This window comes from Streptomyces sp. NPDC054047 (assembly GCF_055585065.1).
In genome coordinates, this window is the sequence record NZ_JBVJKV010000003.1 from 1013852 (window position 1) to 1070504 (window position 56653).

A 56653-nucleotide genomic window follows, 5' to 3' on the forward strand; every position below is an offset into this window, starting at 1 on the left:
CCGCGACCTGACGAGCCAGGCGGTCAGGCGCATCACCACCCCCGCGTAGAAATCACCTGGAAGAGCGGCCACCGGCAGAGCGTCCACCCGGCAGAACGGCCACCCAGCAGCCTGTGGGCGCGCGGACCTGACGCCGCGCGCCCACAGGCACCAGGCCTTCGCGAAGTGGCTCGTCGGCGCCGACAAGGTCGTTCTCTCCGCCACCCTCGACGAGGCGCCGTGGGAGCGGACGGCCGTCGTCGACAAGCCGACAGCCGAGGTGGCAACGGACCTCAAGGCGACCGAGGGCGGCGACGTTCTCGTGCTCTCCAGCGCGAGCGTCATCAAGGCACTGCCGGCGGCCGACCGGGTCGACCGCCTCGCGCTCACGATCTTCCCGGTCTTCCTCGGCGGCGGACCGGGCCTCTTCGACGACGGCCTGCCCAAGGGGAAGTGGTCGCTCGCCGGTCAGACTGCGGGTGAGCACGGCACCCCCGGCGGTGTGCGCCGTCAGTCCTGGCGGACGACGTTCGTGCCGGGACCGCCGGAGAGGGTGTCCCGGCCCGCGCCGCCGTACAGCTTGTCGTTGCCGCTGTTTCCGTAGATGGTGTCGGCACCGCTGTTGCCGTACAGGACGTCGTTGCCCTTACCGCCGTACATGAAGTCGTCGCCGGCCCCGCCGCGGATCGTGTCGTTGCCGTCGCCGCCGGTCAGGTGCTGCCGGGCGGCGCCGCCCTGGATCACGTCGTCGCCGGCGCCGCCGTCGACGGCGCTTTCCTGGCCGTCCGAGTAGATCGTGTCGTTGCCGTTGCCGCCCTGCGCGATGCTGCTGTCTGCGGCGTGGATGGTGTCCTTGCCGTCACCACCGCTCGCCGCGCCGGCCTCGCCCACCGTGAGGTTGTCGTCGCCCGCCTGTCCGTGGACGGAGTTGCCGTCGACGCCGCCGATGTGCGTCCAGATGTCCTTGCCGTCGCCCAGGTCCGCCGAGGTGAAGTAGTAGGCCTGGTCGGTGGTGTTGTCGTGGGTCACGCTGTCGTCGCCGTCGCCGAGGTCCAACATCAAGGTGGCGTACGGGTCTTGTGACTCCAGGGTGGCGACCGTGCAGGAGATCTTGGTGCGGTCCGCGCCGTCGGGGTAGGAGCAGCTCTCGCCCACGCTGACCGGGACGGCGTCGTCGATCACGTAGGTGATCTCTTCGGATCCCTCGGATATGGACGCGGTGACGGAGACCTTGTTGGTCTGGCCGGGGGCGGCGGTGTAGACGATCGCGTGATCGCTCGCGCTGAACGCGGCGGTCGCCTCCGGCGCCGCGGCTCCGGCGGTGCCCGCCAGGAGGAGCGGAGCGGCCAGCCCCGTACCGAGCGCCAGCGTCACCGCCGACGTGGTACGGAAAACCCGGCGGCGAATGAGGTGAGAGGGCATTGCATAACCTCCGTGCGACGTATGTGGTCCTTGCAACTACGTGTGACCGCCGGGGTTTGCGGTTGGTTGTGATCCGAATTGCGCGGAGGTGTCGGCAAAATTCCGACGCCGATGACACAACTGGCGTCTGGCCAGGGGTGTTTGACCACTCCTCTGCCGCGTGACGATGTGCCGTAAGGCGTGGTTCGGCTGAAATTCATGAGGGGGGAGGCGGGCGATACCGGTCGGGCAGGAAGAATTCCTCGCCGTCGTATCGCCCGGCCTCTCCCCTCGCCTGCGCCGCCTTCCCTACTGATCGGTGGTCGATGGCCGCCGCTGGCGCAGGCGCAGGACCGTACCGCCGACCAGGACCGCGGCACCGGCACCCGCGAGGGCGCTGATCAGGCCGGGGCCGGGGGAGTCCAGGGGTGAGTCGGAGGCGGCGTTCTCGATGTCCGGAGCGGCGTCGGCCGCGCGGCGGGAAGCAGCCGACGCGTCGCCGCCATGCCCCTCGTGGCCGCCATGGTCCTCGTGCACCGCATCCGCCTTGGTGTTCTTCTCACCCGCGCCGAGCGCGGTCACGGCGGCGCTGGACTGTTTACCACCGGTCAATCCGGTGACCTCGCCATTGCCTCCGTCGAAGACCACGTCCGAGCAGGAGAAGAAGTTCTCCTGGCTGTCGGATCGGATCCACTGGACGAACAGGATGTGCCGGCCGGTGCGTTCCGGCAGTCGCAGGTCCCAGTAATAGTGGCCCGCCTCGCTGCCGGGACCGCCGTTCTGCGGCGGGTTCTGGACGGTCTGCACGCTCTCCAGGTCCGACCAGCCCAGCGGCTGTTGCGGGTCGAAGCCCTCCTTGGTGACGTACACCTTGAACTGACCGGGGTGGTGCGCCCAGTTGCTGTAGTTCACTTCGATGGTGGCGCCCGCGGTGAGATGGGTGACGGGCCAGTCGGTGCGGGCAGCGTTGTACGGGGAGAACGCGTAGGGGCTGCGGTCGCCCGCGCTGCACAGCGTGCCGTCCTCGACATAACCCTCGCCGCGGCCGCCCGCGTTGGAGTCGAGCACCGCGAACCAGTTGTACAGCGGCGTGGTACCCGCCTCCTGCACCGCCGCCTTGCAGGCGGGGTTGGTCGGCATCTGCGTGGAGGAGTTGGCGAGCAGGTCCTTGTAGCACAGGTAGGTGCGCGACCCGGGCACCATGGCCACGCCGTGTGCGGCGGCCGTGCCCGGGACGGCCAGGACGGCCGCGGCGGCGATGCCCGTGGCGCCGGTGAGGCAGGCGAGGCGCCTGGCGTGCAGCGAGTTCCGTACGCGGGATCGGGCTCGGACGAGCACGGGGGAGCGGGGAATGGTCATGGGAACGTCTCCTTCGGGGAGTTTCCGATGAGCGGCTCGCCCCGTAGTCGTCGCCGTGCCCGCGATGGTTGCCGCGGTGGGCCGAGCGGTCCCCGGCCGCTTCCTCAGTCCAGGTCGGACATGTCGAGCACGAAGCGGTAGCGGACGTCATTGCGCCGCAGCCGGTCGAGTGCCTCGTTCACACGGGCCGAGGGGAGCAGTTCGATGTCGGCGGTGATGTCGTGCTCGGCGCAGAAGGCCAGCATGGCGGCGGTCGCGGGCCTGCCGCCGCTGCCCGCCGAGCTCAGACTCTTGCGCCCGATGAGCAGGTCGGTGGTCTCCACGGTGACGGAGCCCAGGTGGCCGAGGTGGCTGAGCGTTCCGTCCATCGCGACCAGGCGCAGGTAGGGGCCGAGGTCGTGCGGGGCGGCGATGGTGTCGATGACGACGTCGAACCGGTCGCGGGCGGCGGCCATCCGGTCCGCGTCGGTGGAGACGATCACATCGTGCGCGCCGAGGCGGTGGGCGTCGTCGGCCTTGTCCGGTGACCGGCTGATGACCGAGGTCTCCGCGCCGAGCGCCACGGCGATCTTGACGGCGAGATGGCCGAGACCGCCCAGTCCCGCCACGGCGACGCGCGAACCCGGTCCCACGCCGAGGGCATGCAGCGGCTCCCAGACGGTGACCCCGGCGCAGAGCAGGGGAGCGGCGGCGGCCGGGTCCAGGCCGGGGGGAAGGGGATGGGCGAAGCGCGATCGGACGACGTACTCACGGGAGTAGCCGCCCTGGGTGGTCGTTCCGTCGTGGCGGTCGACTCCACCGTAGGTCAGGGTCGGGAACGCGTGGCAGAAGTTCTCCTGGCCGGCCCGGCACATGGCGCACGTGCCGCACGAGTCGACGATGTTGCCCACCGCCACGGCGTCGCCGACAACGAAGTCCGTGACTCCGTAACCCTTTTCGGTCACCACGCCCGTGAACTCGTGCCCCGGCACCAGGGGTTGGCCCTCCTCACGGGCGTTGACGGCGTGCAGGTCCGTGTGGCAGACCCCGCAGTAGTCCACGCGGACCGCGAGGTCGTCGGGGCGCAGGTCGCGCCGCTTCAGCGGCGTCCGCCGCAGCGTCGCCGCCGGTCCTTCGGCCTGCCGGCTCATGGTGGTCCTCATGGGGCTCTCCTCAGACAGACTGTTCGGTCTATTTGGAGAGTAGGGGCGATCGCGCCATCAGGCAAACCAACTGTTCTGTTTGGTAGCCTGGCGGACATGGCAGACCAGCCCCTGACCACCCGCGGAGCCGCGACCTACCAGCGCATCCTCGACGTGGCGACCCAGGAATTCGCCGAGCACGGGATCGCCGGTGCGCGCATCGAGCGGATCGTGTCCGCCGCGCGCACGAACAAGGCGCAGCTCTACGCCTATTTCGGGAACAAGGAAGGGCTCTTCGACGCCATCTTCTTCGGTTCGCTGGAGCGGATCGTGAACGTCGTCCCGATCGACGCCACGGACCTCGCGGACTGGGCGGTGCGCCTCTACGACGAGTACCTGCGCCGTCCCGACCTCATCCGCCTCGCCACTTGGGCGCGCCTGGAGCGCCGCCCGACGGGCCACCTGGTCGAGGACCCCGACCGCCTCGACGACCGCAAGCTGCGGGCCATCGCCGAGGCGCAGGCCGCGGGCCTGGTGCGTCAGGGGGACCCCTTCGACCTGATGGCCATGGTCATCGCCATGTCCATGGCCTGGTCCCCGGTCAGCAACGTCTACGCCGCAACCGCCCAAGAGCCCCCGGAACTGCACGAGCAGCGCCGCACCCTGCTCCACGAGAGTGTCCGGCGCGCCATGGCGAGCGACTGACCCGTGGTGGCCCGATGAAGGCCGTCCCACCCGCCGACCACACTTCGTTGGCGCCAAAACCATTCGAGATCTGCCATAGTCCCGCGTAGCGTGACCGTCGGCCCACCTGGGCCGTCGAGCCCCCTCTGGGGGCAGAGCTCTGTCCGGTTGCGGCAGTGTCGCCGCCTGTCCATAGATGCGAGTGCGGTGTGACTGAGCAGTACGGTGTCGAATCAGAGCTGGTTGACCTCGGCGCGGTCAGTCCGGCCGACGCCCGCACCCTGGATGCCGCACTCGTCGAGGCGTCGATGCAGCGGCTGTTGAGCCGTATCGACGATCCGGCGAGCAGCCTGGGTGGCTACAACCCGCAGCGCGACGAGTAGCGCGAGCGCGGCAGGACCCTGGAGCTGTCATGCATGTCGACGCGCAACCGCCACGGCCGCACCGTCTGGGCCTTGAGGCGTACCGCGGTCTGCTGTCCGGAGCCTGCGGTGCGGAGGCGGTGGATGCGCTGCGTGCCGCCGAGCGCAGTTGGCGCCTGCTTCTCCTGCGCGCGCTCGTCGATGCCGCCGACGGCGTGCCCACCGCTCCGCTTCCTCCCCTCGCCGACGGCTGGCGGCTGTTGACCCGTGCTTGGGAGGCCGACGCCGAGCCGGTGGAGCGCCTCCTGCTGTACCCCACCGTCGGCACATGGGCCGCGTACGCCCTGCGCCGCGTGCGCGGCAGCGTGACGGGCGAGTCCCCCCTGTGGGTGGAGCTCGGCCAGTTGCACGCGGTGGCGGCATCCGCCGCCGTGCTCGCGGGGCTGGACTTCCGCACCACGGTGCCGGTGCGCGACGGGTGGGTGGTGCTGCCGATGCTGGGCGGCGCCGAAGTGCCGCCCGCCGAGGGCCGCTGGGGCAGCGCCCAGGTGTCCGCGGAGGCGGGCGCGGTGCTGGTCGACAAGGTGCGGCGGGGCGGGCCCGGCTGGTACCCCCTGCGTGAGTTGAGCGGGGACGGATGCACGGCCGTCCTTGACGACCTCGACCCCTACCGCGGGCTGCGTGCCCCCCAGCCGCCGCAGCCCCTGCGCACGGCCGACCGCTACGCCGCGCTCTTCACCGAGGCCTGGCGCCTGCTCGCCCACGACGACCCGGAGACCGCCCGGGCCGCGGCCAAGGGCCTCAGCTCGGTGGTGCCCCAGCCACGCGCGGAGCCGTACCGCCCGCACAGCGCCTCGTCGGGCGACGCGTTCGGCGCCGTCGTCGCCTCGGAGCCCGACGACGCGGAACAGTTCGCGTCAACCCTGGTGCACGAGTTCCAGCACAACAAACTCGGCGCCTTCATGCATCTGTTCACCCTCTACCGCGACGGCGGCACCGAGCGGTTCTACGCCCCCTGGCGTGACGATCCGCGCCCGCTCGGCGGTCTCCTGCAAGGGGTGTACGCCTTCTTCGGCGTCACTCGCTTCTACCGGCGCAGGCCGACTCCGCTGGGCGCGTTCGAATACGCCCTGTGGCGCGCTCAGACCTTGCGGGCACTGCACGGCATCCGTGACGTGGACCGACTCACCGACCTGGGGCGGGAGTTGATCGACGAGCTGACCGCACGCCTCACCGCCTGGCAGGACGAGCCGGTCGACCCGCAGACACTGGACGCGGCCCGATACGCCGCCGCCGACCACTACGCGTCCTGGCGGGCCCATCACGTCGAGGCGGATGCGGACGCGGTCACGCGCGCCGCGAAGGCGTACGAGGAAGGCCGCGTCCCGCTCGTGCCGCCCCGACACGCCGACGTCATCGTGCCGGGCAAGCCGCGGCGGGGTCTCGACACCCGTGCCGTGCTGTTGCGCCGCCTGCTCGTCGACCCCGAGGCCTTGCGCGCGCTGCGTTCGGCGCCGGGTGCGGTGGTCGAAGGCGCCCGCCCGGAGGACGTCGCTCTCGTCACCGGTGACACGGGCTGGGCCCGGCAGCGGTTCGAGGCCCGCGTCGTCGAGGAGGGGACACCCGAGGCATGGGTCGGCCTCGGCCTCGCGCTGCGGGCCGAGCGCCACCCGGCGGCGGACGTCCTGCTGACCCGCCCGGAGTTCGTGAGGGCGGTGTACGCCGAACGAGGCGGCGGCAGTGTCGATCCGGTGCGGCTGGTGTCTTCCTTCCGCCCTGGCCCTGACAGCTCCGCTCCCGGCCGCTACAGCGGTAGTGGGTCGATGTAGCAGTTGGCCCGCGTCAGGTCGGCCAGGTTCGTGGCCGCCGGATGCGTGGCGCCCAGTTGCGTCCGCAACTCGTCCAGGATCGGCCCGAGCAGCGCGTCGCACTCCTCGTGCCGCTCCAGCGAGCGGAGGTCCAGCGCCCGGTTCGCGGCAGTGCTGAGCGTGGACGGGTGCGTGGCCCCCAGCACCTCGGTGCACCGTGCGAGCGTCGCCGTGCCCAGCGCCAGCGCCTCCTCGTACCGGTGCAGCGCCGCCAGATCACTGGCCAGGTTGGTCGCCACGACCAAGGTCAGCGGGTGCTGCTCGCCCAGCTTCTCGGCCAGATCGGCGTGGGCGCGCAGGTCCATCTCGTAGGCCTCCTGCGGGTGCCCGTCCAGACGCAGGGTGATGGCGAGGTTGGCCTCCGCCGAGACGGTGTGCGGGTGCTGCGGACCGAAGATGCGCCGATAGCGGTGGCAGCAGACGTCGGCCAGTTCCCGGGCCCGTTCCAGCTGCCCGTCGTGCCGCAGGTCCACCGACAGGCTGAGCGACGCGGCGATCGTGTCCGGATGCTCCTGGCCGAACCGGCCGACCATCACCTGAAGTACTTCCTCCGAGATCTCGAGCGCCGCGGGGTGGTCGCCCGCCTTGCGCCGGGTCACCGCCAGGACGCGCTTGGCGTGCAGGGCGGCCGGAGTGTCCGCCTGCACCTGCCGCGCGTACTGGGCGACCACTTCCTCCTGCCGGTCGCGGGCGTAGGCGTAGCGGCCCAGTTCGCGCTCGTCGATGGTCAGGCCGACCCGGGTGTGCAAGGTCAGTTCGTGGTCGGTGCCCAGGAGGTTCTGCTTCAGCTCCCAGGTGGTGCAGTCCAGTTCGTACGCGTCCTGGAAGCGGCCGACGAGCCGCAGACAGACTCCGAGGTTGTGCGCGGCGTTCATGGTCGCCGGGTCGTCCGCGCCGAAGGCCGCCGTCGCCTGGTCGTACACCCGCTGGGTCAGCGCGAGGGCTTCGTCGAAGTCACCCGTGACCCGCAGGTCGGCGGCGACGGCCCCCATGGCGTCGAGATGGCTCTCCCGCGTCTCGGACACCGGAATGCGGGAGGGGAGCTGCGCGGACTCGTACGCCGCGAGCGTCGCCCTGTTGATCTCGGCGGCCTCCTCGTAGCGCCCCATGCTGAAGAGGGTCCAGCCGAGCCAGAAGGCGAGGGTGAGCGTCTTGTCGTCCTCGGGGCCGAAGAGCTCGCGGGCGGCGTCATAGGCCTCCTCGGTGAATCGCCGCGCGCTCTCGTGATCACCCCAACGCTGCAGATACTTGGCGATGTTGACCACCAGGCTGTGCACCCAGGGATCAGTGGAGTGGACGGCGTCGGCGGCCACGGCGTGCGGATAGAGCATGGAGTAGCGGTTCCAGGTCGTGTTGGACTCCGGATTGCGCGGATCGGCCGAGGCGAGGAGCAGCTGGGCGCCGCGCTTCATCTGATCCTGCTGCAGCGGCGTCATGCGGTTGATCAGCACGGCCTGTACGAGCCGGTGTATCTGGAGGGAGTCGGTCCGCAGGTCCACCCGTGCCAGCGAGTACCGCTTGATCTCCCGGACGGCCCGGCTCAGGCGCAGCGGATCCGCGAGGGCCGCGTCCAGCTGCGGGGCGATGGAGCCCCGGTGCACGTGCGAGAACAGGTGCCGGGGAATGGGCTCGGGCGCCAAGTAGGAGCAGACCTGGAGGAGTTGGATGGCATCGGGGTTGGTCTGCTCCACGTGGTCGAGGGAGACGTTCCAGGCGGTGGCGATCGACTGCTGGTAGGCGTAGGGCGCGGATTCGAAGAGCAGCTCGCTGCGCTTCTCCTTGAACAGCCGCAGGTACTCCTGGACCGGCATCCCCGTCTCGGCCCGCCACGCCGCGGCCTGCTCGATGGCCAGCGGCAGGTCGCCCAGCGCGTCCGCGAGCAGATCGGCGTCCTCCTCGGTGAGTTCGGGGCCGCGCTTGTTGAGCAGCTTGATGCTCTCGCCGCGCTCGAAGACGTCCACCTCGAGACAGCGCGCCACGTTGTCCCAGTGCGGGTTGCGCGAGGTGATGAGGACGGCTCCGAGCCGGGAGTTGGGCAGGAAGGGCGCCAGCGTCTCGGTGTTCTCGGCGTTGTCGAAGACGAGCAGCCAGCGGCTGTACGGGTCCCCGCGGCGCAGCGCGTCGAGGACGGCCGGCACCGTGGTGCTCGCGTCGGATCCGTGGCTGATGCCGAGGCGCGGGGCCAGCTGGGCCAAACCGTTGATGATGCCGGAGGTGCGCTCGCTCGGTATCCAGCAGATCAGGTCGTAGGAGCTCTGGTGTACGTAGACGTACTCGACGGCCAGTTGGGACTTGCCGATGCCGCCGAGTCCGTACATCGCCTCCGGCAGCACCGCCGCCGTACCGCCGCAGTCCAGGCGCTCCGCCAGCTCCCCGAGCAGGCGCTCGCGGCCGGTGAAATTGGGGTTCCGCGGGGGGATGTTCTCCCACACGGCGGGTGACGACGGGGCGTGCCGTGGTGGGGCCTGCGGATCGCGTGGTGGGTTTCCGGTCGGGACGGGCGCGCTGGGCATGGATCCTCCCCCTTGGGCTCGGGTGCCGGCGTCGGCGGACGCGATGGTGGCTGCCCGTTCACTGTGCCGGTGCGCCAGCGCCCGTCCCAGGAGCCGGGCGCGCTCCTGGAAGGGGCCCGCGAGGGCGCGCAGGGCGAGTTGTTCGATCCGCAGGAGGCGGGCGTTGGCCGCGCTCACGGCGGGAATCGGTGCGGTCGTCGGTGAGGTGACCACCGCGGTGAAGTAGCCGCGCTTCGGGCCGGGCCGTACCTGGGCGGCCGCCTCCGGGACGAGTTCGTCGAGTGACATCAGGACACGCTGGGTGTCCGTGCGGCGGGCCCCGTCGAGCAGCAGTTCCCGCACCCCGTCGTCCATGTCGAAGCCGCTCCCGTCCGGCACGGGCACCAGCAGGCCGAACGCCCGCAACTCGGCCAGATCGGCGGATCCGGCGCCCGGCGCGAACCGCTCCCGCAGTGCCCGGATCACCGGAAGCGTCAAGGGCGCGGCGGCCAGCAGAGACGCGAGCGCCGGCCCGGTCGCCGAGCAGCCCGCCCGGTAGGCGGCGACCTGGGCCGCGGGGTCGGCGGCGGGCGCGGCCCCCGGGGACACGCATGCCGGTCCTGGCGCGGCCAGCGGCGGAATCGCGTACGCCGGTAGCTCCGTGAAGCCGTCGGCGCCGCCCGTCAGCCATCGGGACCAGCGCGCGAGCCAACGGCCGCGCAAGGGGAGCAGCGGGAGCGGGACGGTCCCGCACGGCAGCGGCGTGTCGTGCGGGGCGAGGGCGTTGTCGCCGACGAGGATGCCGCGCAGTTCACGGCCCGGGGTGGCCGGGCCGGGAGCCGGGAGGCGGATCCGTCGCATGGGCAGACCGGACCGTGACCAGAGTCGCTGCGGCAGCAGATGGACACAGGCCACCGGATGCCGGCTCGCCCAGTGGGCCACGGTGGCGGCAGCGGTGCCGTCCTGCCACGCCGGGCCGAGGGCGTCGGTGACGACCAGGATCAGCCGCCTGCGGCTTGTGGCCGGGAAGCGGTCCGGGCCCCGGCAGCGCGGGGGCCGGCCGTCCCAGGGCAACTCGGTCACGCGCAGGCCCCGTTGGCCCCGCAGCACGGCGTGCAGCCGGGACGTCACCGGCTCCCACAGCGCCATCCCCGCAGCCGTGTCGAGGACCAGGCTGAGCTCCAGGCCGCCGTCCGCGTGGCCCAGCCGGTGCACGCTGCGCGCGACGGCCGCCCAGTCCGGGGCGTCCCCGGAAGCCGCGCCCGCCGGGGGCCGGTCCCAAGCGCTCAGGGGCCGGCCGAGCACAGCGCCGTCAAGCCGGTCCAGGAGACGGCGGTCGCTCATGGTGTTCCCGGGGCCGGGCCCCGCAGCAGGTCGAGCAGGCGGGCAGCGACGGCGCCCGGGGTCTCATCGGGCGGCCAGGGACCGGCGGCGGCGAGCGCCACCGCGTCCAGGGCCTGGGCGGCGGTCAGCCGGCCGAGCGCGCGGGGGTCGGCGGACCAGGCATCGGCCAGCTCCGCCACCAGGGCCAGCAGGCGAGGGTCGGCGTCGTCGGTGAGCCCGGCCCGGCTCCTGACCGTCGCCGTCAGTTCCGCCGTCGTGGGCACCGGATGCTCCCAGTGCAGACAGTCCGCGACGAACTCGGCCGGGAAGACCCTGTCCCGCCCCGCGGTGATCACGGTGACCGGAAGCTCGTGGCAGGCGACGAGACCGCGCGGCACCGGCGCGGGCACGCCCGGGTCGTCCGTGGCGACCACGGCCGAGTCCTCCTCGGCCAGCTCCGGTATGTCGAAGCCGCCTCGCCGCAGCACCGCGCGCAGCTCGACGGGCAGGTCGAAGTCCCCGTGGTCCAGGCCTTCGACGAGCAGTACGCGAGGCCGCCCGTAGGGGAGCAGCGCCGTGCCCAGGGGGCCGAGCCGTACCTTCGTCCCGCCCTCCGCGGCCCGCGCCGTGTACAGCGCGGCCCGGAGTACCGAGGCGCCGGTCACCGTCCAGTGCAGCACGCGACCGAGCCCCAGCTCGCGGGCGATCCGGAAGGCCACCGCCGACCGGCCCACTCCGGGCGGTCCGGTGATCAGCAGCGGCTTGCGCAGCGACAGCGCGGCGTTCACCGCGGCCGTCTCGCCTGACGCGGTCTCCAAGTTCAGCGCCGCCCTCGTCGCCGCTCCGAGCCTGCGCTCGGCCTCCGCCGCATCGTCGGGCGGCGGCTCCAGGTCCGGGCCTCCCGCGTACGTCCGCCACGGCGGGGGAGCGGGAAGGACGGCGCAGGGTTCGTGCGGCAAACCCGTGCCCAGGTAGGGGCCCGGGGCGGCGACGGTGCGGGCCGGGGGCCTGGCACTGGGTGGCGAGTTCACGAAGCCGCTCCGTAAATGAGCTCGGGTAACCCGTCCGGCGTGTCGTAGATGATGACGATCCGCTGATGCCAGCCGGCGGTCCAGGGCGGGGCGGTGCCATCGCCCCCGCCATCATCCCGACCGTACTCCCGTACGTCGAGCCCTCCTTCGGACATGATGCGCGTGAACAGCACGGAGAAGTCGGGCTGCGCCCGCTCGTCGTGACGCCACATCACCAGCGGCACCCCGTGCCGCAGCGCCTTGGTGACGTCCTTGCGCCCTTGGACCGAACTGGGTTTGTGGGCGAGGACCAGACCCGCCACCGGCTCCTCGCCCTCGAACTCCCGTCCGTCCTCGCTCAGCGCCCGCACCAGCTGGAGCAGCCGCCCCGCCTCCGGCTGCCCGCTGAGGGGCCGCCAGCGCTCCCGCCACGTCCGGCACCAGGGCGGGTGCCGCATCCGGTCCCGGCTGTGCACGATCACGGGGAAGGACATCCCGAACTCCGGCAGCGCGCCGCGCCGTATCAAGGTGTCCGGGTGGTCGATGAGATCGAGCGGCAGCACGTACTCGACGTCGATCCGCTCCCTGGGCACGCCGTAGTCCCGCTGCAGCCGCTCCCTGGCCAGCTCGAGACGCGCCGGCAGATCAGCGAGGCGGATGCTCCGTTCGGTGTGCGGCAGCGGCAGGCGCAGCCAGGTGCCGGGCAGCGGCCGGCAGCGGAAGTAGAAGGACACCGCCCAGTCGTCGGGGTCGTTGCCGGGATCAGGCTCCAGTTCGACCAGGAGCTTCGCGGAAGCGGCGGGCTGTACCGGGGCCTTGACGAGGCTGCTGCGCAGGGCGTCGACCTGCTCCTGGTAGCCGGTGCGCTGGGGCGCGGGAGACCTCAGGGCCAGGGAAGGCCACCCCGTGTCCGTGCGAGGGCCACCGCCCTGCCGGGCGGTCTCCAGGCGCAGCGCCCAGGCGCGGCTGTACGCCTGGATCTCCCCGGCGGTCGCACCGCCGACCGCGCTGGCGACGAGTTCGAGGAAGTGCACGGCCGGGGGCAGCCCCTCGGACGGCATGTTGGAGCCCGCCAGATTGACGAACGCCTTCCACAACCCGTCGCAGTGCGCGGGCATCCCCTCGCTCAGCGCCTTGGTGGCGCGTGCGTAGAGCGCGGACACCGGCATCTCGTTCAGGTCCGACTCGTACAACCTTGTCAGGACGGCGCGCAGTTGCACCCAGCCCTCCGGCCCGACCTGACGCAGGGCTTCCAGCTCGTCCACGCGGAAGTGCAGTCCGGCCGCGACCGCCCGGTCCTTCGGATGCGCTTGTTCGTACGCCGCCACCAGATCGCTCATTCCGGTGGGCGTCTGCGCGCACCGGTCGACGAGCAGGGGCAGGAGGCACTCGCCCGGGAGGCAGGCGCTCTCGGCGTCCTCGGCCACGTCCGGGAACAGCCGGCGCAGCAGCGCCAGCCGGGGTGTGTACCCGCGCAGGGGCTCCGCCCGCTCCAGCAGAGCCCGGACTTCGGCAAGGACCTTGCGCCTGTTCCGCGGCTCGCTCAGGCCACCGGTGTGTTCGGACAGGCGCAGGCGGCAGTCGACGTCCTCCAACAGCACCTCGACCGGCAGGACGGTCAGCTTCCTGCGGCTGCCGATGTCGCTCCGCAGGACGACCCCGACCAGGGTGCGCCGCTGGTCGACGAGGACCGCGGCGCCCGAGATGCCGCCCCAGTCGGCACCCGATTCCGGACAGTCCTCCTCCGCCACGTACAGGGCCATCAGCTCCGAGCGCGCGAGGTTGGCGGGCCGGAGCCTGCCCCCGCCCTGAAAGGGATTGTGGGCGTGCCGCTCCTCGTAGTTGAAGCTGGGGAAACCGAAGATCTGGAACTCGGTGATGTCGGCTTCGACGAGGCCGAGGTGGGGATCGCTGCCCGGCTCCGGCGGCACCCAGCCGGAACCCGTCACGACCAGCAGCGCGGCGTCCAGCGAGGGAACCAACGAGGGGAGGGGACCTATGTCGGCGCCCCAACGGGAACCTTGTGCCGGGCCGCTGTCACGGCGCTCGGGCAGGTGCGGCAGGCCGCTCCAGACGATCTCGCAGGGGTGCCAGGGCAGATGGGCCGCGTGCATGCCCTGGCGCACTTCGACGACCAGTCCGCCCGGGGCCGTCGGCCCGTCGGAGGGCTCCTCGGGCACCAGCAGATGAGCGGCGGTCACCACCAGATCCGCGTCGATGACCCAGCCCGAGCCGTACCCGACCTGCCGCCCTGCGTCGTCCCGCACGCTGATCTCCACCAGCCGGTCCGGCACGAGCCGTGCGGAGCCGACCATGCATCACTCTCCCGTGCCGGCCGCCGTAGGCCCCGAGGAGCGAGGCGGTGGAGCGTTCCGCGGCCGGTCGGTCCGATCGCCGACGTGCAGAACTCCGCGTGGCTTCAGCGTCACGACGAGCCGGGTCCCGGTGCGCTTCACGCCGGTGCGCCCGCGCTTCGCCGTCACGTACCAGGAGACCCCGCCCTCGACGGTGTCGCTCCGCTCGGCCTGTACGTCCAGTTCGACACTGATGCCGTCGACGGAGAACCCGACGGTCCTGCCGATGCCCTGCTGCTGTGCGGCAGCCAGATCCTGACGCAGTGACTCGATCGCTTCCGTCAACGTCAGTCGCCGTGGTTCACGTGCCACTCGGTCCCCCCGATGCGTGCGCGCCGACTTCTGCGCACAGTAACGGTGCCACTCGGCGTCACGCCGTGAGTCCTGTTTCGCGTACGCAGCCCCGCCTTCGTCCTACCCGGTTGGCAACTGCCCGACACGGCCCGTCAGTTGAGGCTCCAGGACGCGGGTGTGCTTTCCGGTCACGGGACGCGCACCAGATGCACCGCCGCACTCGCCCAGTCGCCGACCGGCAGCTCGGGCAGCAGGCCGTAGCCGCTCAGCACCGTCGCGGAGTGCACCGCGCCCGTGCGGGTGTCGCGGTAGCGGGCGGTGGGGTCGAGACCGGCGAGGCGCAGCGGTGGGCGCGGGGTGCCGTGGCGTGGGGTCCGGTGCCAGGCCAGGAGCAGGGTCTCGCTGCCGTCCGCCGCCGTGTACTGCACCGCGGCGAGGCCGTCGTCGACCGGGCCGCGCGGCCGGTGCAGCGTTCCGTGCTGCACGAGGTGGCGTACGCGTTTGTACTCGGCCACCAGGGCCGCCCCTTCGGCCAGTTCCTCGGCCGTCCAGCGGGTGAGGTCACCGCCGAGGCCGAGGACCCCGGCCATGGCGACATGGAAGCGCAAGCGCAGCGGCACCGACCGGGCGGTGAGCTGGTTGGGCACGTCGGTCACCCACGCGGCCATCGTCCGGGCCGGGTAGAGCTGGCCGTAGCCGTGCTGGATGGACACGCGGTCCGCCGCGTCGGTGTTGTCCGACGTCCACGCCTGGTCGGTGCGGGAGAGCATGCCCAGGTCGACGCGTCCGCCACCGCCGCTGCACGCCTCGATCCGCAGGCCGGGATGGTCCGCGCGGAGCCGGTCGATGACGTCGTAGAGGTGGTGCACGTACGCCGTCCCCACGCGCTCCGCGCCGTCCGCCTGATCGGGCCAGCCCGCCTCGCTGATCGCGCGGTTCATGTCCCACTTGAGGAAGTCGATGCCGTGGTCGCCCACCAGGCGGGTCAGCCACCCGTACGCCCAGTCCGCGACGTCACGGCGGGCGAAGTTGAGCACCAGCTGGCTGCGCAGCTCGGTACGGGTGCGGTGCGGGAAGTGCAGGACCCAGTCGGGGTGACGTCGGTAGAGATCGCTGTCCGGGTTGACCATTTCGGGTTCCACCCACAGGCCGAAGCGCATCCCGAGCCGGTGCACCTCGCGCACCAGGGGCGTGAGTCCGTCGGGGAAGCGGTCCGTGGCGGGAGTCCAGTCGCCGAGCCCGGCGCGCTCGCTGCGGCGCGCGCCGAACCAGCCGTCGTCCATGACGTAGAGCTCCGCGCCGAGCTCCGCCGCCCGGGCCGCAAGGGCCAGCTGACCGGCCTCGTCGACGTCGAACCCGGTGGCTTCCCACGAGTTGTAGAGCACCGGCCGTGTCTCGTGGGGGTGGGGGAGCACGTGGGCCAGGACGTACGCGTGCCAGGCTCGGCTGGTCGCACCGAAGCCGCCGTCCGTGTAGAGACCGGCGTGGCGCGGAGTGGTGAACTCCGCGCCGGGTGCGAGGGGTTGGGTCATTCCGTCGCGGCCCGCGCCGCCCGTGAAGCCCGCCCGGCCGTCGGGGGCGCGCTGCACGGTGACGCGCCAGTTGCCGCTCCAGGCCAGGGCCGCGCTCCATACCTGGCCGTGGTCCTCGGTCGCGTCACCCGCGTCCAGCATCACCCAGGGGTTCGCGTGATGGCTGGTGACACCTCTGCGGCTGGTGAGTACCGTCTCGCCGAACGGCACGCGATCCCGGTGCAGCTGGGTCTCCGCGGACCACTGGCCCGTGACATGGCTGAGCCGGTAGTCGTCCCTCGCCGGAAGTGTCCACGCGGCGGAGTCGGCGCGCAGCAGCACCACGGTTTCCTCGCCGGTGTTGCGCAGCACGGTCCAGCGCTCGATGACGTCGCTGTCGTCGTGGACGCGGTAGTGGAGGGTGATCCCCAGGGGGTAGTGGCGGTCGCGGAACTCCAGGGCCAGTTCCGTCGATCCCGGCGCCGGCTCAAGGACGCGGTGGCCTGACGCCTCCCATTCGAGGGCGCGGGTGCCGTCGGCGAAGCGCACCTGAAGCGAAGGGGTTCCGTACCGTGCCCCGCCGTCCACCGGGAGCTCCTCGCCGACCGGTGGCCGTCCCTCGAAACTGCTGGGGGTTGGGGCCGGGGGAGCGGCGAGTTCCTGCGCCTCCGCCAGGGTCAGCCGTGGTCCCCACGCGAGATGGCAGGGCGCTCCCGTCGCGTCGACCCGGAGTGCGTACGACGTGCGCGGAGTGCGGAGCAGCCAGACCCCGGTCTCAGGGGCGAAGGAGATCACAGGCATGGATCCTCACGTTGAGATGGCGCCTCGAGAACATGCGGCAGCCAACACGCCCTTCGATCAACTGTCAACACCCTGTTCCTGTAGCTGATTTGAAGCTCAACACCTCCTGGCAGCGCTTCTTGAAAGGTGCTTGCTTCTTTCATTGACAGAGGAAAAGAACACCCCCTACGTTTCGGCCATGCGCTCGACGACCCCCTCGACGACCCCTCGGATCGACGTGGTTCCGGCACCCACACCTGCCGCTTCCCTGGTCTTCACCACCGTTCTGTCCCACGGCCCGCTCACGCGGATCGAGATCTCCCGGCGGACCGCGCTCTCCTCGGCGGCGGTCACCAAGGCGGTACGGCCGTTGATGGCGGCCGGCTACCTCGTCGAAGGAGCGGACGAGGAGGCGCGGCCCTCCCTCGGCCGCCCTGCCACCCTCGTGCGGGTCGACGGCGGGCGGGCCCTGTTCATCGGGGTCAAGGTCACCGGCGACGAGATCATCGCCGTCCTGACCGACCTCTGCTGCCGCATCCGCGTCGCCCGCCACCTCCCGGTCACCGACCGAGACCCCGGAGCGGTGCTCGCCTCGATCTCCGGACTCGTCCAGGAACTCCTCACGGAGGCGGAGGGATTCGGCGTGGAGGTGCGCGGCCTCGGTCTTGCCGTCTCCGGTGACGTGGACCGCACCGCCGGGGTGGTGCGCTACTCGCCCTTCCTGGACTGGCGGGACGTACCGCTCGCCGAACTCGCCTCCACCGTCACCGGACTGCCCGTCACCGTCGACAACGACGTGCGCGCGCTGACCGTCGCCGAGCAGTGGTTCGGCGCCGGGGCGGGAATCTCCGACTTCGCCCTGGTGACCGTCGGCGCGGGCATCGGCTGCGGGCTCGTGGTGCACGGCAAGGTCGTCTCCGGCGCGCACGGTGTGGCCGGTGAGATCGGCCATCTGCCGATCGACCCGCTGGGTCCGCCCTGCCACTGCGGCAACACCGGCTGCGTGGAGGCGATCGCCGGGGACGCCGCCATCCTCCGCCGCGTCCGTGAGGTGACCGGCACCCCGGTCGCCGACTCCGCCGCGGCCCTTGCGCTGGCGCACCAGGGCGATCCCGGCGCACGCGAGGCCTACGCACGGGCCGGGGAAGCGATCGGCCGCGCCATCGGAGCCGTCGTCAACGTCCTCGGACCGCAGCGAGTGATCATCTCCGGCGAAGGGCTCGCGGCGTACGACCTGTTCGCCGAGCAGATCCGCGAGGCGTTCACCGCGGCGGCCTTCGGCACCGCGGCGCAGTGCGACGTGATGACACGTCCGCTGCCCTTCGAGGAGTGGGCGCGCGGGGCCGCGGCCACCGCGATCCAGTCCTTCATCGGCATAGACACGTACTAGGAGTTGCGATGACGCAGCAGAGCCGCAGACCCTTCACCGCCCGTGAGCCGAGCCGCCGCACCGTGGTCCGCGGCTCCCTCGGGGCCGGTGCCGCCGCGCTGGCCGCGCCGCTCCTGACCGCCTGCGGCGGCGGACCGGCCGCCGATCCCAAGACGGTGACCTTCGGGTCGAACGGAGCCGACGCCACACCCGAGAAGGCCTACGCGGCCGTCACCGGCGCCTTCACCGAGGACAGCGGACTGAAGGTCAAGACGAACACCGTCGACCACGACACGTTCCAGAAGAGCATCTCCACTTATCTCCAGGGCACCCCGGACGACGTCTTCACCTGGTTCGCGGGCTACCGCATGCAGTACTTCGCCAAGAAGAAGCTGGCCCACCCCATCGACGACGTATGGGAGAAAATAGGCTCCGGATTCAGCGACGCCGCCAAGCAGCTGTCCAAGGGGCAGGACGGCAAGTACTACTTCGTCCCGCTGTACAACTACCCGTGGGCCGTCTTCTACCGCAAAAGCGTGTTCAAGGAAAAGGGATACGAAGCACCGCGCACCTGGAGCGAGTTCACCGCGCTCGCCAAGCAGATGAAGAAGGACGGCCTCTCGCCGATCGCATCCGGCTACGGAGGCGGCGACAGCTGGTCGATCCTCGGGGCCTTCGACTATCTCAATCTCCGTGCCAACGGCTACGACTTCCACATGGACCTGATGCGGGGCGAGGTCGCCTGGACCGACCGCCGCACCACCAAGACCCTCGATCTGTGGCGCGAGTTGAGCGGCTTCTACCAGCAGGGGGCGGGCGGCCGGTCCTGGCAGGACGCCGCACAGTCGCTGTTCGACAAGAAGTCGGGCATGGCCGTCATCGGGCTCTTCCTCGGCCAGCAGATCACCGACGAGAAGCTGCGCGCGGACATCGACTTCTTCGCCTTCCCGGAGGTCGACCCGGCCCACGGCCAGGAGACCGTCGAGGCCCCCACCGACGGCTTCATGCTCAGCCGCAAGCCGAAGAACCTCAAGGGCGCCACCAAGATGCTCGAATACCTCGGCGGCGCCGAGGCCGAGAACCTCTACATGGGCGTCGACCCGAGCAACGTAGCCGTCAACTCCCGCGCGGACACCGGCAAGTACAACGCCCTGCAGAAGAAGTCCGCCGACCTCATCGCGTCGGCCGAGCACATCACCCAGTTCGGCGACCGCGACAGCGACCCGGGCTTCATCTCCACCGTCGTCCTGCCCGGATTCACCGAATGGCTCGGTCACCCGGACGACGGCGCGGCCCTCCTGAAGAAGATCGAGTCCCAGCGTCCGCGCTTTTTCACGGCCTGAACGGCCCGAACGGCCTGATCCGGACCGGGAAGGTTCACCATGTCCCCCGTGCGCACAGCGCGCCCAGCGCCCCCGTCCAAGCGTGCCCGGCCCCGGCGGCTCGGCCCCGGTGACCGCGTCTTCCTCACCGTCATCGTCGGCATTCCGCTGCTCGCCCTGCTGGTCTTCGTCTGGCTTCCCGCGCTCGCCTCCGTGGGCCTGTCCTTCACCGACTGGGACGGCATCGCGCTCTCCGACATCCGCTGGACCGGGATCGACAACTACCGGGAGATCTTCACCAACTACCCGCCGTTCTGGCCGGCCGTCCAGCACAACGTCGTCTGGCTGCTCTTCACGGCGCTGCTGCCCACCCCGTTCGGCATCTTCCTCGCCTACCAGCTCGACCGGAAGATCCGCTTCACACGGATCTACCAGACCGCGATCTTCCTGCCGATGGTGCTCTCGCTGGCCGTCGTCGGCTTCATCTGGGAGATCATCTACAACCCCGACAACGGACTGCTCAACGGCGTCCTGGGCGGAGTGGCTCCCGGTCAGCACATCGACTGGCTCGGCGACCCGGACCTCAACCTCTGGGCCGTGCTGGTGGCTTCGGCCTGGCGGCACACCGGCTACATCATGATCCTCTACCTGGCGGGCCTGAAGGGCTTCGACCCCGCGCTCAAGGAGGCCGCCGCCCTCGACGGCGCCAACGGACGCCAGACGTTCCTGCGCGTGGTCTTTCCCGCACTCAAGCCGGTCAACATCATCATCCTCGTCGTGACCGTCATGGAGTCCCTGCGGGCCTTCGACATCGTGTACGTCCTGGGCGGTGGCACCGGCAGCAAACCCGGCATGGAGCTCCTCTCGCTCCTGATCACCGACAACATCATCGGCGAGTCCAGCCACATCGGTTACGGCTCCGCGCTCGCGGTCGTCCTGCTCGTCGTCTCCCTGCTCGCCATCTGCGCCTTCCTCGTACAGACCTTCCGCAAGGAGGACCAGTGACCGCGACCGCCACCCCGCCGGCCGCAGGCCCACGCACCCGGAGCGCACTGCCCTCGGGCGACGGCCCGCCCCGCCCGCGGCGGCAGACCGGCCGGCACGTCCTCCTCGGCGGGATCGCCCTCCTGTGGCTCGTCCCGCTGCTCTGGGCGGTGTACACCTCGCTGCGGCCCTACGAGGACACCGCGAAGCACGGCTATCTGTCCTGGCCGCACGGCATCAGCCTGGAGAACTTCTCCGACGCCTGGAGCCAGTCCGGGATGCCGCACTTCTTCTGGAACTCCGTCCTCATCACCATCCCGGCGGTACTCGGCACCCTGCTCTTCTCGGCCGCCGTCGCCTTCTTCGTCTCGCGCTTCGCCTTCCGGTGGAACATCGCCCTGCTGATGTTCTTCACCGCGGGCAACCTGCTGCCCGCACAGGTGCTTATCACCCCGCTGTACCGGCTCTACCTCCAGATCGGCCTCCCCGGCTGGATGAGCGACTCGTTCCTGCTCTACGACTCCGTCTGGGGCATCATCGCGATCCACATCGCCTACCAGTGCGGCTTCTGCACCTTCGTCCTCAGCAACTACATGCGGACGATCCCCAAAGAGATCACCGAGGCGTCCCTCGTGGACGGCGCGCCCGTGTGGCGGCAGTTCTTCCAGATCGTGCTCCCGCTGTGCCGCCCCGCCTTCGCGGCGCTCGCCACCCTCGAATCGATCTGGATCTACAACGACTTCTTCTGGTCGCTCGCCCTGATCGACACCGGCGACAAGAGGCCGATCACCTCCGCCCTCGCCAATCTCCAGGGCCAGTACTTCACCAACCCCAACCTCATCGCGGCCGGTGCGCTGCTGACCGCGATCCCCACGCTGCTGGTGTACTTCGCGCTCCAGCGCCAGTTCATCAGCGGATTGACCATCGGTTCCGGCAAGGGCTGACCTCACAGCCGCGCGTACGTCTCTCCCCCCCGACACGCTGCCCCCGATCTCAGGAGGTCCGGCCCATGCGGTCGTCCCTGTACTCCTCCGTGCTCGTCCTGGCCCTCGCCGCCGGTCCGACGACGGCCGTGCCCGCCGCCGCCACCCCCGTGGCCGAGGCGGCGCCCGCCGCGGACCTGGCCCAGAAGCCCTACATGGGCTGGACCAGCTGGTCCATGCAGTCCTCGAAGTACCCCGGGCTCAACCCCGACGGGGACTACAGCTACCTGACCGAGAAGAACGTCCTCAAGCAGACCGACGCCATGGCGTCCAAGCTCAAGAAGTACGGCTACGAGTACGTCAACATCGACGCCGGCTGGTGGCGCGACATGGCGTGGAAACCGGAGTTCGACGCCCACGCCCGCCAGACACCGGACGCGGGCCGCTTTCCGCGCGGCATGAAGCCGGTCGCCGACGACATCCACGCCAAGGGCCTGAAGGCGGGCATCTACCTGCCGGTGGGCCTGGAGAAGGAGGCGTACGGCGAGGGCAAGGTGCCCATCTGGAACGCGGAGGGCTGCACCACCGCCGACATCGTCCACGACGACCTGCGCACCACCAACGGCTGGGACAGCGCTTACAAGCTCGACTTCTCCCGCCCCTGCGCGCAGAAGTACGTCGACTCGCAGGCCCAGCTCTTCGCCGACTGGGGCTACGACTTCCTCAAGCTCGACGGGGTGGGCCCCGGCTCATCCAAGAGCGGCGACAACTACAACAACGTCGCCGACGTGGCCGCCTGGAAGCAGGCGATAGCCAAGGCCGGGCGCCCGATCCACCTGGAGATCTCCTGGGCGCTCGACATCAACCACGTCGCCGACTGGAAGAAGTACTCCAACGGCTGGCGCATCGACACGGACGTCGAGTGCTACTGCGACACCCTGGTGTCGTGGGAGAACTCCGTCGACGACCGCTGGGACGACGCACCCGGCTGGACCCGGCACGCCGGCCCCGGCGGCTGGAACGACCTCGACTCCCTGAACGTGGGCAATGGCGAGATGGACGGCCTGAGCAAGGCCGAACGGCAGAGCTACGCGACGCTGTGGGCCATCGCCAAGTCACCCCTCTACACCGGCGACGACCTCACCCGCCTCGACGACTACGGCGTATCGCTCCTGACCAACCGCGAGGTCATCGCCCTCAACCAGGGCAGCACACCACCCGCGAGGCCGATCACCGCCTCCGGCAACCGGCAGGTCTGGAGCGCGAAGAACGCCGACGGCAGCCACACCGTCGCCCTGTTCAACCTCGGCGACTCGCCCGCCGCCGTCACCGCCGACTTCTCGTCCCTCGGCTTCTCCGGCCGGGGCAAGGTCCGCGACCTGTGGAACCACGAGGACCTCGGCACGTACAAGGACAAGGTGACGCAGACGCTGCCCGCGCACGGCTCGCGCCTCTTCACCGTCACGCCGCGCGGCCCCGAGCAGCGGATGACGGGGTACGAGGCCGAGTCCGCGGCCAACACCCTCAGCGGCAACGCGGCCGTCGGTGACTGCGCCGCCTGCTCGGGCGGAAGCAAGGTCGGCAACCTCTACCAGGGCGGAAAACTCCGGTTCAACGACATCGTGGTGCCGAAGGCAGGGCGCTACGTGATCGACGTCGCGTACGTCAGCGGTGATCCGCGCACGGTCCAGGTCTCCGCCAACGGCAACGGCTCCACCGCCCTGAAGTTCCCTTCCACCGGGGACTGGGGGACCGCCGAGACGATCGGTGTGCCGGTGACCCTCAAGGCCGGGACCAACACGGTCACCTTCGACAGCGGCGACGGCTACGCCCCCGACCTCGACCGGATCGACGTACCGAAGCGGTCCTGACCCACGTCCGTGCTCGTTTCCTCCCTCCCGCACGCACTTTCCTCCTGAACGGAGTGCCTAGTGGACGACGATCAGCACACCCGCTCACCACGCCCCAGACCGAGCCGCCGCGACATCCTCTCCGTGGCCGCCGCCGCGGGCGCCTTCACCGCACTCGGCGGTCTGCCCGCCTTCGCGGACTCCGCGCCCGTGACCCGGCAGGCGGGATCGCCCCTGCTGGCCGATGCGGAGACGACCCGCTTCTGGTACCGGGCGCCCGCGTCCGACCGGGCGATGATCGAACAGGGCCTGCCCGTGGGCAACGGGCGCCTGGGTGCGCTCACCGGCAACGCCCCGGCCCGTGAACTGCTGCTCATCACCGACGCGACGCTGTGGACCGGCGGCCGCAACGCCACCCTCGACGCGGACGGCCAATTCCCCTACGGGCGAGATGACTTCGGTTCCTTCACCCTCCTGGGGTGCCTGACCGTGGACATCCTCGACCACGACCTGCCCGGGGTCTCCGACTACCGCCGCGAACTCGACATCAGCCAAGGTCTTGTCACCACCTCGTACGTCCGCTCAGGGGTGACGTACCAGCGCCGGATCTTCGCGAGCCATCCCGACGACGCGATCGTCCTGCACTTCTCCCAGACGGGTGGCGGCCGCTACACCGGAACGGTGACCCTCACCGGCACCCACGACGAGACCACCACCGCGCACCCTCCCCGTGCCGCCTCGTTCGGTGCCGCCTTCCCGGACGGCGGGCTGCGCTACGGCGCCGCGGTGACGGCCTACAGCGACACCGGCACGGTGGCCGTCGACGGCTCGCGGATCTCCGTCGCCGGGTGCAAGGAGTTCACGGTCGTGGTCAGCGGCGGCACCAACTACGCACCCGACGCGGCAGCCGGCTACCGCGACCCCACCCTCGACCCGCAACGCCTCGCCAGGACGAAGGTCCTCGCGGCGGCCCGCCACTCGGCGACCACGCTCCTGCACTCCCATGTCGCCGACCACCGGCGCCTGTTCGAGCGGATGGGCGTCTCGCTCGGCACCTCGTCGCGGACCCAGCGCGGCCTCGACACCTGGGAACGCGTACAGGCCCGTGCCCAGGACGGCGAGGCGGACCCCGAACTTGAGGCTGCGTACCTCCAGTTCGGCCGCTACCTCATGATCGCCGGGTCCCGCGACAGCCTGCCGCTCAATCTCCAGGGCCTGTGGCTGGACGGCAACGACCCGGACTGGATGGGGGATTACCACACGGACATCAACATCCAGATGAACTACTGGCTGGCCGACCGGGCGGCCCTGTCCACCTGCTTCGACGCGTACGCCGACTACTGCCTGGCGCAGCTGCCCTCCTGGACCGAGCTCACCCGGACCCTGTTCAACGACCCGCGCAACCGCTACCGCAACTCCAGCGGGAAGATCGCGGGCTGGACCGTGGCCATCTCCACCAACATCCACGGCGGCAACGGCTGGTGGTGGCATCCGGCGGGCAACGCCTGGCTGGCCAACTCCCTCTTCGAGCACTACGAATTCACCCAGGACCGTGCCTACCTCGCGAAGATCCATCCACTGCTCAAGGGTGCCTGCGAGTTCTGGGAGGCGCGCCTGCTCACGGAGACCGTCACCGACGAGGCGACCGGCAAGAGCCGCGAGGTCCTGATCGCCGACAGCGACTGGTCTCCCGAGCACGGCCCCCTGGACGCCAAGGGCATCACGTACGCACAGGAACTGGTCTGGGCGCTCTTCGAGAACTACCGCACCGCCTGCTCCGTCCTCGGCAAGGACATCACACACGCCAAGACCGTCGGCGCGCTCCAGGAACGCCTCTACCTCCCCCAAGTCAGCCCGAAGACGGGCTGGTTGGAGGAGTGGATGTCTCCCGAGAACCTCGGCGAGACCACCCACCGGCACCTCTCCCCGCTGGTCCAGCTCTTCCCCGGCGACCGGATCCGCCCCGACGCGTCGACGCCCAAGGCCCTGCTCGAGGGGGCGACGGCGCTGCTCGCCGCACGCGGCATGGAGAGCTTCGGCTGGGCCAATGCCTGGCGGAGCCTGTGCTGGGCCCGGCTGAAGGACGCGGACAGGGCGTACCAGCTGATCGTGAACAACCTGCGGCCGTCCATTGAGGGCAGCAACGGCACCGCGATGAACCTCTTCGACATCTACGAGGTCGAGAAGGGCCGCGGCATCTTCCAGATCGACTCCAACTTCGGCACGGCGGCGGCGATGCTGGAGATGCTGGTCTACTCGCGCCCGGGACACGTCGAGCTGCTCCCGGCCCTGCCCGAGGCGTGGGCGCGCTCCGGCTCGGTCACCGGCGTCGGCGTGCGCGGCGGCTTCGTCGTCGACCTGCGCTGGCGGTCCGGGAAGGTCACCGAGGCGCGACTGCGCAGCGTCGGCGGGCGCAGCACCACGGTGTCGTACGGGGGAGTGACCCGGAAGGTCGCCCTCAAGCCCGGAGGCTCCGTCACGCTGCGGGGAGCGGGCAGTTGAGGCCCGGAATGTGGTTCGCGCGGCGGAGCCGGGCGGTCGGCGTCGTCTGCGGGCTCGTGCTCGCGCTGTGCTTGCCGATGGCGTCGGCCTCGGCGGCGGGGGAGGCGTCCCGGCATCAGGTCGTCACCTGGGGGGCGAGCGCCGATCGGCTCGGCCAGGCGGTGGCCGACCGCAGCTACCGCCTCGTCGTCCGGACGAGCGTCGGCGGCTCCCGTCCGCGGGTCAGGCTGTCCAACGCGTTCGGCGACCGGCCGGTGACCTTCGGGAAGGTGTACGCCGGGAAGCGCGAGGAGGGTGCCCGGCTCGTCCCCGGCAGCAACCGCAGGATCACTTTCGGGGGCGCGCGTTCCGTCAAGGTGGCGCCGGGCGACAGCGTGACCGGCGATCCGTTGCCCGGACGGCTCGCGGCACAGAGCGACCTGGTCGTCAGCCTGTACGTGGCCGAGGCCGCGGGCCAGGCGACAGGGCACGGCATGGCCATGCAGACGTCGTACGCGACCGGCGGCGACCACGCGGGCGAAGAGGGCGAGGGCAGTTGGAGCGAGCGGATCGGCTCGTGGTTCTACCTCGACGCGGTGAGCGTGGAGAGCGCGGCGGACACGGGCGCCGTGGTCGCGCTCGGCGACTCCATCACCGACGGCTGGCAGTCCACCACCGACACGAACCGCCGCTGGCCCGACTACCTGTCCCGACGACTCCAGAGCGCGTCCATGACCGGCATCAAGGGCGTCGCCAACGAAGGCATCTCCGGCAACAAGGTCCTTGCCGACGGCGCGGGGCAGAGCGCCGTGGCCCGCCTGCAACGGGACGTCCTCTCCCAGCCGGGCGTGCGCACGGTGTTCTTGTTCGAGGGCATCAACGACATCAAGGCACACACCGGGGTCACGTCGGCTCAACTCATCGACGGATACCGGCAGATCATCGACCGGGCGCACGCGGCGGGCAAGTGCGTCGTGGGCGGGACGGTGCTGCCCTTCAAGGGCTGGTCGGAGTTCGACGCCGCCGGTGAGGCGGTGCGCCAGGAGGTCAACGACTTCATCAGGAGCAGCGGCGAGCTGGACGCCGTCGCCGACTTCGACAAGGCGCTCCGCAGCCCGTACGACCGGGAACGGCTGCTCCCCGCCCTCGACGGCGGAGACCACCTCCACCCCAACGACAAGGGCATGCGGGTGATGGCCGACGCGGTCGACCCGGCCGATCTGGAGTGTGATCGGTGAAGGTTCTCATTTGCTGAACCAGCAAGGAAGCTTGCCGATCTGCTGAGGTCGGGCGCACGGTGTCCACATGACTGAGACGAATGAGCGAGACATCAACGCCGACCAGCGCGCGGCTGCCGGAGCGGATGTCGACGCAGAGGTGGATGTACTGGTGGTCGGGGGCGGCGTGGCCGGTCTGTCGGCCGCGCTGACCCTGTCCCGGGCCAGGCGCACGGTGCTGGTGGTCGACTCCGGTGAGCCGCGCAACGCTCCCGCCGACGGGGTGCACGGGTTTCTCTCCAACGAGGGCCTCGCGCCGGGCGACCTGCTGCGGATCGGCCGGGAGGAAGTCGCCGGGTACGGCGGACGGATCGTGTCCGACCTGGTCACGGGCGTCCGTCGGGTCGGCGAGCGCTTCGTCGTGGACACCGCGGGCGGCCGGAGCCACGGCGCGCGACGCCTGCTGGTGACGACAGGGCTCGTCGACGAGCTGCCCGATGTCCCCGGTCTTCGTGAGCGGTGGGGCCGTGACGTCCTGCACTGCCCGTACTGCCATGGCTGGGAGGTGCGCGACGAGCCGATCGGCGTCCTGGCCACCGGCCCGATGGCGGTGCACCAGGCACTCCTGTTCCGTCAGTGGTCGCCGCGGGTGACCCTGTTCCTGCACACCGCCGGCGAGCTGACCGAGGAGCAGTGGGAGCAGCTGGCCGCCCGTGACATCGCCGTGGTCGACGGGGAAGTGGTCGGTCTCGATGTCGAGGAGGACCGGCTCTCCGGCGTACGGCTGGCCTCGGGCAGGCACATCCCGGTGCGGGCGCTCGCCGTGGCGCCGAAGTTCGAGGCGCGTGGCGCGGTGCTCGCGGGGCTCGGCCTGAAGAGCGTCAACCACCCCATGGGCGTGGGGAGTTATGTGGAGTCGGACGCGACCGGCTACACGGGCGTCGCGGGAGTGTGGGTCGCGGGCAACGTCACCGACCTGGTGGCCGGAGTCATGGTGTCCGCAGCCGCCGGCATGACGGCGGCGACAGCGGTCAACGCCGACCTCGTGAGCGCCGACACCGCGGCGGCCGTGGCGGCGCGGCGCGCGAAGGAGGCCTTCGGCCCGGCGGCGGAGGCCGCCAACTGCCGGCAGGTCATGGGAGAACGGGGTCACGGAATCGAGTCGCTCCTGACCGGCGGCGCCAAGCGCCACCCTGAGTCCGGGAGGCGATGAGGGACCGGGCGAGAGAGCCCTTCTCAGGCAGTGGCGCTATCCCGTTGAAGGCTGTCATTAATGCCACTGGGAGGCGGTCGCGGGCCCGGATAACTTCGGCGGTGATCCCGGCACGGACCGGACACGCACCACCACTGAAGGAACTCCATGCAGGCCATGACCTATGTCGCCCCGCTACTGATCGGCGTCCTCTACGCCCTCGTCATGTCCCTGATCCGCGAACCGCACCGGCGCCGCTTCAACGCCATCATGGTGGCCGGTGCGGGCGCGGCCTACCTGAGCGGCGGCGGCTTCGGAGGCTGGGAGTTCCCCTTCGCCGCCGCCGTCACCTACTGCGCCTACCGCGGCCTGGAATCCTGGACGTTCATCGGCATCGGCTGGCTGCTGCACACCGGTTGGGACCTGCTCCACCACTTCAAGGGCAACCCGATCATCCCCTTCGCCCACGACTCGTCCCTGGGCTGCGCCATCTGCGATCCCGTCATCGCGCTCTGGTGCCTGCGCGGCGGCCCCTCCCTGATCAGCCTCGTCCGCAGCCGGACCGCGCGGGCGCGGTGACCGCTCCCGCCGCCGTGAAACGCGCCCTCCCGGCGTTCATCCGGCCCATGTAGCCTTCATCGGCGCTCTCCACCCGGGTGCCCCGTGTCGTGTCTCACCGCTGCGCCGAGGACCTGCCCCATGCCTCAGACGAACCTGTCCGAAGAGCTGCATCCGGAACTCCCCGAATCCTTGCAGGACATAGTCAAGAGCCATCAACTGCACGCTGCGCTCGAGTGGTTGGAGACCAACCCGCCGCACGTGATCGCCGACGAGCTCGGCCGGATGGACACGGCCGACGCGGGTATGGCCTTCCGGCTCCTCGACAAGGACCGGGCGCTGACCGTCTTCGAGGAGCTGGAGCCGGTCGACCAGCAGCAGATCCTGGAGGGGCTGCGCGACCGCACCTTCCTGGAACTCGTCGAGGGCATGGACCCCGACGACCGGGCCAGGATGCTGCGCGAGGCCCCCGCCGAAGTCGCCAAGCGGGTGCTCGCGGGACTGAGCGCGCACGAGCGGCGGATGACCTCCGCGCTGCTCGGCTACCCGGAGGGCTCCGTCGGCCGCTACATGACCCCCGAGGTCGTGGCGCTGGGGCAGGACCTCACCGTGCGGCAGGCGCTGGAGGTCGTACGGGAGAAGGGCGGTCAGGCCGAGACGGTCTACACCCTGCCCGTCGTGGACGACGGACAGCGCCTCACCGGCATCGCCGAGCTGCGCGAACTGGTGCTCAGCCCGCCGGAGACGATGGTCTCCGCACTGATCGTCACCGAGCCGGCGTCCGTGTACGCCACCGACTCGGCCGAGCGGGCGGCCCGGCTGATGCGCGAGACCAACGACCTGAACCTGCCGGTCGTCGACGGCGAGAACCGGCTCGTCGGACTGCTCACCATCGACGACGCGCTCGAAGTCATCGAGGCGGCCGACACCGAGGACGTGGCACGGCAGTCGGGTGCCGCGCCCTGGGCCGGCCACTACATGGCCGCGTCGGTGTGGCAGCTCGCGCGCTACCGGGCGCTGTGGCTGAGCCTGTTGCTCGTCGCGGCGACCCTGACCGTCAGCGTGACGCAGTCCTTCGAGGGCACCTTGGAGAAGGCCGCGCAGCTGGCCATGTTCATCCCGAGGCTCATCGGCGCAGGCGGCAACGCCGGGGCGCAGGCCGCGACCGCGTGCGTACGCGCCCTGGCCGTCGGCGAGGTGCGCGGATCGGACCTGCTCAAGGTCATTTGGCGGGAGTGCCGCGTCGGCCTGGTCCTGGGCTCGTTGCTCGCGGTCCTCGGGGTGGTCGTGGGCACGCTCTTCGTCAGCGCGAAGATCGCCCTGGTGGTCGGGATCACGCTGGTGGTCATCTGCGGCTGGGCGGCGACCATCGGCGGCACGATGCCGCTGCTCGCCAGGCGGCTGCGGATCGACCCCGCGGTGGTGTCGGCGCCGATGGTCACCACCCTGGTCGACGCGACCGGTTTGATCATCTACTTCGTGACGGCGAAGGCCGTGCTGGGCATCTGAGGGCCGCGCGTGTCGATCCCGCCGGGGTCCGTTCGACGCGAAGATGAGAGAGCGGGAAACACCCAGGAGGATCACCAGGAGGAGAACTCATGCCGAAGGTGCGCGTACACAACATCACCGTCTCGCTGGACGGCTTCGCGGCCGGACCCCATCAGCGCCTGGACGAACCCTTCGGGGACGGCATCGAAGGGCTGCACGACTGGATGATCGCAGCGATGCGCGACCGCGCCGACGGCAAGACGGGGATCGACGTCGACCGCATCGAGCGCAGCGAGGAGAACATCGGGGCCACCATCATGGGCCGCAACATGTTCGGGCCGCAGCGCGGACCGTGGCAGGACGAGTCGTGGAAGGGCTGGTGGGGAGAGAACCCGCCCTACCACCACGACGTGTTCGTCCACACCCACCACGTGCGCCCCTCGCTCGCGATGGAGGGCGGGACCACCTTCCACTTCACCGATGAGCCCGTCGAGACGGTCCTCGCGCGTGCCTTCGAGGCGGCGGGTGGCCGGGACGTACGTATCGGAGGAGGACCGGCCACCGTGCAGCAGTACCTGCGCGCCCGCCTGATCGACGAACTGCACCTGGTCGTCGTCCCGCTCCTCGTCGGCAGGGGCGAGCGGCTCCTGGACGACGTGGCCGACGGGCTCGACGGCTATCAGGTGACCGAACTGGTCAGTTCCGCTGCGGCGACCCACGCCCATCTGACGCGCCGCTGACCGGACCACGAGGCCGGGAAGAGGCAACGCGGGGGAGCCGTGCGGGTAGTTGCGGTGCCGTGACCGGTTTTACCGGATTCCGTTACGCGCTCTCCGGGTGATCGCAATGTCGGGTGCCTACGTTTATGTTCATCAATGTGCGGCTCGTCGCATGACGAGGACCGCGTGCTGACCGACACCCAAGGGGATCACTGCCGTTATGCGAAACACCCGCCGTCACAGCCTTCTGCGCACCGCCGCCGTCTCCGCCCTCGCCGGATCGGTCCTGTTGATTCCCGCCACCGCCGCGCTCGCCGCCGGGTCGGGCCCGGAGCCGGTCCCGTCGCAGACCACGGCCGAGCCCGCACCGGCCACGCTCACGGCGAAGGCGTCGCTCTCCCACGTGCGCGCGTGGCAGGAGCTGCGCATCACGGGCAAGGCGACCGGGCTCAAGGCAGGAAGCAAGGTCACCCTGCAGCAGAAGCAGCACGGGGCGTGGAAGGCCCTGCCCGCCAGCACGGTCACCAACGCGTCCGGAAGCTATGGCCTGCGCGCCAAGCTCGGCCTCAAGGGCAAGAACGAACTGCGCGTCGCCAGCGGCGCGACCGTCTCGCCGGTCGTCACGGTGACCGTGAGCTGAGCCGACCGCAGGAGGCCCGCGGGTCGCGCCCGGTCTCGCGGGGCGTCAGGCCTCGGGGGCGCGCACCACGAGCAGGTAGTAGTCCATGTGGTTGCGGCAGAAGGAGCGGTAGGGGGCCATGAGCGGATCGGTGTGGGCCAGGGCCTCCTTGCCGAACCGCTCCTCGATCTCGCCGCGCCGGTCCTCGTAGAGCACGCACATGAGCTCGCCGCACAGGGCCGCGTTCGAGGTCATGTCGCGTACGGACTCCACGCGGAATCCGGCCTGTTGGAGTTCGTCGACGAGTGTGGCGAAGGGGGTGAGCGGGGGACAGGTCCACATCCGCGTGTAGGCCGCCACTTCCTCGGCGGTGGGGCTGCCGCGCAGCGCGAACTCCGTGAACAGGAACCGCCCGCCAGGACGCAGCACCCGCAGGGCCTCGCGGAGCCCTGCGGGCCGGTCGGAGAGGTGCGGGACGCAGTCGATGGACCACGCGGCGTCGAACGCCGCGTCCGCGTAGTCGAGTCGCATGGCGTTGCCGTAGGCGAAGTCCACCCGCTCGGTGAGGCCCTGGACGGCGCGGCCCCGGGCAGTGAGACGGTCCTGGCACCGGGCGAGCTGGCTCTTGCTGACGTTGATCCCGGTGACGCGGGCGCCGGTGCGCTCGGCCAGCCGGACGGCGGGCCCGCCGGTTCCGCAGCCGATGTCGAGCAGGTGCTCGTGGGGCGCCAAGTCGATCGTGTCGACGAGGAAATCGGTCTGCCGGTCCTGGGCGAGGTCGGCCAGTGCGGTCAGTGTGGTGACGGACGGCCGTTCGTCGTGCGGCGCGTACATGCCGATGTGGACGGCGGTCGAGCCGAGCGTCATGGCGAGCATGTCGCCGAACTGGTCGTACATCGCCCCGACTTCCTCGGGGGTGGGGGCCGTCGTGCCGCTTGCGTCGAGGTCTTCCACGGTCATGTGCATCCCTTTCAGCGACGGACGCTGGGACGCTAGCACCGGCCGCGGTCGCGGTGGAGCCCGGAAAGCGCCAAGCCGCTCCGCGGCTCAGCCCCCTGGCGCCCCGTGCGGGTCACTCACGCTCCGCGCGCTCCTGAGGTGCGGCGGAGCCCTCGGCCTCGGCGTGCGCGTCGACCTGCCGCCCCACCTCGCGCGCCTCGTCGGTCAGCATCCGCAGCCTGGCCTCGGCCTGATCCGCTCGGGCCTGGAGGCGGGCGGTGTCGTCCTCGATGACCCGGTAGGCCAGATCCATCGCCGCGTCCACCTCCTCGGGAGAACCGCGTTCGGCCAGCTCCTCCAGTGCGCTCTTGACCGCGGGGATGCCGCCGCGGGTGTGGATGTCGTTCCAGAACTCATAGTCCATCCGGGCAGTTTGCCGGATCGGGGACCGAGGAGCGAACCACGGCGGTGATCCGGACTTTCCCCTCCCCGGGCCGTCGCCCGTGATAGAAAGTGGGACGTTCGTTCAAGTTTCTCGTGATGCGCTGCGGAGGCCCGAATGCACCACTTCCTGCTGCCCGGAAACGACCGGGGAGCGCTCGATGGCTAACCCCTACCGCGCGCTGTTCTCCGCGCCCGGCGCCAAGGGTTTCTCCGCGGCCGGGCTGCTTGCGCGGCTGCCGCTGCCGATGACTCACATGGGCATCCTCACGATGCTGTCCGAGCTGCGCGGCGAGTACGCGCTCGCCGGTGCCGTCGCCGGGACGTTCACGCTGTCCATGGCGCTGATAGGCCCTCAGATATCACGCGTGGTCGACCGGCTGGGGCAGGGGCGTGTCCTGCTCCCGGCCACCGGCGTCAGCGTCGCCGCCCTGGGCGGGCTGCTCCTGTGCGCGTACTACGACGCGCCCGTGTGGACCCTCTTCGTCTTCGCGTTCCTCGCCGGGTTCATGCCGAGCATGGGCGCGATGGTCAGGGCCCGCTGGACCCATCTGTACCGCGGCTCGCCGCGGCTCAACGCCGCCTACTCCCTGGAATCCGTGGTCGACGAGCTCACCTACATCATCGGGCCCGCCATCGCCGTGGTCCTGGGCACCGCCCTCTTCCCCGAAGCGGGGCCGATGGTCGCGGCCGCGCTGCTCGTGGTGGGCGTACTGCTCTTCGTCCCGCAGAAGCGCACCGAACCTCCCGTGCAGCCGCAGGCGCGCGGCGCGGGGCGGTCCGCGATCCGGTCGGGCTCGCTGCTCGCCATGGCGCTCACGCTGCTGTTCGGCGGCGCCATCGCGGGCACCGTCGACACCATGGGGCTCGCTGTCGCCCAGGAGCAGGGGCAGAAGGGGGCCGCGGGGATCGTCTTCGCCGTGTACGCCGTCGGGTCCGCCGTCTCGGGACTGACCTTCGGAGCGCTGAAGTGGAGCGTGCCGCTCCCGCGGCTCCTCGTGCTCGGGGTCACGGGCACGGCCCTGACGACGGTGCCGTTCCTCGTCGTGGACAGCATCGCGACCCTGTCCGCCGCGGTCTTCCTCGCCGGCGTGTTCTTCGCGCCGACCATGGTCACCATCATGGGCATCGTCGAGCGGCTCACTCCCGCGGCGCGCCTCACCGAGGGGATGACCTGGATGATCGCGGGGCTCCAGATCGGCGTCGCGCTCGGCGCCGCCGCCTCGGGGCAGGTCGTGGACTCCTTCGGGACCCGTGCCGGGTTCTACGTGTCCTTGGCCATGGGCGCGCTCGCGCTCCTGACCACGCTGCTCAGCTACCGGCACGTGAGCGCCGAGACGGCACGGGCGGCGGGCGGGGAGCAGGTCACGAGCGGCCCCGACCGGCCAGGTATCGTCGCGGAGACCGCCACCGGACAGGAGTCGCACACTGAACGCGCCGATCACGGACGGCCGTAGGGCCAAGGGCGAACGCCGTCGACGTGAACTGATCGAGGCCACCTTGCGCGTGATCGCGCGCGACGGCGCCTCGGGGGTGACGCACCGCAAGGTCGCCCGCGAGGCGGAACTGCCGACGACCGCGAGCACGTACTACTTCGAGAGCATCGACGCCCTGCTGACCGCGGCGCTGACGTCCTGCATGAACGAGGACTCCGAGCGGCTGCGCCGGCTGATCGAGGCACCCGGCGAGGGCACCGACAAGCTCAGTGCCCTCGCCCGCCTGATGGCCGACCTGCTCACGGCCCCGGGGCGGCTGCTCGCCGAGTTCGAACTGTGCCTGCTCGCCTCGCGCAGGCCCGACCTGCGCGGGCCGACGCGGCACTGGGCTCAGACGCTGTGCGCCTTCGCCCGGCTCTTCACCGACGATCCGTTGCGCGTCAAGCTCTTCGCCAACGCCTACGACGGGCTGCTTCTCCAGGCGCTTCTCGCGGACACCCCTGTGACGGCGGACGAGTTCGAGGCCATGCTGCGCGAACTGCTCCCCGGGGACGCCCGGACCGAAGGCTGAGCCCCGGCACCCCGGGCATCCGGGCGAGTCAGGCCCCCAGGCTCCGCAGGACCTCGCGGCAGGCGGACGCGGCGCCGTCGGTCGCCTCGGAGCAGAGGCGGCAGTGTTCGTGCTGCGGCGCGTGCTGGGCGCACAGCTCGTGGCTGTGCTCGCAGGCCAGTACGCACGCCTGCAACTGCGCGGCCAGCAGCGCGTGATCGGCGTCCGTGCCGCGCGTCAGGACCCGCCGCGTGGCGAAGGCCACGTCGGCACAGTTCAGGTCGCGGTTGATGGCGGCCCGCAGCTCATCGGCCTCCTTCTCGGCGAGCATGCCGACCGCGCAGGCGGTCACGGCCTGTTCGCACGCGGAGAGGGCGTCGGCGGCGGTGGCGAGCGTCTGGTTGTCGAGGTGGTCGGCGCGAGAGGCAAGGCTGTCGAACAACTCGCGTGTCTGGAGCATCGCGTCTCCAACGGAGTCTTGAGGGGCCCCGGTTCCGGGGGTTCCCGGCCCTGAGGGTTCCCGGTCTCTCGACGCTAGTCCCGCCCCTGCCACCGGTGAAGGGCGCGGGATACGTCAATCGCGGCGCACGCCCGGCAGCCGGATTCTCCCGCGGGCCCGGGTCTCCCGCGCCCGCCGTGTGGCGCGCGTCACACGATTCCTGGCCATCGCCGGGAACTCTTCCGCCCCGCCGGCCGACTCCTGCACCGGCCCGTTACGGCGCCGCTCCGCACCAGCCCTTCGTCCCGTTCATCCAGGAGAGCAGCTCATGTCCGCCGAACCCACACTCCTCGCCCCGGACGACGGGCAGGAGACCCAGGGGACACCGCCCCCCGCAGGACGGTCCGGATGGGCGTCGCTGCGTCCGCTCGTACTGCGACTGCACTTCTACGCCGGGGTGCTCATCGCCCCCTTCCTGCTCGTCGCCGCCACCACGGGACTTCTGTACGCCTGCTCCTACCAGGTCGAGAAGGTCGTGTACTCCCATGAACTGCGCGTCCCCGTCGGTGAGAACAAGACCGAGCTGCCGATCTCGAAACAGGTCGCGGCCGCCCGCAAGGCGCACCCCGAGGGAACGGTCAGCGCGGTGCGGCCATCGCCGCAGGACGGTGCGACGACCCGCGTGCTCCTGGCCGGAACGCCGGGCGTGGACGCCGACCACACCCTCGCCGTCTTCGTGAACCCCTACAACGGCGAAGTGCGCGGCGCGCTGGAGCAGTACGGCTCCACCGGCGCCCTGCCGCTGCGCACCTGGATCGACGAGCTCCACCGCGATCTGCACCTGGGGGAGACCGGCCGGCTCTACAGCGAACTCGCCGCCAGCTGGCTGTGGGTGATCGCGGGCGGCGGCCTGGTGCTGTGGTTCGGACGCCGACGCTCCCAGCGCAAGCTGCGCGGGACCACCGGCCGCCGTCGTACGCTCTCGCTGCACGGCTCGGTGGGCGTGTGGGCAGCCCTGGGGCTCATCTTCCTGTCGGCCACGGGGCTGACCTGGTCGACGTACGCGGGACAGAGTGTCAGCGATCTGCGGGAGGCCATCGGCCAGACGACGCCGGCGCTCACGGCGACCGCCGGGAGCGGCGGGGAGCACGCGGGGCACGGCGGATCGGACGCGGGCGGCGCCTCCGCCGGTGACGGTGTCGGGCTCGACGCCGTCCTGAAGGCGGCCCGTGCCGAGGGGCTCTCCAACCCGGTGGAGGTCGTGCCGCCCGCCGACGCGTCGTCCGCGTACGTCGTCCGGCAGATCCAGCGCAGCTGGCCCGAGAAGCAGGACTCGGTCGCCGTCGACCCGGCCAGCGGCGAGGTCACCGAAGTGCTGCGGTTCGCCGACTATCCCGTGCTCGCCAAGCTGACCCGCTGGGGCATCGACGCGCACACCGGCACGCTGTTCGGGCTCGCCAACCAGATCGCCCTCGCCGGTCTCACCCTCGGTCTGATCCTGATGATCGTGTGGGGGTACCGCATGTGGTGGCAGCGCGGGCGCGGCAGTTCCTTCGGGCGTCCGCTGCCGCGCGGTGCGTGGCAGCACGTACCGGCCTACGTCCTGGTCCCGTTGATGGCGGCGATCGCCGTGCTCGGCTACTTCGTGCCGCTGCTCGGCATCCCGCTCGCGGCCTTCCTCGCCGTGGACATCGTGCTGGGGGAGATCGCCCACCGGCGCGGCAGGCGCGACTACGCCTGAGGCCCGCTCAGTCGTGGACGGCGGCGCCGCTGAGGTGGTGGTCGGCGAGGTTGAGGACCTCGTCGACCACGCGGCGCAGATGCCCGTCGGGCGGGCCGTAGATCATCCGTCGCCCTTCCTTGCGTACGGACACGAGCCCGGCGATGCGCAGTTTGGCCAGGTGCTGGCTGACCGCCGGGCGGGCCGCGCCGCACGCGGCGGTCAGGGTCGTGACGTCCGCCTCGCCCTTGCCGAGGGTGTGCAGCAGGGCGAGCCGGGTGCGGTCGGCGAGGAGGCCCAGGACCTCGGCCGCATGGGCGAAGTGCTCGGCGCCCGGATCGTGCGGGTGCGCATCGTGCGCAGGTGATAGGTGCATGCGTGCGCTCATACGCACATAATGGGCGCGGGCGCCTCGCGGTGTCCACTCTCCGTCCCGCGTCGGAAGGCCGCACTCGTGAGTGAGCAGCACGGACACCCGCACCCTTCGCACGAGCACCACCCTCATGGCCACTCCCACTCCCACGGCCATGAGCCCGGCGGTGCGGGGCGTCGCTCGGCCCGCTGGCGGCACAAGGCCGGGCACGTGCTGAAACCGCACTCGCACGAGTCCGCCGACAAGGTCGACCCGGCGCTGGAATCGTCCGCGCGCGGCATGCGCGCGCTGTGGATCTCCCTGGCCGTCCTCGGCGTGACGGCCGTGGCCCAGGCGGTGATCGTGGTGCTCACCGGTTCGGTAGCGCTCCTCGGCGACACCGTGCACAACGCGGCCGACGCGTTGACCGCGATCCCGCTCGGCATCGCCTTCGTCCTGGGCCGCAGGGCCGCCACGCGCCGCTTCACCTACGGCTACGGCCGGGCCGAGGACCTCGCGGGCATCGTCATCCTCCTGACGATCGCCGCGTCCGCGGCCTTCGCGGCCTGGGCGGCGGTCGACCGGCTGCTCAACCCCCGCACCCTGAACCACCTCTGGGTGGTGGCCGCCGCTGCCGTCATCGGCTTCATCGGCAACGAATGGGTGGCCCGCTACCGCATCCGCGTCGGCCGCGAGATCGGCTCGGCCGCCCTGGTGGCCGACGGCCTGCATGCCAGGACGGACGGATTCACCTCGCTCGCCGTCCTGTTGAGCGCGGGCGGCGCCGCCCTGGGCTGGCGTCTCGCCGACCCGATCGTGGGCCTGCTGATCACCGCGGCGATCCTGCTGGTCCTGCGGGACGCGGCACGCGAGGTCTTCCGCCGGGTGATGGACGCCGTCGACCCGGCCCTGGTCGACGCGGCCGAGGAGGCGCTCCTGACGGTCCCCGGCGTACTCGGCGTGGGCGAGCTGCGCCTGCGCTGGATCGGCCACCGGCTGCGCGCCGAGGTGGCGGTCGTCGTGGACGGGGAGCTGTCCGTACGGGAGGCGCACGAGGTCGCGGTCGACGCGGAGCATGCCCTGCTGCACGCGGTCCCGAAGCTGACCGCCGCGCTGGTGCACGCCGACCCGGCGGTCGTACCCGGCGCCCCGGACCCGCACAACGTCCTTGCGCATCATGGGGCGTGAGGGGGCACGCTGAGCTTGGCCATGCCGGGCTGCTGCGCATGGCCTGTGCGGTATGGCTTGGGTGGCATCTCCTTGGGCGGTGCGGCCCTGCGCGGTATGGCTTGGGTGGCATCTCCTTGGGCGGTGCGGCCCTGCGCGGTATGGCTTGGGTGGCATCTCCTTGGGCGGTGCGGCCCTGCGCGGCGTGGCTTGGGTGGCATCTCCCTGCGCGGTGCGGCCCTGCGCGGTATGGCCTGAGCGGCACCTCCCTGCGTGGCACCTCCCCGCGCGGCATGGCCTGCACCGCACCGCCCCTGAGCCCCGGCACTGATCCGGCAGCGGCTACTATCTGCGGCCATGGCGTCAGGGCTGCGGGACACGGTGGGCGGAGAGCGGCGGACCGCCGCGCGCTGCGCCGTGTTCGGGGTCAGCCTCGCCACCCTGCTGGCCGTCCTGTGCGTGTGCTTCGGCTCGGCGGGGCATCACGACGACACGCGCGCTGGTGGCGTGGTCTCGGTCTCCGCCTCCGCCTCCGCCTCCGCGGGGGAAGCCTCGCTCGGTCACAGCTGTCCGCCCGGCGACCGGTGCGCCTCCGCCACGCACGCCACGGCGACCGCGCTCCCGGCCCCTGAACCGTCGGTGCCGACGACGCTGGGGGAGGCGGGACTGCCCGCGCCCCCTGCCACCGCACCTCCCTTGCCACGGGGGCCTGTTCACCGGTACGCCCCGGATCTCCATGTCCTTCAGGTGCAGAGGACCTAGGCCGGACCCCCGCGCGACCGAGTCGTCCTCCGTCCGTCACGGACGGAGGACGACAGACACAGTCACGATCACGGTCGCGCGCCCGTGCCGCTCACCTCACACACCATCACCACCGCCGTGCCCCGGGCACGGCGGGGACAAGGACATCCCCGGACATGGGCACCCCCAAGACAGGCAAGTCCAGGACAGGCAAGCAGAAGACGGGCAAGACGGCCGCGACAGCCGCGGCGCGCAAGACCCGCATCCAGGAGCAGCGCCGCGCCGAGCAGGCACGCGACCGGCGCAACCGCGTCATCGCCATCACCGCGGGCGTGGCCGTACTGGCCGGGCTCGCCGGATTCGGTTCGTACGTCCTGCTCGACGCGGCGGAGAAGAAGGACAAGAAGGAGGCCGTCGCGCAGGCCCCCGTCAAGGGCGAGAAGACGTGGGACGCGAAGAAGCTCGGGCGCAACCACGTCACGAAGAAGGTCGACTACCCGATGACCCCGGCAGCGGGCGGCGATCACAGCCAGGCCTGGGCCAACTGCCAGGGCGATGTGTACGACAAACCGCTGGGCGAGGAGAACGCCGTCCACTCGCTGGAGCACGGCGCCGTCTGGATCACGTACAACGACAAGGCGGCGGCCGGCGACATCAAGACCCTGAGTCAGAAGGTCAGCACGACGCCCTACACGCTGATGAGCCCGGTCGCCGAACAGAAGGGTGCCCTCACGCTCACCGCGTGGGGCCGCCAGCTCACCGTGGACAAGGCGTCCGACCCGCGGGTCGAGCAGTTCCTGGGCAAGTACGTGCAGGGAGACCAGACCCCCGAGCCCGGCGCGGCCTGCACGGGCGGAGTCGGACCGGCGTGAGGAGTGGAGCTTGAGCGGGAGCGGGCGGGCGGCGAGTCCCGCCCGCCCGCTCCCGCCGGGTGCCATCGAAGAGCGCTGCGCCTAGTCTCTGTGGTGTGCTGAGCATCGTTGATGATCTGGCCGGGTTCGGACCGCTGCGCATGTGCGCCCATGCGCCGTCGGCCGACGACCCCGACGACCTGACCGGACTGCGCGTGCTCCTCGTCGCGGACGTCCTCGCCCGCCTCGTCGAGCTGCGCGGCCGGACCATCCTCATGGGGTGGACCTGTCCACCGGCAGCCGCCGCCGACGCCGCCGGTATCCGTCCGGCCGACGCCCACGGCACCCCCGAGGAGATCGCCGAGGCTCTCGGCGGCCCACCGGCCGTGCACCTCACCAGCCGTACGTACGAAGGCGCGGGCGGTCTGTCCCTGCACATCGGCGCAGCCGCCGCGCGAGGAGACGCCGACCAGAACGCCGACCAGAACACGGACCGGGACGCTCTCGCCCTGCGGCTGCTCCTGCTCGGCCACCCGCACCACGAGCCCGTCGAGGTCACCGGGGAAGCCGTCGACGCCGCCGACGAGAAGCTGGCCAACTGGCGCAAGGCCGTGGCCGCCTGGGCCGAGGAGCCGTCCAAGGCGATGCCCGCCGACTTCGTGGAGCGGGCCCGCGCCGCCCTGGAGAACGGCTTGGGCACCCCGGCGGTGCTGCGACTGCTCGACGGTCTGGAGGCGGCCGTCGACGTACCGGGCGGCGCCAAGTTCGAGACGTTCGCCCATCTCGACCGCGTACTCGGCCTGGAGATCGTCCGCGATGTCGGCCGCTCGCACTCCGCCGAGGTGTACCGGTGACGGAGCGCGTCGCGGGCACGGCACGCCGCAATGTCCCCAACTGCCCCTGGTGTAGCGGGAGTTGATTGCGTTCGGGCGGCATTCACCTAGTGGTGATCGTCCAGGGAGAAGCTCAGCCATGCTTCGGCGCCGCGACACCTCCCATACACCCGCGGTTCATATAGCCGCAGTTCGCTCCAAGGTGTCTTGTGGGAGCTCCGCTCCACGCGGACCTCCTCGGTTGCCGGCCCAGTCACCGGCCCGACATCAGGGATCGTGAGAGATGAACGCAACCAGTGGTTCACGAAGGTCCGTCGGGGGAGCGGCGCTGGCCTGCGCCGTGGCTCTCACCCTGAGTGCCTGCGGGGGCGGTGACGCGGGTGGCGGCTCCGGTGACGGCGATCAGCTCTCGGGCACGGTCAAGGTGGACGGCTCCAGCACCGTCGCCCCGCTGACGACGGCCGCGGCCGAGATCTACGCCGAGGAGCAGCCCAAGGTCCGTGTCACGGTGGGCACATCGGGCACAGGTGGCGGCTTCGAGAAGTTCTGCAACGGCGAGACCGACATCTCGGATGCCTCCCGTCCCATCAAGGACGAGGAGAAGGCCGCCTGCGAGAAGAAGAGCATCACGTACGAGGACTTCCAGGTCGCCAACGACGCGCTGACGGTCGTGGTGAACAAGGACGCCGACTGGGTGGACTGTCTGACCGTCGAGCAGCTGAAGAAGATCTGGGAACCCAAGTCCAAGGTGAACAACTGGAACCAGATCGACCCGAAATTCCCCGACCAGCCCTTGAAGCTGTTCGGCGCGGGCACCGACTCCGGCACCTTCGACTACTTCACCGAGGCGGTCAACGGCGAGGAGGGCGCCTCGCGTACCGACTACTCGCCGACCGAGGACGACAACGTCACCGTGCAGGGCGTCGAGGGCTCCAAGGGCGGGCTCGGCTACTTCGGTTACTCCTACTTCGAGGAGAACACCGACAAGCTCAAGGCCCTGAAGGTCGACGGCGGCAAGGGCTGCGTGGCGCCCGGCGTCGAGACGGCCCAGAACGGCGAGTACGCGCCCTTGTCCCGGCCGCTGTTCATCTACCCCAACGCCAAGTCCCTGGACCGGGAAGAGGTGTTGTCCTTCGTCGAGTACTACGTCGAGAACAACGAATCCATCGCCGAGGACGCGAAGTTCATCCCGCTCAACCAGAAGCAGGAGGAGCAGCTCAAGGGCGACCTCGACAAGCTGAAGGCGTCGACGAAGTGAGCCCGCCGCCCCGCCCGCCCTCCGTGGGGCCTCTTGGCCGGCGGTCCCTGCGCAGGGACCGCCCTCGCTACGGCGAACGGGCCGTCCAGACCGTGCTGTTGATCGCGGCCCTGGTGTCCGTCGCCACGACCGCGGGGATCGTCATCTCGCTGATCCCGCCCACCGCCGAGTTCTTCGAGCGGGTGGACGTCGGAGAGTTCCTGGGCGGCACCGAGTGGACCGCGCTGTTCACCAAGCCCCAGTACGGTGTCCTGCCGCTGCTCGGCGCGACCCTCCTGATCACCGTGATCGCGCTCCTGGTCGCGATTCCGGTCGGGCTCGGCTCGGCCGTCTACCTCAGCGAGTACGCGAGCCCGCGCGTGCGCAAGGTGCTCAAGCCCGCCCTCGAAGTGCTCGCCGGTGTACCGACCGTCGTCTACGGCTTCTTCGCCCTCAGCTTCGTCACGCCGCTCCTTCAGGACCACTGGCCGTTCGGCGAAGGGCCCGACTTCAACAACGCCCTGTCGGCGGGGCTCGTCATGGGCGTCATGATCATCCCGACCATCGCCTCGCTCTCGGAGGACGCCATGGCCGCCGTGCCGGACGCCCTGCGCGACGGCGCCTACGCGCTCGGCTCCGGCAAGCGCGTCGTGTCCGTACGCGTCGTGGTGCCCGCTGCCCTGTCCGGCATCGTCGCCGCCTGCGTCCTTGGCATCTCCCGCGCGATCGGCGAGACGATGATCGTCGCGATCGCCTCCGGCAACCGGGCCACGCTCAGCTTCAACCCGCTGGACGCGATGCAGACCATGACCGGATTCATCGCCCAGGCCGGCTCGGGCGACATCCCCGTCCAGTCCTTCGAGTACAAGACCATCTTCGCCGTCGGCGCCCTGCTGTTCGTCATCACCTTCGTGATGAACATGATCAGCATCCGCCTGGTGCGCAAGTACCGGGAGGTGTACGAATGACCGACATCCGCGTCACCGAACCACCCGCGCACGCGGCACCCCGCAAACTGGCGGGGCCGCGCTTCCGGCCCGGTGAAACCGCCTTTCGCGCCCTGCTGCTGTGCTGCCTGGGCGTGGGGATCGTCTTCCTCGGCGTGCTGCTCACGTACGTCCTGGTCGAGGCCTGGCCGCGCCTCGACTCGCGGCTGTGGAACAACTTCCCCTCGATCCGCAGGCCCGAGCGCGCGGGCGCCCAGTCCGCGATCTTCGGCACGATCTGGGTGGTCGCTTTCACCGCGCTCTTCTGCCTGCCGACCGGCGTCATGGCCGCCATCTACCTGGAGGAGTACGCCGACCCCAACCGCTGGTACAACCGCATGATCGAGCTGAACATCCAGAACCTGGCCGCCGTGCCCTCGATCATCTACGGCATCCTCGGCCTCGGTCTGCTTGCCCGCCAACTCTCCCTTGGTACAACGGTACTGACGGCCGCACTCACGCTGTCCCTGCTCGTCCTGCCGGTCGTCATCATCGCGTCGCGGGAGGCGATCCGGACCGTGCCCCAGTCGATTCGGCAGGCGTCCCTGGCCCTGGGCGCGACCCAGTGGCAGACCATCCGCCGCCAGGTGCTTCCCGCGGCCGTACCCGGCATCGCGACGGGGTCGATCCTCGCCCTGTCCCGGGCCATCGGAGAGGCCGCGCCGCTGCTGCTGCTCGGCGCGGTGACGTACGTGGCCTTCAACCCCGAGGGCCTGGAGAGCGCGTACACCGTCCTGCCCATCCAGATCTTCGGCTGGATCAGCCAGTCCCGCGAGGAGTTCCACCACCTGGCCGCCGCCGCGATCGTCATCCTGCTCGCCATCCTCCTCCTCATGAACGCGGCCGCGATCTGGCTGCGCAACCGCTTCAGCAAGCGCTGGTGACCCCGATGAGCCAAGACCCCGTCCCTTCCCCCACCCCGCAGCGGCAAGAGCCGCTGCCCGACCCCACCCGCCACGACGCGCCCGAAGGGCGCTCCCTGGCCCTCGCGATCGGCGACCGCCGCCAAGGCCGGCCCACGCCCTCCCTCGGCGATCCGGTCTTCCACATCTCCGACCTGGACGTCTGGTACGCCGACCACCAAGCGGTCCGCGACGTGACGCTGACCATCGGCCGTCGCCAGATCACCGCGATGATCGGTCCGTCCGGCTGCGGAAAGTCCACCGTTATCCGCTGCCTCAACCGGATGAACGACCTCATCCCCGGGGCCCGGGTGACCGGCAAGGTCGTCTACCACGGGGAGAATCTGTACGACGCCGAGATCGACCCCATCGAGGTCCGCCGCCGCATCGGCATGGTCTTCCAGAAACCCAACCCGTTCCCCAAGTCGATCTACGACAACATCGCGTACGGCCCGCGGGTGAACGGCAAGAAGGGCAACCTCGACGACCTCGTGGAGGAGGCCCTGACCGGCGCCGCGCTCTGGGACGAGGTCAAGGACAAGCTCAAGGCGAGCGCCCTGGCGCTGTCCGGCGGGCAGCAGCAGCGGCTGTGCATCGCGCGGGCGATCGCCGTGCGGCCCGAGGTGATCCTGATGGACGAACCCTGCTCGTCACTCGACCCGATCGCCACCGCGCGCATCGAGGACCTGATGGCGTCTCTCGCGGCCGAGTTCACCATCGTCATCGTCACGCACAACATGCAGCAGGCGGCTCGGATCTCCGACTACACCGCCTTCTTCACCGCCGACGTGGACGACAAGGGCGTACGCCACGGGCGCCTCGTCGAGTACGACACCACCGAGAAGATCTTCGAGAACCCGGCCGACCCGCGCACCGAGGACTACATCACCGGCCGCTTCGGATAAGGGGGTGGCCCGATGCCGCAGCCCGGAGCGCGAAGGACGCCCTGCCGTCTGCCCACCGCACCCGCGCTGCTGCTCGCCGAGGCCGACGAGGCGGTCGCCGGGGAGGTGGCCGCCGGTCTCACCGCCGAAGGCATCAAGGTCACCGAATGCCGCGACGGCGCCGAAGTCCTGCTGCGCGCGGGCCTGGAGCGGCCGTCCATGGTCCTCCTCGGTGTTCCGCTGCCCGTCGTCGACGCGGCGGCGGTCACCGAACTCCTCAGCCGTCTCTGCCCGTTGACGGTCGTCGTGGGGGTCGGCCGGCAGGACGCCGATGAGGCGGTGGCCGCCCTGAATGCCGGAGCGGTCGCCGTCGTCGCGCGCCCCTACCGCCTCGCCGAGATCCTTCCGCTGCTGTGGCGGGCGCCCGCGTCGGGCGCGGCACCGGGGGAGCGGCTCACGGTGGGCGACATCGAACTCGACCCGGCCGGGATGCACGTCCACGTACGCGGCAGGCCGCTGCACCTGCCGCTGCGGGAGTTCCAGGTCCTCGGCTATCTGATGCAGCACGCCCATCAGGTCGTGGGCCGCCAGCAGATCCTGCGCGAACTGTGGGGCGACGAACTCACCGACACCAACACACTCACCGTCCACATCAAGCGACTGCGCGAGAAGATCGGCTCGGTGCCCGGCAGTTGCTGCACCATCGACACCGTACGGGGGCTCGGATACCGCCTGGAGTCGGCCCGCTGAGCGGAGTGCCGGTCCCGGCCGGGGCGCCTGTCCCGTTCGGGAGACGCGTGGCGGATCATGGCAGGGTGATCCCCTTGGCCGTCCGCACCGTCGAGCGCCTCGTGGCCCTCGACGCCACCTCCGGCGCGACCTCCGCGATGCCCGCCGTGCGCGAGGCCGTGCGGCGCATCCCGGAGCTGTCCGCCGATCCCCGGACCCTGCGCCCCCAGGGCGGCGACCGGCTCGCGGCCCTCGCCGAACTGTGCGAAGTCATCGGGTGGATCCTCTTCGACGCGGGCCGCTACCGCGCTGCCCACCGGATGAACGCACGGGCGCTGGCCCTGGCGCAGGTGTGTGGCGACCGCTGGACGGCTCGCTTCGTCCTGCTGAACGACAGCATGCTCAAGGCCCATACGGGTGCGCCGCGCACCGCCCTGGAGACCGCGGCCCGCGTGGGCGGGGCCCGAGCGCTCCCGGCCAGGGTCAGCACTCTCGTCCTGATCCGCCAAGCGCACGCGATCGCGCTCCTGGGCGGCGACCGGGAGCCCACGGACCTGATGGCCCGCGCCCGGAACCGGTTCCTGGACGGCGTATCGCGCCACGACCCGCCCTGGGCCTGGTGGATCGACCAGAACGAGCTGCTCGGCCACCAGGGCTGGGTCCTCGCCCGGCTGCGCCAGTGGGATCAGGCCATCCCCCTCCTGCACGAGGCGGCCACCGCACCCGGCCCCTCCTACCGGAACCTGTTCACCGCGCAGCTCCTGTCGGCCCTCGCACGAGCCGGAGCCTGGCGAGAGGCGCAGGACCTCATCGCCGAGATCGCTCCCCGCGCCGCCCGCATCGGCTCCGTACGCACCACCCAGACCCTCGGACGGACGGCATCCCACCTGCTGGGGAAGCCCGGCACCCCGGCACCGCTGCGGGAGGCGGCAGCGTTCCTCCTGGAGTCGCTGCCCGCGCCGGAAGGCACCGGCCCGAGCTGATCGCCGACCGGAAAGCGACCCACCCGACCCGTCCCCTGAACTATCCCGGCCATGGGCGAGCCCCGCAGAGATCGTGCACCTGTTCCTCGCCGACCCGACCGCCGACCACGGCTGGGTGCACGACTGCGCGGTCGAGTGACCCGGCGTCGACGAGGCGCTGATCGCCCGGCTGCGCACACAGTTGCCGGTCGGGGAGTAGGTGCCGGTGTCTCGGTGGTGCATCGCCGTGCCGCAGCGCGAGTATCCGAGGCGTCTGAGGCCCCGACGGAGCGACATTTCAGCCCTCCGCCGGAGCCGCTTCGCGGCGTATTGCGTCCGCGTCCCAGTCGTACGACAGTCAAAGTGCCCTCTGCGGGAGCGAGTTGACGTCCGGCTCGCAGAGGGCCGCCCCGGACCCCGGCGAGAGATCACGCCTGATGTGAACCCTGCCCGCCGAGCGGGCTGCCGCCGGGGAGCCGGGACATGGACCGACGCGAACGCAGTGCCCTGACCGAGCAGGAGTGCCTCGAGCTGCTGGCCCGTACCCCGGCCGGACGCCTGTCCTTCGTCCATCGCGGTCTTCCGCACATCGAACTGGTCGGCCTGATCGACCTCGACGGGGAACCGGTGGCCCTGCTGCCCGACGACAGCGACATCGCCCGCGCCCTCTCGGCGGTCATCTCCCCGCGCAAACTGGTCGCCGTGCAGACCGACGACCTGACCGAGGCCGGCCGCTGGGTGCGCTCCGTGACCGTCGTGGCCCGGCCCCGCTGGATCGTCAGCGTCGACGGGCTGCGCGTGTGCCGTCGCGCCGCCGCGGTCCGCGGCCTGCACACCGCCGCGGACGCCTGGTTCCTGGCCCTGACCCACCCCGCGCTCTCCGGTCAGCGCACCGCACTGCGCGCGGCACAGCCCCGACTCACGGCGGCCCAGGCCCCCAAGAGCGCCGTCGCGCGGTGATCAGAGCTGCGGGGCCCTGCTCGCCGACCTGCCGCGGCCCGCGACCGGCACGTCCAGGGGGCGGGCGAGGCCCACCACTCCCTCGTCGAGGCGCTGGAGATGGCGCAGGACGCGGTAGGTCACCGTGCCCGAACGGGGGGCGCCCGAGCCCTCGGCCTCCAGCATCGAGGCGATGCTGGCCCCCGACTCGACCTCACCCGTGGCCTTCTCGTCGTCCACGTACGCGGCGATGACCTCGAGGTTGTGGGCGATGCGCAGCCCGGCCCGCTCAAGGCGCGGATCGGCCGCCACGTTCTTGCTGTAGGGCACGAGCTCGGCCGTCGCGGCCAGCGAACGGGCGTGGTAGGCGCAGGTCTCCAGAAGCGCCACCAGGTAGCGGGCCGTCCTGCGGCGCCCGCGCAGCGGGGTGATCGGGTGGGTCAACGGCTGGATGGAGGCGCGCAGATCGTCGAGCGCGGTGTCCAAGTCCCGTGCCTTGTCCAGGAGGTCGGCCGCGGGGCCGCCGCTGAGCTGCTCGACCGACGCGGAGATGACGTCGGCGAGCCGGGTCAGGACCGTGTTCAGGAGCTCGTCGGTGCGGTGGTCGGTGCGCACCGGAAGCACGAGGACCGCCGCGATGATGCCGCAGGCGGCCCCGAGCGCCGTCTCCTCGATGCGCAGCCAGAGCACGGCGAGGCTGTAGGTGTTCAGGAGCGTGTAGAGCAGGCCCAGCATCGCCGTGACGAAGAAGGACATGAGGGCGTACGACAGGGGAGCGGTGAAGAACATCGCGAAGATGAAGACCAGGACGAGCGCGAACGCCACCCAGGTGTGGTTGCCGACCAGACCCGCCAGCGCCACCCCCGCGACCACCCCGAGCACCGTGCCGAGCAGCCGTCGGTAGCCCTTGACCAGGATCTCGCCGGTGGAGGCGGTGTTGAGGAACACCACCCAGCAGGTGAGCACCGCCCAGTACCAGCGCTGCGTGGAGAGGAACTCGCCGCCGATGATGGCGAGCGTCGAGCCCACCGAGACCTGGAACGCGGCCCTGGTGGTGGGGCGCCGCAGCCCGGTGCGGTCGTCCTTGTCGGGTTCGGCGGCCTCCTCGGCGCCGGCGATCGCGATGTCCTCGGCGTCGAACTCCTCGCGGGAGCGGGTGGTCGCCGGTGAGTCGTCGGACTCGTCCTGCGGGCCGTCGAGCGCGAGCCGCAGGCCGAGGATGGCGCGTGCGGCCTCACCGATACCGCGGAAGACGTCCTGGACGGCCGCCGAGGCCCGGGGCAGATTGTCCTCGTCGCGGTAGCCGAGCAGCCTGTTGCGCACGTGGGCGAGGCCCGTGCCCCGCTCCTCGGCGACCGGGCGGCCGACCAGCAGGTGCAGCGCGTTCAGATCGCGGCGCAGGGTGACGGTCGCGGCGTCCTCGGCGCGGATGCGCGTTCCCGTGGCCGGGACGGGAGCGTGCGGCAGATGCAGGGTGAGGGTGTCCGCGCGTTCGGCGCTGCGCGCGTTGAGCAGGAGTACGCCCAGACGTTCGGCGGCGATCTCCGCGTCCGCCACGCGGCGTTGGACCAGCGCCGCCGTGGCCTCGTCGGGGGTGCCCTCCTCGAGGCGGCCCTGGATCATCAGGGCGGTCTCGTGCAGCCGCGCGGTGCCGCGGCGCAGCTCGTCGAGGACCTTCTCCAACTGCTCTGGCGCGGCGTCGAGCAGCGCTGTCTGCGTGGCCACCAGCTGCGCGAGCCGCGCCCGGAAGGCGACGCGCAGCCGCGCCAGGTCACGTCCGGGCGTCTCGGGCACGACGGCGAACCGTACGACGGCGCTGCACACGAAGGCGACCGCCAGCGCCAGGTAGAGGCTGGGCAGGGCGGACGTGGTGGCGCCCACGAACAGCGAGACGAAGTAGACCTGAAAGCCGATCAGGCCCAGGGCCGTGCCCCGGTCGCCGAACCGGCGGCTGTAGACGGCACCGAAGATCAGCGCGACGAAGAAGATGTCACCGGCGACGACCTGGTTGTGCAGCAGCGCCCCCAGGGAGATCGCCGTGATCGCGACGGGCAGGCCGAGCGCGAGCGTGACCGCCTGGCCGCGCACTTCCTTCTCCTTGATGGCGAAGGTGGAGACCATCGCGGTCATCGCGCCCGCGACCATGTGCGTGACGTCCGTGCGCAGCAGCGCGAGGACGACGAGCGTGAGGGCGATCGCGCCGACCGTCCGCAGCCCCGCCATCAGTCGCAGGAGTCCGGGATCCGACGCCACAAAGCGGTCCCATGTGTTGGTCCTGGTCCGCCGTTTCACTGCGCTCACACCCTCATCGCCGCTGTTCAGGCCGGATTCTGTCACGGCGTGGTGCAACCGGGGCTTGAGGGTTCACAGCGTGATACACCCACGGCGTCGACCGGAAGCGGGCGAAAGTCTCCGGGGCGACTTCAACGAAACACTTGAAGTCATGAATCCAGCAGACAACGAACTGTCCGGGGCCCAGCCGCGCGCCGACGCCCCGGCACCGCACGACGCGGGGCCGGGCCCCGGACCCGACTCCGCCCGGCGACGCTTATGGACGCTCCTGGCGGTGAGCGCGGCCCAGCTCCTGGTGGTCCTGGACGGGACCATCGTGAACATCGCGCTGCCCTCCGCGCAGAGCGCGCTCGGCATGTCCGACGCGAGCCGGCAGTGGGCCGTCACCGCGTACGCGCTCGCCTTCGGCGGGCTGCTGCCGATCGGCGGCCGGGTCAGCGGCGCCCTCGGCCACCGGCGTGCGTTCCTCATCGGCCTGATCGGGTTCGCCGCCGCGTCCGCGCTCGGCGGGGCCGCCGTGCACCCCGAGATGCTCTTCGGGGCGCGCGCCCTGCAAGGGGTGTTCGCCGCGCTCCTGGCACCCGCGGGGCTCTCCTTGCTGACGATCACCTTCACCGAGCCCGGCGAACGCGGCAGGGCCTTCGGCGTGTTCGCCGCGGTGGGAGCCGCGGGATCGGCGGTCGGTCTGGTCGCCGGGGGACTGCTGACCGAGTACGCCAGCTGGCGCTGGTGTCTGTACGTCAACGTCCCCGTGGCCCTGCTCGCCGTGCTCGGCGCGGCGTTCGTGCCACGCGACCGGCCGGTGCGCGACGCGGGGCGGCTCGATGGCGCGGGCGCCCTGCTCAGCGCCACGGGCTTCGCCGCGATCGTGTACGCGTTCAACGAGGCGGAACCCCTCGGGTGGGGGTCGCCGAAGGTGCTCGCCCTGCTCGCGGGCGGTGTCCTGCTGCTCGCAGCGTTCGCAGCCGTCGAGGTCCGCGCACTGCGGCCTCTGCTCCCGATGTACGTTCTCGTGCACCGGGCCCGCGCCGCCGCGTTCGCCTCGATCACGCTGCTGTTCGTCGCGATGTTCGGCTTCTACCTGTTCATGAGCTACTACACGCAGACCGTCCTCGGCTACTCACCCGTCGAGGCGGGCCTGACGCTGATCATCAACGCCGTGGCCGCCCTGGTCGGCGCGACACTGATCGCCGGGAAGCTGCACGGACGCGTCACGCCCGCCGCGCTGATCGTGCCGGGGCTGCTCGCCGCCGCCGCGGGGATGTTCCTGCTGACCCGCCTGACGGCGCAGAGCACGGACGTCTTCCCGCTGTACCTGGTGCCCGCGCTGATCCTGACCGGCCTGGGCCTGGGCTGCGTCCTGCCGCCCACCGCGAGCCTGGCCACCGCGGACGTGCCGCCCCGCGACATCGGAGCCGCGGCGGCAGCGTACAACGCCTCCCAGCAGCTGGGAGCGGCGCTCGGCACGGCCCTGCTCAACACGGTCGCGGCCAGCGCCACCGCCTCGTACCTGGCGTCCATGGCGGCCGCCACGCCCACGGCGGCCTCCGTGCACGGCTACACCACGGCCCTGACGGTCGCCTTCGGCATCCTTCTGGCCGCGGCGGGCGTCACCGCGGCGCTCCTGCGCGCAGGCCGTCCATGACCAGGTCCAGGAGCCGTCCCGCGCGCGTCTGCCAGTCGCCGTGCGGGTCGATCTGCCAGAGGCCCGCGATGGCCAGCAGGAAATCGTCGGGGGTGACGCCGGGGCGGATGGTGCCCGCCTCCTCGTTCGCCTTCAGGAGGAGCGTGACCGCCGAGCTCACCGGCCCGTGCCCCACGCCCGCGAAAGAGCCCTGCGCGCTGGTGGCCTTGCGCATCGCGTCGGCCAGGCCCGCCTTGGCCATGGCGTACTGCGCGAGGCGGTCCATCCACTCCCGCAGGGCCTGGTCGGGCGGCCGGGTCTGCAGGAGCTGGCAGGCGGTGTCGGCGACCTGCTGGACCTCGTAGCGGTAGACCTCCAGGACGAGAGCCTCGCGGTTGGGGAAGTTGCGGTAGAAAGTCCCCTGCCCGACGCACGCCTTCTTCGCGATCGCGCTCAGCGGGGCGTCCGCCGACTGCGTCAATTCGGCCAGGGCCACTTCCAGGATGCGCTCGCGATTCCGTTGCGCGTCCGAGCGCAGCTGGGGGTCCTTCTTGGGATGCACTCGTCCTCCTCCCGAGAATCGCGGCTCGGATCACTCTTGCTAAGCGGACAGCTGTCCGTTAAGTTTTGAAGCTAACGGACAGCTGTCCGCTTAGGGTCACCATACCGGCAGACCCCCTCTACGCACAGCGCCATCTCTTCCCGGAGTCTCCCTCGGGGCCGCCCCGTACGACGCTCCCGCTCTTACGTGACAGAAGCTGACAGAAGCGAAAGAAGGCTGATCGTGGCCCTATCGACGTCCAGCGCCATCACGCTGAACATCAACGGCGAAAAGCACTCGCTGCCCGTCGACCACCGCACCACCCTGCTCGACGCCCTGCGCGAGCGCCTCGATCTGACCGGCACCAAGAAGGGCTGCGACCAAGGGCAGTGCGGCGCCTGCACGGTGCTGATCGACGGTCGCCGCGCGGTGTCCTGCCTGCAACTCGCCGTCGCCTCCGAGGGACGCGAGATCACCACCATCGAAGGCGTGGCACAGGGAGACCAACTGCACCCGGTGCAGCAGGCGTTCCTCGACCTCGACGGCTACCAGTGCGGCTACTGCACGCCGGGACAGATCTGTTCGGCCATCGCGGTCATCGAGGAGCACGCGGCGGGCTGGCCCAGCGCCGCGACCACCGACGTACGGCCCGAGGCGGGCGTGCCGCAACTGAGCGCCGACGAGATCCGGGAGCGCATGAGCGGCAACCTCTGCCGCTGCGGCGCGTACGTGTCGATCGTCCAGGCGGTCGCGCAGGCGGCAGCCGCAGAGACCGAGGGTACGGAGGCCGTGGCATGAGGGAATTCGGATATCAGCGGGCGTCCGACGTTCCCGGCACGGTCGCGCTCCTGGGCACCGACCCCGACGCACGCGTCCTGGGCGGCGGCACGAACCTCGTCGACCTGATGAAGGCCGGCGTGGAGCGGCCCGGACTGCTCGTGGACGTACGCGAGTTGCCCCTCGACCGGATCGAGACCACGGACGACGGCGGTCTGCGGATCGGCGCGACCGTCACCAACAGCGATCTCGCGGCCGACCCCGAAGTGCGCCGCCGCTACCCCGCGTTGGCGGAGGCCGTCCTGGCCGGCGCGTCGGGCCAGCTGCGCAACATGGCGACCGTCGGCGGCAACCTGCTCCAGCGCACCCGCTGCGGCTACTTCGCCGACCTGTCCAAACCCTGCAACAAACGCGACCCCGGCAGCGGTTGCCCCGCCATCGAGGGCGAGCACCACAACCACGCCATCCTCGGCGCCACCGAGCACTGCGTGGCCGTCCACCCCTCCGACATGGGGGTGGCGCTCGCCGCCTTCGACGCCGTCATCTCGTACGAAACGGCCGAGGGCACCGGCGAGTTGCCGCTCGCGGACTTCTACCTGGCCGTGGGCAGCACCCCGCACCTGGAGACCGCGCTGCCCTCCGGCGCGCTCATCACCGGCATCACCCTGCCGCCCGCCCCGGTCGCCGCCCACTCCCGCTACCGCAAGGTGCGCGAGCGCGCGTCGTACGCCTTCGCGATCGGCTCGATCGCCGCGGCGCTCGACGTCCAGGACGGCGTCGTACGCGAAGTGCGCCTGGCCTTCGGCGCGGTGGCGTCCCGGCCGTGGCGCGCACGGGAGGCCGAGCGGGCCCTGACGGGCGGCCCGGCGACCGCCGAGGCGTTCGCCGCGGCCGCCGACGCCGAGCTGGCCGCAGCCCGGACGCTGCCCGACAACGGCTACAAGGTGACGCTGATGCGCAACCTCGTCGTCGCCCTGCTGACCGAGCTCACCGAGGAGACCGCTCGATGACCACGACGACCACGTCCACAGCGGCGACGACCGCCGCCGGCGCTTCGTACACCCGCGTGGAGGGCCGGGACAAGGTCACCGGCGCGGCCCGGTACGCCGGGGAGATCCCCTTCGCCGAACTGGCCCACGGCTGGCTGGTGCTGTCCACCATCGCCCGCGGCCGTATCCTCTCGGTCGAGTCCGACCCCGTCCGCACGATGCCCGGCGTCCTGGCCGTCATGCACCACGGCAACGCGCCGCGCGTCGACTCGAGCTACGTCAGCATGCTCGGCCCGCCCGACCCGATCGTCGAGGTCTTCCAGCACGACCGGGTGCCCTTCGTCGGCTGGCCCGTGGCACTGGTCGTCGCCGAGACCTCCGAGCAGGCCAGAGAAGCCGCCGAGGCACTGGTGGTGCGGTACGAAGAGGAGTCGCACGACGTCGCGTTCTCCGCGGAGCACCCCGGCACGTACACGCCCGAGGGCGACGGCCACCTGATGGAGAAGGGCGACCTGGAGGCCGAACTCGCCGCGTCCGCCCACGTCGTGGACGCGGAGTACACCACCCCCGAAGAGCACCACGGCTCGATGGAACCGCACGCGGCCATGGCGCGCTGGGACAGCGGACGCCTCGAGGTCGTCGACTCCAACCAGGGCAGCACGTGGGTCGCCGACGAGCTGGCCAAGCTCTTCTCGCTCGACCCGGCCTCGGTGCGGGTGCGCTCCGAACACATCGGCGGCGCCTTCGGGTCCAAGGGCGTACGCGTGCACCAGATCCTCGCCGTGATGGCGGCGACGCTCCTGGACCGCCCGGTCAGGGTCGTCCTCAGCCGTCGCCAGCTGTTCTCGCTCACCGGCTACCGCAGCCCCACCGCGCAGCGCGTGCGCCTCGGCGCCGACGCCGACGGGCGGCTGCGCGCCGTCGACCACCAGGCGCACAGCCTCACCTCGACGGTGCATGAATTCGTCGAGGGGAGCGCCGGTTTCGGGCGCCCCATGTACGCCGCCGACGCCCACCGCAGCGTCAACCGCGTGGTGCGCCTGGACGTGCCGACGCCGACCTACATGCGCGCGCCCGGCGAGGCCCCGGGCTCCTTCGCCCTGGAGTCCGCGCTCGACGAACTCGCCGAGCGGTGCGGCGTGGACCCGATCGCGCTGCGCGCACGCAACGAACCGGACGTGGGTCCCGTCTCCGGCCTCCCGTTCGCCAGCCGCAATCTGCTGTCCGCCTTCCAGGAGGGTGCCCGCCGGTTCGGCTGGGCCGACCGCGACCCGCGTCCGGGCGTGCGGCGCGAAGGGCGCTGGCTGCTGGGCACCGGCACGGCGGCGGCCACCTTCCCGGTGATCGTCGCGCCGTCCACGGCGGCCGTGACGGCGGAGGCCGACGGCACCTTCACGGTGCGGATCACCGCGGCGGACGTCGGGACGGGCGCGCGGACCGCGCTGACGCTGATCGCCGCGGAAGCCCTCGAAGTACCGCAGGACCGCGTCCATGTGCGCATCGGAGACAGCGACTTCGGCCCGGCGGCGATCTCCGGCGGATCGATGGGCACCCGCTCCTGGGGCTGGGCGGTCACGGCCGCGGTGGCTGAGCTGCGGGAGCAACTGGCCCTGGGCGGCGACATTCCGCCGCAGGGCATCACCGTACGCTCCGACACCAGTGCCGCCGTGGGAGGCCTTTCGCAGAAGGAACGGCACTCCTTCGGCGCGCAGTTCGCCGAGGTCGCCGTCGACGTCACCACCGGTGAGGTGCGCGTGCGGCGCATGCTCGGCATGTTCGCCGCGGGCCGCATCATCAACCCGCTGACCGCACGCAGCCAGTTCGTCGGCGGCATGACCTGGGGCCTGTCCATGGCCCTGCACGAGGAAGCCCACCGGGACCAGGCGACGGGCGGACACGTCGGCGCCGACTTCGCGGGCTACCACTTCGCGGCCAACGCGGATGTGCCGGTCATCGAGGCCGACTGGGTGGAGGACACGGACGCGGACGACCCGATCGGCATCAAGGGCATCGGCGAGATCGGCATCGTGGGCGCCGCCGCGGCGATCGCCAACGCGGTCTGGCACGCCACCGGCGTCCGCCACCGCCACCTGCCGATCCGGCCCGACCGCATCCTGAACGGGGGAGGAGCCGGGGGTGCTTGACATCGCCGAAGAGCTGAACCGCTGGGTCGAGGAGGGCCGGGACTTCGCCGTCGCCACCGTCGTGACGGTGGGCGGCAGCGCACCGCGCGATCCGGGCGCCGCCCTCGCCGTCGACAGCGAGGGCACGGCCATCGGTTCGGTCTCCGGCGGCTGTGTGGAAGGGGCGGTGTACGAGCTGTGCGTTCAGGCGCTCCAGGACGGCACGGCCGTGCGCGAGCGCTTCGGCTACAGCGACGAGGACGCCTTCGCGGTCGGCCTGACCTGCGGCGGCGTGATCGAGGTCCTGGTCACGCCGCTGGGCGCGGACGCGCCTGCCCGGCAGGTCTTCGCGGCGGCCCTCGCGGCCGCCGCCCGGGGCGAGGCCGCGGCGATCGCCCGCGTTGCGCTCGGCCCGGCCGAACTCCTCGGCAGGGTCGTGCTCGTCCACCCCGACGGATCGTACGAAGGAGGCCTGGACGGCCATCCGGAACTCGACCGGACGGTGGTGGGGGAGACCCGCGCCATGCTGGACGCGGGCCGCACCGGCGAGTTCGTCGTCTCGGAGAGCGGATCGCGCTGCGGGGCGCCCCTGACCCTGTTCGTCGAGTCGAGCGTGCCGCCGCCCCGCATGATCGTGTTCGGTGCGATCGACTTCGCCGCGGCCCTGGTGCGCACGGGCAAGTTCCTCGGCTACCACGTGACCGTGTGCGACGCCCGGCCGGTCTTCGCCACCCGGACCCGCTTCCCCGAGGCCGACGACATCGTGGTCGACTGGCCGCACCGCTACCTCCGGGACACCCCGACCGACGGCCGCACGGTCCTGTGCGTCCTCACCCATGACGCCAAGTTCGACATCCCGCTCCTTGAGGTGGCCCTGCGGCTTCCGGTCGCGTTCGTCGGCGCGATGGGCTCGCGCCGCACCCACGAGGACCGCAACCG

Annotated in this window: 50 protein-coding genes (2 of these 50 cut by a window edge); 36 read left to right on the forward strand and 14 right to left on the reverse strand. The window is 71.2% G+C overall.

Translation table 11 applies throughout. The annotated features are described in order from the left end of the window. Positions 1–49 carry the 3' end of a TetR/AcrR family transcriptional regulator gene (locus ACZ6ZP_RS16145; protein WP_351155949.1) on the forward strand. It extends 497 nt beyond the left edge of the window, so 49 of the gene's 546 nt are visible here — the last part of the coding sequence; its start codon lies beyond the left edge, outside the window; the stop codon is at positions 47–49. 210 nt (positions 50–259) lie between these two features. Then, positions 260–583 carry a dihydrofolate reductase family protein gene (locus ACZ6ZP_RS16150; RefSeq protein WP_469407157.1) on the forward strand — a complete coding sequence of 108 codons (324 nt, stop codon included), beginning with the start codon at positions 260–262 and terminating at the stop codon, positions 581–583. Here the strand turns inward: ACZ6ZP_RS16150 and ACZ6ZP_RS16155 are convergent. The 3 genes from ACZ6ZP_RS16155 to ACZ6ZP_RS16165 all read right to left on the reverse strand — a co-directional run bounded on the left by ACZ6ZP_RS16155 (position 490) and on the right by ACZ6ZP_RS16165 (position 3881). Beyond that, complete coding sequence (locus tag ACZ6ZP_RS16155; protein ID WP_469407159.1) at positions 490–1401, reverse strand: calcium-binding protein; 912 nt, start codon at positions 1399–1401, stop codon at positions 490–492. The genes ACZ6ZP_RS16150 and ACZ6ZP_RS16155 overlap by 94 nt on opposite strands. A gap of 288 nt (positions 1402–1689) precedes the next feature. Beyond that, the gene (locus ACZ6ZP_RS16160) at positions 1690–2739 is read right to left on the reverse strand and encodes a lytic polysaccharide monooxygenase auxiliary activity family 9 protein (RefSeq protein ID WP_469407160.1); all 1050 of its coding nucleotides are present in this window, start codon (positions 2737–2739) and stop codon (positions 1690–1692) included. Positions 2740–2843: 104 nt separating this feature from the next. After that, positions 2844–3881: an NAD(P)-dependent alcohol dehydrogenase gene (locus ACZ6ZP_RS16165; protein ID WP_469407162.1), complete on the reverse strand. Its 1038-nt coding sequence runs from the start codon at positions 3879–3881 to the stop codon at positions 2844–2846. Positions 3882–3977: 96 nt separating this feature from the next. Here ACZ6ZP_RS16165 and ACZ6ZP_RS16170 point away from each other — a divergent pair, with 96 nt between their 5' ends. From ACZ6ZP_RS16170 to ACZ6ZP_RS16180, 3 genes are all read left to right on the forward strand, one after another. Next, the gene (locus ACZ6ZP_RS16170; protein WP_351155942.1) at positions 3978–4565 is read left to right on the forward strand and encodes a TetR/AcrR family transcriptional regulator; all 588 of its coding nucleotides are present in this window, start codon (positions 3978–3980) and stop codon (positions 4563–4565) included. A gap of 188 nt (positions 4566–4753) precedes the next feature. Continuing rightward, the gene (locus ACZ6ZP_RS16175) at positions 4754–4927 is read left to right on the forward strand and encodes a hypothetical protein (RefSeq protein ID WP_351155939.1); all 174 of its coding nucleotides are present in this window, start codon (positions 4754–4756) and stop codon (positions 4925–4927) included. A gap of 29 nt (positions 4928–4956) precedes the next feature. Beyond that, positions 4957–6735: an HEXXH motif domain-containing protein gene (locus ACZ6ZP_RS16180; RefSeq protein WP_469407164.1), complete on the forward strand. Its 1779-nt coding sequence runs from the start codon at positions 4957–4959 to the stop codon at positions 6733–6735. On the opposite strand, the gene fxsT is transcribed toward ACZ6ZP_RS16180, so the two are convergent. From fxsT to ACZ6ZP_RS16205, 5 genes are all read right to left on the reverse strand, one after another. After that, complete coding sequence (gene fxsT, locus ACZ6ZP_RS16185; RefSeq protein WP_469407165.1) at positions 6711–10610, reverse strand: FxSxx-COOH system tetratricopeptide repeat protein; 3900 nt, start codon at positions 10608–10610, stop codon at positions 6711–6713. The genes ACZ6ZP_RS16180 and fxsT overlap by 25 nt on opposite strands. Further along, complete coding sequence (locus tag ACZ6ZP_RS16190; protein ID WP_366464121.1) at positions 10607–11620, reverse strand: MoxR family ATPase; 1014 nt, start codon at positions 11618–11620, stop codon at positions 10607–10609. Before ACZ6ZP_RS16190 ends, fxsT begins: the two co-directional genes overlap by 4 nt. After that, positions 11617–13914: a VMAP-C domain-containing protein gene (locus ACZ6ZP_RS16195; protein ID WP_469407167.1), complete on the reverse strand. Its 2298-nt coding sequence runs from the start codon at positions 13912–13914 to the stop codon at positions 11617–11619. The genes ACZ6ZP_RS16190 and ACZ6ZP_RS16195 overlap by 4 nt, the downstream gene beginning before the upstream one ends. 3 nt (positions 13915–13917) lie before the next feature. Beyond that, the gene (locus ACZ6ZP_RS16200) at positions 13918–14238 is read right to left on the reverse strand and encodes a trypco2 family protein (RefSeq protein ID WP_351155927.1); all 321 of its coding nucleotides are present in this window, start codon (positions 14236–14238) and stop codon (positions 13918–13920) included. 197 nt (positions 14239–14435) lie between these two features. Further along, complete coding sequence (locus ACZ6ZP_RS16205) at positions 14436–16559, reverse strand: alpha-galactosidase (RefSeq protein WP_469407169.1); 2124 nt, start codon at positions 16557–16559, stop codon at positions 14436–14438. A gap of 178 nt (positions 16560–16737) precedes the next feature. Between ACZ6ZP_RS16205 and ACZ6ZP_RS16210 the strand changes: the two genes are divergently transcribed. The 12 genes from ACZ6ZP_RS16210 to ACZ6ZP_RS16265 all read left to right on the forward strand — a co-directional run bounded on the left by ACZ6ZP_RS16210 (position 16738) and on the right by ACZ6ZP_RS16265 (position 31281). Further along, positions 16738–17928, forward strand: coding sequence for an ROK family transcriptional regulator (locus ACZ6ZP_RS16210; RefSeq protein WP_351155921.1), 1191 nt, complete (start codon positions 16738–16740; stop codon positions 17926–17928). 8 nt (positions 17929–17936) lie between these two features. After that, complete coding sequence (locus ACZ6ZP_RS16215) at positions 17937–19250, forward strand: ABC transporter substrate-binding protein (RefSeq protein ID WP_399972606.1); 1314 nt, start codon at positions 17937–17939, stop codon at positions 19248–19250. 39 nt (positions 19251–19289) lie between these two features. Further along, positions 19290–20234 (forward strand): carbohydrate ABC transporter permease, encoded by a 945-nt coding sequence (locus ACZ6ZP_RS16220; protein WP_383824289.1) that lies wholly within the window; start codon positions 19290–19292, stop codon positions 20232–20234. After that, positions 20231–21157 carry a carbohydrate ABC transporter permease gene (locus tag ACZ6ZP_RS16225; protein WP_469407172.1) on the forward strand — a complete coding sequence of 309 codons (927 nt, stop codon included), beginning with the start codon at positions 20231–20233 and terminating at the stop codon, positions 21155–21157. Before ACZ6ZP_RS16220 ends, ACZ6ZP_RS16225 begins: the two co-directional genes overlap by 4 nt. Positions 21158–21222: 65 nt before the next feature. Then, a complete protein-coding gene (locus ACZ6ZP_RS16230) occupies positions 21223–23007 on the forward strand; it encodes an alpha-galactosidase D (RefSeq protein WP_469407173.1) in 1785 nt (594 codons plus the stop codon). Positions 23008–23067: 60 nt separating this feature from the next. Then, positions 23068–25488: a glycosyl hydrolase family 95 catalytic domain-containing protein gene (locus ACZ6ZP_RS16235; protein WP_469407175.1), complete on the forward strand. Its 2421-nt coding sequence runs from the start codon at positions 23068–23070 to the stop codon at positions 25486–25488. Between the two features lie 77 nt (positions 25489–25565). Continuing rightward, on the forward strand, positions 25566–26705 hold the full coding sequence (locus ACZ6ZP_RS16240) for an SGNH/GDSL hydrolase family protein (RefSeq protein WP_469407278.1): 1140 nt from the start codon (positions 25566–25568) through the stop codon (positions 26703–26705). Between the two features lie 67 nt (positions 26706–26772). Then, entirely contained in the window at positions 26773–27897 is a 1125-nt protein-coding gene (locus ACZ6ZP_RS16245) for an NAD(P)/FAD-dependent oxidoreductase (RefSeq protein ID WP_469407177.1), read from the forward strand. A gap of 156 nt (positions 27898–28053) precedes the next feature. Further along, positions 28054–28455, forward strand: coding sequence for a DUF6010 family protein (locus ACZ6ZP_RS16250; protein WP_351157911.1), 402 nt, complete (start codon positions 28054–28056; stop codon positions 28453–28455). Positions 28456–28575: 120 nt separating this feature from the next. Then, complete coding sequence (gene mgtE / locus ACZ6ZP_RS16255) at positions 28576–29943, forward strand: magnesium transporter (protein WP_469407179.1); 1368 nt, start codon at positions 28576–28578, stop codon at positions 29941–29943. A gap of 89 nt (positions 29944–30032) precedes the next feature. Then, a complete protein-coding gene (locus ACZ6ZP_RS16260) occupies positions 30033–30662 on the forward strand; it encodes a dihydrofolate reductase family protein (RefSeq protein ID WP_383824304.1) in 630 nt (209 codons plus the stop codon). A gap of 199 nt (positions 30663–30861) precedes the next feature. Continuing rightward, entirely contained in the window at positions 30862–31281 is a 420-nt protein-coding gene (locus ACZ6ZP_RS16265) for a hypothetical protein (RefSeq protein WP_366464112.1), read from the forward strand. A gap of 45 nt (positions 31282–31326) precedes the next feature. Here the strand turns inward: ACZ6ZP_RS16265 and ACZ6ZP_RS16270 are convergent, their stop codons facing one another. Both ACZ6ZP_RS16270 and ACZ6ZP_RS16275 read right to left on the reverse strand, forming a co-directional pair. Further along, positions 31327–32220, reverse strand: coding sequence for an SAM-dependent methyltransferase (locus ACZ6ZP_RS16270; protein WP_351155900.1), 894 nt, complete (start codon positions 32218–32220; stop codon positions 31327–31329). Positions 32221–32332: 112 nt separating this feature from the next. Then, positions 32333–32623, reverse strand: a complete 291-nt coding sequence (locus ACZ6ZP_RS16275; protein ID WP_351155897.1) for a hypothetical protein — start codon at positions 32621–32623, stop codon at positions 32333–32335. 178 nt (positions 32624–32801) lie between these two features. Between ACZ6ZP_RS16275 and ACZ6ZP_RS16280 the strand changes: the two genes are divergently transcribed. Together ACZ6ZP_RS16280 and ACZ6ZP_RS16285 are read left to right on the forward strand one after the other, a co-directional pair. Next, the gene (locus ACZ6ZP_RS16280; protein ID WP_351155894.1) at positions 32802–34097 is read left to right on the forward strand and encodes an MFS transporter; all 1296 of its coding nucleotides are present in this window, start codon (positions 32802–32804) and stop codon (positions 34095–34097) included. Positions 34098–34128: 31 nt separating this feature from the next. Further along, positions 34129–34647, forward strand: a complete 519-nt coding sequence (locus tag ACZ6ZP_RS16285; protein ID WP_383824465.1) for a TetR/AcrR family transcriptional regulator — start codon at positions 34129–34131, stop codon at positions 34645–34647. A gap of 28 nt (positions 34648–34675) precedes the next feature. Here ACZ6ZP_RS16285 and ACZ6ZP_RS16290 read toward each other — a convergent pair whose 3' ends face one another. Continuing rightward, entirely contained in the window at positions 34676–35086 is a 411-nt protein-coding gene (locus tag ACZ6ZP_RS16290; RefSeq protein ID WP_351155892.1) for a four-helix bundle copper-binding protein, read from the reverse strand. A gap of 307 nt (positions 35087–35393) precedes the next feature. Between ACZ6ZP_RS16290 and ACZ6ZP_RS16295 the strand changes: the two genes are divergently transcribed. Then, positions 35394–36806 (forward strand): PepSY-associated TM helix domain-containing protein, encoded by a 1413-nt coding sequence (locus ACZ6ZP_RS16295; protein WP_468616668.1) that lies wholly within the window; start codon positions 35394–35396, stop codon positions 36804–36806. 7 nt (positions 36807–36813) lie between these two features. Here ACZ6ZP_RS16295 and ACZ6ZP_RS16300 read toward each other — a convergent pair whose 3' ends face one another. Then, on the reverse strand, positions 36814–37161 hold the full coding sequence (locus ACZ6ZP_RS16300) for an ArsR/SmtB family transcription factor (RefSeq protein WP_351155886.1): 348 nt from the start codon (positions 37159–37161) through the stop codon (positions 36814–36816). Between the two features lie 78 nt (positions 37162–37239). Between ACZ6ZP_RS16300 and ACZ6ZP_RS16305 the strand changes: the two genes are divergently transcribed. From ACZ6ZP_RS16305 to ACZ6ZP_RS16355, 11 genes are all read left to right on the forward strand, one after another. Beyond that, on the forward strand, positions 37240–38325 hold the full coding sequence (locus ACZ6ZP_RS16305) for a cation diffusion facilitator family transporter (protein ID WP_469407182.1): 1086 nt from the start codon (positions 37240–37242) through the stop codon (positions 38323–38325). Positions 38326–38661: 336 nt separating this feature from the next. Continuing rightward, on the forward strand, positions 38662–39066 hold the full coding sequence (locus ACZ6ZP_RS16310; RefSeq protein ID WP_351155882.1) for a hypothetical protein: 405 nt from the start codon (positions 38662–38664) through the stop codon (positions 39064–39066). 155 nt (positions 39067–39221) lie between these two features. Continuing rightward, positions 39222–39917, forward strand: a complete 696-nt coding sequence (locus ACZ6ZP_RS16315) for a DUF3105 domain-containing protein (RefSeq protein WP_361474624.1) — start codon at positions 39222–39224, stop codon at positions 39915–39917. A gap of 95 nt (positions 39918–40012) precedes the next feature. Next, positions 40013–40750, forward strand: a complete 738-nt coding sequence (locus tag ACZ6ZP_RS16320; protein WP_469407185.1) for a hypothetical protein — start codon at positions 40013–40015, stop codon at positions 40748–40750. Positions 40751–41012: 262 nt separating this feature from the next. Further along, on the forward strand, positions 41013–41987 hold the full coding sequence (locus ACZ6ZP_RS16325; protein ID WP_399972646.1) for a PstS family phosphate ABC transporter substrate-binding protein: 975 nt from the start codon (positions 41013–41015) through the stop codon (positions 41985–41987). Further along, positions 41984–42934, forward strand: a complete 951-nt coding sequence (gene pstC, locus ACZ6ZP_RS16330; RefSeq protein WP_399972650.1) for a phosphate ABC transporter permease subunit PstC — start codon at positions 41984–41986, stop codon at positions 42932–42934. The genes ACZ6ZP_RS16325 and pstC overlap by 4 nt, the downstream gene beginning before the upstream one ends. Next, positions 42931–43836 (forward strand): phosphate ABC transporter permease PstA, encoded by a 906-nt coding sequence (gene pstA, locus ACZ6ZP_RS16335; RefSeq protein ID WP_469407187.1) that lies wholly within the window; start codon positions 42931–42933, stop codon positions 43834–43836. Before pstC ends, pstA begins: the two co-directional genes overlap by 4 nt. A gap of 5 nt (positions 43837–43841) precedes the next feature. Then, entirely contained in the window at positions 43842–44759 is a 918-nt protein-coding gene (gene pstB / locus ACZ6ZP_RS16340) for a phosphate ABC transporter ATP-binding protein PstB (protein WP_351155869.1), read from the forward strand. Between the two features lie 12 nt (positions 44760–44771). Beyond that, the gene (locus ACZ6ZP_RS16345; RefSeq protein WP_469407189.1) at positions 44772–45488 is read left to right on the forward strand and encodes a response regulator transcription factor; all 717 of its coding nucleotides are present in this window, start codon (positions 44772–44774) and stop codon (positions 45486–45488) included. Between the two features lie 65 nt (positions 45489–45553). Continuing rightward, positions 45554–46450 carry a DNA-binding protein gene (locus ACZ6ZP_RS16350; RefSeq protein WP_469407192.1) on the forward strand — a complete coding sequence of 299 codons (897 nt, stop codon included), beginning with the start codon at positions 45554–45556 and terminating at the stop codon, positions 46448–46450. 462 nt (positions 46451–46912) lie between these two features. Next, positions 46913–47389 (forward strand): hypothetical protein, encoded by a 477-nt coding sequence (locus ACZ6ZP_RS16355; RefSeq protein WP_351155861.1) that lies wholly within the window; start codon positions 46913–46915, stop codon positions 47387–47389. Here the strand turns inward: ACZ6ZP_RS16355 and ACZ6ZP_RS16360 are convergent, their stop codons facing one another. Next, positions 47390–49591, reverse strand: coding sequence for an FUSC family protein (locus tag ACZ6ZP_RS16360; RefSeq protein ID WP_361474461.1), 2202 nt, complete (start codon positions 49589–49591; stop codon positions 47390–47392). 220 nt (positions 49592–49811) lie between these two features. Here ACZ6ZP_RS16360 and ACZ6ZP_RS16365 point away from each other — a divergent pair, with 220 nt between their 5' ends. After that, positions 49812–51305 (forward strand): MFS transporter, encoded by a 1494-nt coding sequence (locus ACZ6ZP_RS16365; protein WP_469407194.1) that lies wholly within the window; start codon positions 49812–49814, stop codon positions 51303–51305. Here ACZ6ZP_RS16365 and ACZ6ZP_RS16370 read toward each other — a convergent pair. Then, the gene (locus ACZ6ZP_RS16370) at positions 51271–51846 is read right to left on the reverse strand and encodes a TetR/AcrR family transcriptional regulator (RefSeq protein WP_351155855.1); all 576 of its coding nucleotides are present in this window, start codon (positions 51844–51846) and stop codon (positions 51271–51273) included. The two genes, ACZ6ZP_RS16365 and ACZ6ZP_RS16370, sit on opposite strands and share 35 nt — an antisense overlap. Before the next feature lie 222 nt (positions 51847–52068). Here ACZ6ZP_RS16370 and ACZ6ZP_RS16375 point away from each other — a divergent pair, with 222 nt between their 5' ends. The 4 genes in view from ACZ6ZP_RS16375 to ACZ6ZP_RS16390 are tightly spaced (each overlapping or abutting the next) and all read left to right on the forward strand, a layout consistent with a single transcriptional unit that may run on beyond the window. Further along, positions 52069–52623, forward strand: a complete 555-nt coding sequence (locus ACZ6ZP_RS16375; RefSeq protein ID WP_351155853.1) for a 2Fe-2S iron-sulfur cluster-binding protein — start codon at positions 52069–52071, stop codon at positions 52621–52623. Continuing rightward, positions 52620–53612, forward strand: a complete 993-nt coding sequence (locus ACZ6ZP_RS16380) for an FAD binding domain-containing protein (RefSeq protein WP_361474450.1) — start codon at positions 52620–52622, stop codon at positions 53610–53612. Before ACZ6ZP_RS16375 ends, ACZ6ZP_RS16380 begins: the two co-directional genes overlap by 4 nt. Beyond that, complete coding sequence (locus ACZ6ZP_RS16385) at positions 53609–55735, forward strand: xanthine dehydrogenase family protein molybdopterin-binding subunit (RefSeq protein ID WP_469407197.1); 2127 nt, start codon at positions 53609–53611, stop codon at positions 55733–55735. Before ACZ6ZP_RS16380 ends, ACZ6ZP_RS16385 begins: the two co-directional genes overlap by 4 nt. After that, positions 55728–56653, forward strand: partial view of an XdhC family protein gene (locus ACZ6ZP_RS16390; protein ID WP_351155846.1) — the 5' portion only. It continues 223 nt past the right edge of the window; only the first 926 of its 1149 coding nucleotides appear in the window; its start codon is at positions 55728–55730; the stop codon falls past the right edge of the window. Before ACZ6ZP_RS16385 ends, ACZ6ZP_RS16390 begins: the two co-directional genes overlap by 8 nt.

Coding starts and splice junctions, on each gene's coding strand:
- ACZ6ZP_RS16155 (WP_469407159.1), bottom strand. CDS start 1,401: ATGCCCTCTCACCTCATTCGCCGCCGGGTTTTCCGTACCACGTCGGCG.
- ACZ6ZP_RS16160 (WP_469407160.1), bottom strand. CDS start 2,739: ATGACCATTCCCCGCTCCCCCGTGCTCGTCCGAGCCCGATCCCGCGTA.
- ACZ6ZP_RS16165 (WP_469407162.1), bottom strand. CDS start 3,881: ATGAGGACCACCATGAGCCGGCAGGCCGAAGGACCGGCGGCGACGCTG.
- ACZ6ZP_RS16170 (WP_351155942.1), top strand. CDS start 3,978: ATGGCAGACCAGCCCCTGACCACCCGCGGAGCCGCGACCTACCAGCGC.
- ACZ6ZP_RS16180 (WP_469407164.1), top strand. CDS start 4,957: ATGCATGTCGACGCGCAACCGCCACGGCCGCACCGTCTGGGCCTTGAG.
- fxsT (WP_469407165.1), bottom strand. CDS start 10,610: ATGAGCGACCGCCGTCTCCTGGACCGGCTTGACGGCGCTGTGCTCGGC.
- ACZ6ZP_RS16195 (WP_469407167.1), bottom strand. CDS start 13,914: ATGGTCGGCTCCGCACGGCTCGTGCCGGACCGGCTGGTGGAGATCAGC.
- ACZ6ZP_RS16205 (WP_469407169.1), bottom strand. CDS start 16,559: ATGCCTGTGATCTCCTTCGCCCCTGAGACCGGGGTCTGGCTGCTCCGC.
- ACZ6ZP_RS16210 (WP_351155921.1), top strand. CDS start 16,738: ATGCGCTCGACGACCCCCTCGACGACCCCTCGGATCGACGTGGTTCCG.
- ACZ6ZP_RS16215 (WP_399972606.1), top strand. CDS start 17,937: ATGACGCAGCAGAGCCGCAGACCCTTCACCGCCCGTGAGCCGAGCCGC.
- ACZ6ZP_RS16220 (WP_383824289.1), top strand. CDS start 19,290: ATGTCCCCCGTGCGCACAGCGCGCCCAGCGCCCCCGTCCAAGCGTGCC.
- ACZ6ZP_RS16230 (WP_469407173.1), top strand. CDS start 21,223: ATGCGGTCGTCCCTGTACTCCTCCGTGCTCGTCCTGGCCCTCGCCGCC.
- ACZ6ZP_RS16240 (WP_469407278.1), top strand. CDS start 25,566: ATGGCGTCGGCCTCGGCGGCGGGGGAGGCGTCCCGGCATCAGGTCGTC.
- ACZ6ZP_RS16245 (WP_469407177.1), top strand. CDS start 26,773: ATGACTGAGACGAATGAGCGAGACATCAACGCCGACCAGCGCGCGGCT.
- ACZ6ZP_RS16250 (WP_351157911.1), top strand. CDS start 28,054: ATGACCTATGTCGCCCCGCTACTGATCGGCGTCCTCTACGCCCTCGTC.
- mgtE (WP_469407179.1), top strand. CDS start 28,576: ATGCCTCAGACGAACCTGTCCGAAGAGCTGCATCCGGAACTCCCCGAA.
- ACZ6ZP_RS16260 (WP_383824304.1), top strand. CDS start 30,033: ATGCCGAAGGTGCGCGTACACAACATCACCGTCTCGCTGGACGGCTTC.
- ACZ6ZP_RS16265 (WP_366464112.1), top strand. CDS start 30,862: ATGCGAAACACCCGCCGTCACAGCCTTCTGCGCACCGCCGCCGTCTCC.
- ACZ6ZP_RS16270 (WP_351155900.1), bottom strand. CDS start 32,220: ATGACCGTGGAAGACCTCGACGCAAGCGGCACGACGGCCCCCACCCCC.
- ACZ6ZP_RS16275 (WP_351155897.1), bottom strand. CDS start 32,623: ATGGACTATGAGTTCTGGAACGACATCCACACCCGCGGCGGCATCCCC.
- ACZ6ZP_RS16280 (WP_351155894.1), top strand. CDS start 32,802: ATGGCTAACCCCTACCGCGCGCTGTTCTCCGCGCCCGGCGCCAAGGGT.
- ACZ6ZP_RS16290 (WP_351155892.1), bottom strand. CDS start 35,086: ATGCTCCAGACACGCGAGTTGTTCGACAGCCTTGCCTCTCGCGCCGAC.
- ACZ6ZP_RS16295 (WP_468616668.1), top strand. CDS start 35,394: ATGTCCGCCGAACCCACACTCCTCGCCCCGGACGACGGGCAGGAGACC.
- ACZ6ZP_RS16300 (WP_351155886.1), bottom strand. CDS start 37,161: ATGCACCTATCACCTGCGCACGATGCGCACCCGCACGATCCGGGCGCC.
- ACZ6ZP_RS16310 (WP_351155882.1), top strand. CDS start 38,662: ATGGCGTCAGGGCTGCGGGACACGGTGGGCGGAGAGCGGCGGACCGCC.
- ACZ6ZP_RS16315 (WP_361474624.1), top strand. CDS start 39,222: ATGGGCACCCCCAAGACAGGCAAGTCCAGGACAGGCAAGCAGAAGACG.
- ACZ6ZP_RS16325 (WP_399972646.1), top strand. CDS start 41,013: ATGAACGCAACCAGTGGTTCACGAAGGTCCGTCGGGGGAGCGGCGCTG.
- pstA (WP_469407187.1), top strand. CDS start 42,931: ATGACCGACATCCGCGTCACCGAACCACCCGCGCACGCGGCACCCCGC.
- pstB (WP_351155869.1), top strand. CDS start 43,842: ATGAGCCAAGACCCCGTCCCTTCCCCCACCCCGCAGCGGCAAGAGCCG.
- ACZ6ZP_RS16345 (WP_469407189.1), top strand. CDS start 44,772: ATGCCGCAGCCCGGAGCGCGAAGGACGCCCTGCCGTCTGCCCACCGCA.
- ACZ6ZP_RS16355 (WP_351155861.1), top strand. CDS start 46,913: ATGGACCGACGCGAACGCAGTGCCCTGACCGAGCAGGAGTGCCTCGAG.
- ACZ6ZP_RS16360 (WP_361474461.1), bottom strand. CDS start 49,591: ATGGCGGGGCTGCGGACGGTCGGCGCGATCGCCCTCACGCTCGTCGTC.
- ACZ6ZP_RS16365 (WP_469407194.1), top strand. CDS start 49,812: ATGAATCCAGCAGACAACGAACTGTCCGGGGCCCAGCCGCGCGCCGAC.
- ACZ6ZP_RS16380 (WP_361474450.1), top strand. CDS start 52,620: ATGAGGGAATTCGGATATCAGCGGGCGTCCGACGTTCCCGGCACGGTC.
- ACZ6ZP_RS16385 (WP_469407197.1), top strand. CDS start 53,609: ATGACCACGACGACCACGTCCACAGCGGCGACGACCGCCGCCGGCGCT.